The 56,101-nt window shown below is 59.8% G+C and carries 52 protein-coding genes and 2 pseudogenes; 31 read left to right on the forward strand and 23 right to left on the reverse strand.

Annotated features, from left to right (window positions below; translation table 11 throughout):
* Window positions 1–10: 10 nt before the first annotated feature.
* Genes hmgA through maiA form a run of 3 tightly spaced genes read left to right on the forward strand, consistent with a single transcriptional unit; the run spans window position 11 to window position 3,271 of the window.
* Complete coding sequence (gene hmgA / locus FQ185_RS15750) at window positions 11–1,315, forward strand: homogentisate 1,2-dioxygenase (RefSeq protein WP_149418203.1); 1,305 nt, start codon at window positions 11–13, stop codon at window positions 1,313–1,315.
* Window positions 1,316–1,318: 3 nt separating this feature from the next.
* Complete coding sequence (gene fahA, locus FQ185_RS15755) at window positions 1,319–2,623, forward strand: fumarylacetoacetase (RefSeq protein ID WP_149418204.1); 1,305 nt, start codon at window positions 1,319–1,321, stop codon at window positions 2,621–2,623.
* 12 nt (window positions 2,624–2,635) lie between these two features.
* Window positions 2,636–3,271, forward strand: coding sequence for a maleylacetoacetate isomerase (gene maiA, locus FQ185_RS15760; RefSeq protein WP_149418205.1), 636 nt, complete (start codon window positions 2,636–2,638; stop codon window positions 3,269–3,271).
* A 118-nt stretch (window positions 3,272–3,389) separates the two neighbouring features.
* On the opposite strand, the gene FQ185_RS15765 is transcribed toward maiA, so the two are convergent.
* Window positions 3,390–4,193, reverse strand: coding sequence for a SirB1 family protein (locus FQ185_RS15765; RefSeq protein ID WP_149418206.1), 804 nt, complete (start codon window positions 4,191–4,193; stop codon window positions 3,390–3,392).
* A 184-nt stretch (window positions 4,194–4,377) separates the two neighbouring features.
* Between FQ185_RS15765 and FQ185_RS15770 the strand changes: the two genes are divergently transcribed.
* The 4 genes from FQ185_RS15770 to FQ185_RS15785 all read left to right on the forward strand — a co-directional run bounded on the left by FQ185_RS15770 (window position 4,378) and on the right by FQ185_RS15785 (window position 8,713).
* On the forward strand, window positions 4,378–5,397 hold the full coding sequence (locus tag FQ185_RS15770) for a Glu/Leu/Phe/Val dehydrogenase dimerization domain-containing protein (protein ID WP_149418207.1): 1,020 nt from the start codon (window positions 4,378–4,380) through the stop codon (window positions 5,395–5,397).
* A 116-nt stretch (window positions 5,398–5,513) separates the two neighbouring features.
* A complete protein-coding gene (gene pdhA, locus FQ185_RS15775; protein WP_149418208.1) occupies window positions 5,514–6,608 on the forward strand; it encodes a pyruvate dehydrogenase (acetyl-transferring) E1 component subunit alpha in 1,095 nt (364 codons plus the stop codon).
* Window positions 6,601–7,587, forward strand: coding sequence for an alpha-ketoacid dehydrogenase subunit beta (locus FQ185_RS15780; protein WP_149418209.1), 987 nt, complete (start codon window positions 6,601–6,603; stop codon window positions 7,585–7,587). Before pdhA ends, FQ185_RS15780 begins: the two co-directional genes overlap by 8 nt.
* Window positions 7,588–7,603: 16 nt before the next feature.
* Entirely contained in the window at window positions 7,604–8,713 is a 1,110-nt protein-coding gene (locus FQ185_RS15785; protein ID WP_149418210.1) for a dihydrolipoamide acetyltransferase family protein, read from the forward strand.
* A gap of 158 nt (window positions 8,714–8,871) precedes the next feature.
* On the opposite strand, the pseudogene FQ185_RS15790 reads toward FQ185_RS15785, so the two are convergent.
* A pseudogene (locus FQ185_RS15790) lies at window positions 8,872–9,126 on the reverse strand (YebG family protein); the annotation flags it as partial.
* 280 nt (window positions 9,127–9,406) lie between these two features.
* Here FQ185_RS15790 and FQ185_RS15795 point away from each other — a divergent pair.
* The gene (locus FQ185_RS15795) at window positions 9,407–9,907 is read left to right on the forward strand and encodes a phosphate-starvation-inducible protein PsiE (RefSeq protein ID WP_149418212.1); all 501 of its coding nucleotides are present in this window, start codon (window positions 9,407–9,409) and stop codon (window positions 9,905–9,907) included.
* On the opposite strand, the gene FQ185_RS15800 is transcribed toward FQ185_RS15795, so the two are convergent.
* The 3 genes from FQ185_RS15800 to FQ185_RS15810 form a co-directional block, all read right to left on the reverse strand.
* Window positions 9,904–10,221 carry a DUF3509 domain-containing protein gene (locus FQ185_RS15800; protein WP_149418213.1) on the reverse strand — a complete coding sequence of 106 codons (318 nt, stop codon included), beginning with the start codon at window positions 10,219–10,221 and terminating at the stop codon, window positions 9,904–9,906. The genes FQ185_RS15795 and FQ185_RS15800 overlap by 4 nt on opposite strands.
* 217 nt (window positions 10,222–10,438) lie before the next feature.
* Window positions 10,439–11,740, reverse strand: a complete 1,302-nt coding sequence (locus tag FQ185_RS15805) for an HAAAP family serine/threonine permease (RefSeq protein WP_149418214.1) — start codon at window positions 11,738–11,740, stop codon at window positions 10,439–10,441.
* A 64-nt stretch (window positions 11,741–11,804) separates the two neighbouring features.
* Window positions 11,805–13,181, reverse strand: a complete 1,377-nt coding sequence (locus FQ185_RS15810) for an L-serine ammonia-lyase (protein ID WP_149418215.1) — start codon at window positions 13,179–13,181, stop codon at window positions 11,805–11,807.
* 136 nt (window positions 13,182–13,317) lie between these two features.
* On the opposite strand from FQ185_RS15810, the gene FQ185_RS15815 reads away from it, so the two are divergent.
* From FQ185_RS15815 to FQ185_RS15850, 8 genes are all read left to right on the forward strand, one after another.
* Window positions 13,318–14,265 carry a LysR substrate-binding domain-containing protein gene (locus tag FQ185_RS15815; protein WP_149418216.1) on the forward strand — a complete coding sequence of 316 codons (948 nt, stop codon included), beginning with the start codon at window positions 13,318–13,320 and terminating at the stop codon, window positions 14,263–14,265.
* Between the two features lie 212 nt (window positions 14,266–14,477).
* Complete coding sequence (locus FQ185_RS15820; RefSeq protein WP_149418217.1) at window positions 14,478–14,888, forward strand: HPF/RaiA family ribosome-associated protein; 411 nt, start codon at window positions 14,478–14,480, stop codon at window positions 14,886–14,888.
* Between the two features lie 220 nt (window positions 14,889–15,108).
* Window positions 15,109–15,411 carry a DUF3649 domain-containing protein gene (locus FQ185_RS15825; RefSeq protein WP_149418218.1) on the forward strand — a complete coding sequence of 101 codons (303 nt, stop codon included), beginning with the start codon at window positions 15,109–15,111 and terminating at the stop codon, window positions 15,409–15,411.
* Window positions 15,411–16,991, forward strand: a complete 1,581-nt coding sequence (locus FQ185_RS15830; RefSeq protein WP_149418219.1) for a PepSY domain-containing protein — start codon at window positions 15,411–15,413, stop codon at window positions 16,989–16,991. Before FQ185_RS15825 ends, FQ185_RS15830 begins: the two co-directional genes overlap by 1 nt.
* Window positions 16,992–17,318, forward strand: a complete 327-nt coding sequence (locus FQ185_RS15835) for a DUF3325 domain-containing protein (protein ID WP_149418220.1) — start codon at window positions 16,992–16,994, stop codon at window positions 17,316–17,318. It abuts the gene before it with no gap.
* 4 nt (window positions 17,319–17,322) lie between these two features.
* A complete protein-coding gene (locus FQ185_RS15840; RefSeq protein ID WP_149418221.1) occupies window positions 17,323–17,886 on the forward strand; it encodes an RNA polymerase sigma factor in 564 nt (187 codons plus the stop codon).
* Window positions 17,883–18,872 carry a FecR family protein gene (locus FQ185_RS15845; RefSeq protein WP_149418222.1) on the forward strand — a complete coding sequence of 330 codons (990 nt, stop codon included), beginning with the start codon at window positions 17,883–17,885 and terminating at the stop codon, window positions 18,870–18,872. Before FQ185_RS15840 ends, FQ185_RS15845 begins: the two co-directional genes overlap by 4 nt.
* A gap of 217 nt (window positions 18,873–19,089) precedes the next feature.
* The gene (locus FQ185_RS15850; RefSeq protein WP_149418223.1) at window positions 19,090–21,519 is read left to right on the forward strand and encodes a TonB-dependent receptor; all 2,430 of its coding nucleotides are present in this window, start codon (window positions 19,090–19,092) and stop codon (window positions 21,517–21,519) included.
* Between the two features lie 116 nt (window positions 21,520–21,635).
* On the opposite strand, the gene FQ185_RS15855 is transcribed toward FQ185_RS15850, so the two are convergent.
* On the reverse strand, window positions 21,636–22,511 hold the full coding sequence (locus tag FQ185_RS15855; RefSeq protein WP_149418224.1) for a helix-turn-helix domain-containing protein: 876 nt from the start codon (window positions 22,509–22,511) through the stop codon (window positions 21,636–21,638).
* Between the two features lie 137 nt (window positions 22,512–22,648).
* Between FQ185_RS15855 and FQ185_RS15860 the strand changes: the two genes are divergently transcribed.
* Window positions 22,649–23,551, forward strand: a complete 903-nt coding sequence (locus tag FQ185_RS15860; protein ID WP_149418225.1) for a DMT family transporter — start codon at window positions 22,649–22,651, stop codon at window positions 23,549–23,551.
* 46 nt (window positions 23,552–23,597) lie between these two features.
* Here the strand turns inward: FQ185_RS15860 and FQ185_RS15865 are convergent, their stop codons facing one another.
* Window positions 23,598–24,572 carry a D-glycerate dehydrogenase gene (locus tag FQ185_RS15865; RefSeq protein ID WP_149418226.1) on the reverse strand — a complete coding sequence of 325 codons (975 nt, stop codon included), beginning with the start codon at window positions 24,570–24,572 and terminating at the stop codon, window positions 23,598–23,600.
* Window positions 24,573–24,763: 191 nt separating this feature from the next.
* On the opposite strand from FQ185_RS15865, the gene FQ185_RS15870 reads away from it, so the two are divergent.
* Window positions 24,764–25,021, forward strand: a complete 258-nt coding sequence (locus tag FQ185_RS15870; RefSeq protein ID WP_149418227.1) for a hypothetical protein — start codon at window positions 24,764–24,766, stop codon at window positions 25,019–25,021.
* 141 nt (window positions 25,022–25,162) lie between these two features.
* The gene (locus FQ185_RS15875) at window positions 25,163–26,305 is read left to right on the forward strand and encodes a transporter substrate-binding domain-containing protein (protein ID WP_149418228.1); all 1,143 of its coding nucleotides are present in this window, start codon (window positions 25,163–25,165) and stop codon (window positions 26,303–26,305) included.
* Between the two features lie 53 nt (window positions 26,306–26,358).
* Here FQ185_RS15875 and FQ185_RS15880 read toward each other — a convergent pair whose 3' ends face one another.
* The 5 genes from FQ185_RS15880 to norR form a co-directional block, all read right to left on the reverse strand.
* Window positions 26,359–27,108, reverse strand: a complete 750-nt coding sequence (locus tag FQ185_RS15880) for a YkgJ family cysteine cluster protein (RefSeq protein WP_149418229.1) — start codon at window positions 27,106–27,108, stop codon at window positions 26,359–26,361.
* An 83-nt stretch (window positions 27,109–27,191) separates the two neighbouring features.
* Window positions 27,192–27,518 carry a hypothetical protein gene (locus tag FQ185_RS15885; RefSeq protein WP_149418230.1) on the reverse strand — a complete coding sequence of 109 codons (327 nt, stop codon included), beginning with the start codon at window positions 27,516–27,518 and terminating at the stop codon, window positions 27,192–27,194.
* 175 nt (window positions 27,519–27,693) lie between these two features.
* The gene (locus tag FQ185_RS15890) at window positions 27,694–28,152 is read right to left on the reverse strand and encodes a GNAT family N-acetyltransferase (protein ID WP_149418231.1); all 459 of its coding nucleotides are present in this window, start codon (window positions 28,150–28,152) and stop codon (window positions 27,694–27,696) included.
* Between the two features lie 27 nt (window positions 28,153–28,179).
* Window positions 28,180–29,082 (reverse strand): chemotaxis protein CheV, encoded by a 903-nt coding sequence (locus FQ185_RS15895; RefSeq protein WP_008147551.1) that lies wholly within the window; start codon window positions 29,080–29,082, stop codon window positions 28,180–28,182.
* A gap of 263 nt (window positions 29,083–29,345) precedes the next feature.
* Window positions 29,346–30,896, reverse strand: a complete 1,551-nt coding sequence (gene norR, locus FQ185_RS15900; RefSeq protein ID WP_149418232.1) for a nitric oxide reductase transcriptional regulator NorR — start codon at window positions 30,894–30,896, stop codon at window positions 29,346–29,348.
* Between the two features lie 147 nt (window positions 30,897–31,043).
* On the opposite strand from norR, the gene hmpA reads away from it, so the two are divergent.
* From hmpA to FQ185_RS15945, 8 genes are all read left to right on the forward strand, one after another.
* Window positions 31,044–32,225, forward strand: a complete 1,182-nt coding sequence (hmpA, locus tag FQ185_RS15905) for an NO-inducible flavohemoprotein (protein WP_149418233.1) — start codon at window positions 31,044–31,046, stop codon at window positions 32,223–32,225.
* A gap of 196 nt (window positions 32,226–32,421) precedes the next feature.
* The gene (locus FQ185_RS15910; protein ID WP_149418234.1) at window positions 32,422–32,931 is read left to right on the forward strand and encodes a disulfide bond formation protein B; all 510 of its coding nucleotides are present in this window, start codon (window positions 32,422–32,424) and stop codon (window positions 32,929–32,931) included.
* A gap of 824 nt (window positions 32,932–33,755) precedes the next feature.
* Entirely contained in the window at window positions 33,756–34,700 is a 945-nt protein-coding gene (gene cyoA, locus FQ185_RS15920; RefSeq protein ID WP_149418236.1) for a ubiquinol oxidase subunit II, read from the forward strand.
* Window positions 34,701–34,703: 3 nt separating this feature from the next.
* Window positions 34,704–36,734 (forward strand): cytochrome o ubiquinol oxidase subunit I, encoded by a 2,031-nt coding sequence (gene cyoB, locus FQ185_RS15925; protein ID WP_149418237.1) that lies wholly within the window; start codon window positions 34,704–34,706, stop codon window positions 36,732–36,734.
* A gap of 3 nt (window positions 36,735–36,737) precedes the next feature.
* Window positions 36,738–37,364, forward strand: a complete 627-nt coding sequence (locus tag FQ185_RS15930) for a cytochrome o ubiquinol oxidase subunit III (RefSeq protein ID WP_149418238.1) — start codon at window positions 36,738–36,740, stop codon at window positions 37,362–37,364.
* Entirely contained in the window at window positions 37,365–37,700 is a 336-nt protein-coding gene (cyoD, locus tag FQ185_RS15935) for a cytochrome o ubiquinol oxidase subunit IV (RefSeq protein ID WP_149418239.1), read from the forward strand. It begins immediately after the preceding gene.
* A gap of 11 nt (window positions 37,701–37,711) precedes the next feature.
* Window positions 37,712–38,599 carry a heme o synthase gene (gene cyoE / locus FQ185_RS15940; RefSeq protein WP_149418240.1) on the forward strand — a complete coding sequence of 296 codons (888 nt, stop codon included), beginning with the start codon at window positions 37,712–37,714 and terminating at the stop codon, window positions 38,597–38,599.
* A 320-nt stretch (window positions 38,600–38,919) separates the two neighbouring features.
* Window positions 38,920–39,414 (forward strand): RidA family protein, encoded by a 495-nt coding sequence (locus FQ185_RS15945; protein ID WP_149418241.1) that lies wholly within the window; start codon window positions 38,920–38,922, stop codon window positions 39,412–39,414.
* Between the two features lie 72 nt (window positions 39,415–39,486).
* Here FQ185_RS15945 and FQ185_RS15950 read toward each other — a convergent pair whose 3' ends face one another.
* The 3 genes from FQ185_RS15950 to FQ185_RS15960 all read right to left on the reverse strand — a co-directional run bounded on the left by FQ185_RS15950 (window position 39,487) and on the right by FQ185_RS15960 (window position 42,516).
* Window positions 39,487–40,191 carry a hypothetical protein gene (locus FQ185_RS15950; protein WP_149418242.1) on the reverse strand — a complete coding sequence of 235 codons (705 nt, stop codon included), beginning with the start codon at window positions 40,189–40,191 and terminating at the stop codon, window positions 39,487–39,489.
* A 91-nt stretch (window positions 40,192–40,282) separates the two neighbouring features.
* Entirely contained in the window at window positions 40,283–41,803 is a 1,521-nt protein-coding gene (locus FQ185_RS15955) for a HAMP domain-containing sensor histidine kinase (protein WP_149418243.1), read from the reverse strand.
* A complete protein-coding gene (locus FQ185_RS15960; protein WP_149418244.1) occupies window positions 41,800–42,516 on the reverse strand; it encodes a response regulator transcription factor in 717 nt (238 codons plus the stop codon). Before FQ185_RS15960 ends, FQ185_RS15955 begins: the two co-directional genes overlap by 4 nt.
* A 151-nt stretch (window positions 42,517–42,667) precedes the next feature.
* On the opposite strand from FQ185_RS15960, the gene msrB reads away from it, so the two are divergent.
* The 3 genes from msrB to msrA are packed head-to-tail and all read left to right on the forward strand — an operon-like array spanning window position 42,668 to window position 45,725.
* Complete coding sequence (gene msrB, locus FQ185_RS15965; protein WP_149418245.1) at window positions 42,668–43,186, forward strand: peptide-methionine (R)-S-oxide reductase MsrB; 519 nt, start codon at window positions 42,668–42,670, stop codon at window positions 43,184–43,186.
* 31 nt (window positions 43,187–43,217) lie between these two features.
* Complete coding sequence (locus tag FQ185_RS15970) at window positions 43,218–44,987, forward strand: cytochrome c biogenesis protein DipZ (protein ID WP_149418246.1); 1,770 nt, start codon at window positions 43,218–43,220, stop codon at window positions 44,985–44,987.
* 30 nt (window positions 44,988–45,017) lie between these two features.
* Window positions 45,018–45,725, forward strand: coding sequence for a peptide-methionine (S)-S-oxide reductase MsrA (gene msrA, locus FQ185_RS15975; RefSeq protein ID WP_149418247.1), 708 nt, complete (start codon window positions 45,018–45,020; stop codon window positions 45,723–45,725).
* A gap of 26 nt (window positions 45,726–45,751) precedes the next feature.
* Here the strand turns inward: msrA and FQ185_RS15980 are convergent, their stop codons facing one another.
* The 4 genes and pseudogenes from FQ185_RS15980 to FQ185_RS15995 form a co-directional block, all read right to left on the reverse strand.
* On the reverse strand, window positions 45,752–46,765 hold the full coding sequence (locus tag FQ185_RS15980) for a sensor domain-containing diguanylate cyclase (RefSeq protein WP_149418248.1): 1,014 nt from the start codon (window positions 46,763–46,765) through the stop codon (window positions 45,752–45,754).
* 55 nt (window positions 46,766–46,820) lie between these two features.
* Window positions 46,821–47,081 (reverse strand): annotated as a pseudogene (locus tag FQ185_RS15985) (LysR family transcriptional regulator); the annotation flags it as partial.
* A 19-nt stretch (window positions 47,082–47,100) separates the two neighbouring features.
* Entirely contained in the window at window positions 47,101–47,592 is a 492-nt protein-coding gene (locus FQ185_RS15990) for an adenylate kinase (protein WP_149418249.1), read from the reverse strand.
* A gap of 81 nt (window positions 47,593–47,673) precedes the next feature.
* Window positions 47,674–49,605 carry an alkaline phosphatase D family protein gene (locus FQ185_RS15995; RefSeq protein ID WP_149418250.1) on the reverse strand — a complete coding sequence of 644 codons (1,932 nt, stop codon included), beginning with the start codon at window positions 49,603–49,605 and terminating at the stop codon, window positions 47,674–47,676.
* Window positions 49,606–49,776: 171 nt separating this feature from the next.
* Between FQ185_RS15995 and FQ185_RS16000 the strand changes: the two genes are divergently transcribed.
* On the forward strand, window positions 49,777–50,145 hold the full coding sequence (locus FQ185_RS16000; protein WP_149418251.1) for a PH domain-containing protein: 369 nt from the start codon (window positions 49,777–49,779) through the stop codon (window positions 50,143–50,145).
* A gap of 132 nt (window positions 50,146–50,277) precedes the next feature.
* On the opposite strand, the gene FQ185_RS16005 is transcribed toward FQ185_RS16000, so the two are convergent.
* The 4 genes from FQ185_RS16005 to FQ185_RS16020 are packed head-to-tail and all read right to left on the reverse strand — an operon-like array spanning window position 50,278 to window position 55,410.
* Window positions 50,278–50,499, reverse strand: a complete 222-nt coding sequence (locus FQ185_RS16005; RefSeq protein ID WP_149418252.1) for a formate dehydrogenase subunit delta — start codon at window positions 50,497–50,499, stop codon at window positions 50,278–50,280.
* Entirely contained in the window at window positions 50,496–53,378 is a 2,883-nt protein-coding gene (gene fdhF, locus FQ185_RS16010) for a formate dehydrogenase subunit alpha (protein ID WP_149418253.1), read from the reverse strand. The genes FQ185_RS16005 and fdhF overlap by 4 nt, the downstream gene beginning before the upstream one ends.
* Window positions 53,375–54,937 (reverse strand): NADH-quinone oxidoreductase subunit NuoF, encoded by a 1,563-nt coding sequence (locus tag FQ185_RS16015; protein ID WP_178113544.1) that lies wholly within the window; start codon window positions 54,935–54,937, stop codon window positions 53,375–53,377. Before FQ185_RS16015 ends, fdhF begins: the two co-directional genes overlap by 4 nt.
* Window positions 54,934–55,410, reverse strand: a complete 477-nt coding sequence (locus FQ185_RS16020; protein WP_008147694.1) for a formate dehydrogenase subunit gamma — start codon at window positions 55,408–55,410, stop codon at window positions 54,934–54,936. Before FQ185_RS16020 ends, FQ185_RS16015 begins: the two co-directional genes overlap by 4 nt.
* Window positions 55,411–56,101 lie beyond the last annotated feature (691 nt).

The raw sequence follows: 56,101 nt of genomic DNA on the forward strand, positions 1-56,101 counted from the left end.
AGGAGGCTCCATGAACCTCGATTCAACGGCGCCAGCGCTGGCTTATCAGTCAGGCTTCGGCAACGAATTCAGCAGCGAAGCGTTGCCCGGCGCACTGCCCGTCGGCCAGAATTCCCCGCAAAAAGCCCCGTACGGCCTCTACACCGAATTGTTCTCCGGCACCGCGTTCACCATGGCCCGCAGCGAAGCGCGACGGACCTGGATGTACCGCATTCAGCCGTCGGCCAATCACCCGGCGTTCGTCAAACTGGATCGGCAACTGGCGGGCGGTCCGCTGGGTGAAGTGACCCCCAATCGCCTGCGCTGGAACCCGCTGGATATTCCGTCCGAGCCGACTGATTTCATCGACGGGCTGGTGAGCATGGCGGCCAACTCGGGTGCAGAAAAACCGGCTGGAATCAGCATCTACAGCTACCGCGCCAACCGCTCGATGGAGCGAGTGTTCTTCAACGCCGACGGCGAACTGCTGCTGGTGCCGCAACTGGGACGCCTGCGCGTCGCTACCGAATTGGGCGTGCTGGAACTCGAACCACTGGAAATCGCTGTGCTGCCGCGCGGTCTGAAATTCCGCGTTGAACTGCTCGACCCGCAAGCTCGCGGCTACATCGCCGAGAACCACGGCGCGCCGCTGCGTCTGCCGGATCTGGGGCCCATCGGCAGCAATGGGCTGGCCAATGCGCGGGACTTCCTGACCCCGGTCGCCCATTACGAAAACCTCAAGCAGCCGACCACGCTGGTGCAGAAATTCCTCGGCCAATTGTGGGGTTGCGAGCTCGATCATTCGCCGCTGAACGTGGTCGCCTGGCACGGTAACAACGTGCCGTACAAATATGACCTGCGCCGCTTCAACACCATCGGCACGGTCAGTTTCGATCACCCGGATCCGTCGATCTTTACCGTCCTGACGTCGCCAACCAGCGTTCACGGTCTGGCCAATCTCGACTTCGTGATCTTCCCGCCTCGCTGGATGGTGGCCGAGAAAACCTTCCGTCCACCGTGGTTCCACCGCAACCTGATGAACGAATTCATGGGCCTGATCCAGGGCGAGTACGACGCCAAGGCTGAAGGCTTCGTGCCCGGCGGCGCGTCGTTGCACAGCTGCATGAGCGCCCATGGCCCGGACGGCGAGACCTGTACCAAGGCGATCAACGCCGAACTTTCGCCAGCGAAAATCGACAACACCATGGCCTTCATGTTCGAAACCAGCCAGGTCCTGCGCCCGAGTCGTTTCGCCCTGGATTGCCCGCAACTGCAAAACAACTACGATGTCTGTTGGGCGACGCTGCCCGCCACTTTCGACCCGACCCGGAGATAACCCATGACTCAGACCACCATCACTCGTAGCTGGGTTGCCTCCGCCAACGGCCATGCTGATTTCCCGCTGCAAAACCTGCCGTTGGGCGTGTTCAGCGTGAAGGGTTCGGCACCGCGCAGTGGCGTGGCCATTGGTGAACATATCTTTGACCTGGAAGCTGCACTGGACGCCGGCCTGTTCGATGGCGTCGTAAAAACTGCAGTCGAAGCCACCCGTGGCGGTCAGCTGAACGCGTTCTTCGAACTGGGCCGAGACGCTCGAGTTGCCCTGCGCGAACGCCTGCTGGAACTGTTCAAGGAAGGCAGCACCCTGCACGGCAAGATCGAAGCCCAAGGCGCAAAACTGCTGCCATTGGCGGCGAATTGCGAGATGCATCTGCCAGCGAAAATCAACGATTACACCGACTTCTATGTTGGCATCGAGCACGCGCAGAACGTCGGTAAATTGTTCCGTCCAGACAACCCGTTGCTGCCCAATTACAAGTACGTGCCGATCGGTTACCACGGTCGTGCCTCAACCATTCGCCCGTCCGGCACCGACGTTCGCCGTCCGAAAGGCCAGACCTTGCCGGCCGGTCAGACCGAACCGACGTTTGGTCCTTGCGCGCGTCTGGACTACGAGCTGGAACTGGGTATCTGGATCGGTCAGGGCAACGACATGGGCGACTCGATCGCCATCGGTGATGCTGCCGATCATATCGCCGGTTTCTGCCTGCTCAACGACTGGTCGGCGCGAGATATTCAGGCCTGGGAATACCAGCCGCTGGGGCCGTTCCTGTCGAAGAGTTTTATCACCAGCATCTCGCCGTGGGTGGTGACGGCCGAAGCGCTGGAGCCGTTCCGCCGCGCACAACCTGCTCGCCCGGAAGGTGATCCACAGCCGCTGCCATACCTCACCGACAAGCGTGATCAGGCGGCCGGCGCTTTCGACATCGAATTGGAAGTGCTGCTGCTCACCGAAGCCATGCGCGAACAGAATCTGCCAGCCCATCGCCTGACCCTGAGCAACACCAAACACATGTACTGGACCGTGGCGCAAATGGTCGCGCACCACAGCGTCAACGGTTGCCAGTTGCAGGCCGGTGATCTGTTCGGCTCGGGCACGTTGTCCGGGCCTGAAAACGGTCAGTTCGGCAGCCTGCTGGAAATCACCGAGGGCGGTAAAAAGCCCATCGAACTGCCATCGGGTGAAGTGCGTAAATTCCTTGAGGACGGCGACGAAATCATCCTGCGCGCCCGTTGCAGCCGCGAAGGTTTTGCGTCCATCGGTTTCGGCGAATGCCGCGGCAAAGTGCTGCCGGCGCGCTAAGAGGATCGGGGCATGGAACTCTATACCTACTACCGTTCGACTTCGTCCTATCGGGTGCGTATCGCATTGGCGCTCAAGGGGTTGGATTACCAGGCGCTACCGATCAACCTGATCGCGCCGTCAGGTGGCGAGCACCGGCAGCCGCCGTATCTCGCCGTCAACCCGCAAGGTCGCGTACCGGCCTTGCGCACCGATGAAGGCGAACTGTTGATCCAGTCACCGGCGATCATTGAGTATCTGGAAGAACGTTATCCACAGGTGCCGCTGCTCTCCAAAGACCTCGCTGACCGTGCCCAGGAACGTGGTGTCGCGGCGGTGATTGGTTGCGATGTGCATCCTCTGCACAACGTCAGCGTGCTGAACAGACTGCGCCAATTGGGGCACGATGAACCGCAGGTGGTTGAGTGGATCGGGCACTGGATCAGCCAAGGGTTGGCGACGGTGGAGCAGTTGATTGGCGATGAGGGTTATTGCTTTGGTCCGCAGCCGGGGCTGGCAGATACCTACCTGATCCCGCAGCTCTACGCGGCCGAGCGATTCAATATTTCCCTTGAGGCGTATCCACGGATTCGCCGGGTGGCGGCACTGGCGGCCACGCATCCGGCATTCACCAAGGCGCATCCGGCGAATCAGCCCGACACCCCATAAATCCTCGCACCGAACCCTGTGGGAGCCGGGCTTGCCCGCGATGCACGATAACTCGGTTTCCCTGATAAACCGCGCCGTCTGAATCGCGAGCAAGCCCGCTCCCACAAGGGATCTGCGGTTAATGGACGATTGAGTTGGGCGGAAGATGTCCCAGTCGTTCAGTCAGGCGAATCCGCTGGATCGGGTCGTCGCTTAGCAGCAGTGCATGTTCCAGATCGAAGCGCTCGGCGTTCGGGCAGTCCAGCCGTTGATAGAGGCTTGCCCGTGCCAGGTAATCGGCAGCACTGGCGTTGCCCAGTTCCAGCACGCGTTCGGCGTCGATCAGGGCGCTGATGTAGTCATCGTGAGAAAGGTGCAGCTGGCGCAGGTTGCGCGACAGGCGCTGGAGCATCTGAGCCGGCTCGGCGCTCAGCAGATGTTCGGCGCTGAGCTTCATGTTCGGGCCGTATTGGCGTTGCAGCAATTCCCGGCAATCGTTGGGGTACAGACGACGGCCGCCGCACGGGTCGAGCAGGTGATCGACGCCCGGCACGCGCAGCAGGAAATGCCCGGGGAAGTTGACCCCGACCATGGGGATTTCCAGCCCCTTGGCCAGCTCAAGCGCAATCAGCCCCAGGGCCAGCGGTTGGCCACGTCTGCGTTCCAGCACTTTGTCGACCAAGGCTACGTGCGGGCGCAACGGGGCGAAGTCGTCCTGTGCGAAACCCAGGTCGTTCATGCGCCGTAACAACGGCTGGGCCAATTCACTCACGGGCAGCATCGGCAAGCCATAACTGACCCGCTGTTGCAGGTTCTTGAAATCTGTCAGAACCGCTTCGGGATTCACTTCTTTATCGTGTTCGACCGCAATCCATAGCGCCGCCTCGAACAGCGCGGGCGGTGAACGTTGCAGGCAGTCGAAGAAGCGTTGGCGGGGCGTCATCAAAATCTCCGGGGCATGCCTCGTTTTAGCCCCGTCTCTGGCATTCGTCCAGTGCCGCACACATGCGGTTGCAGGTTATTTCCGAAAGCCTGAATGGCGGCGCTGCTTATTCCGGTGCGCTTCTGCAATTTTCGGGCGCAAGCCTATACTGGCGACTACAAGAAGTGATTCGGGAGCCCCTACGATGTTCGCTCTCATGCAAAGCACTCGCCTTGAATCGCTGCATCTGAGCGTCGATCCGGTCACCGGGTTGAAGGCGGTCATTGCCATTCATAACAGCCGTCTGGGGCCTGCCCTGGGCGGTTGTCGTTACCTTGCCTATCCCAGCGACGAGTCCGCCGTCGAGGATGCGGTGCGCCTGGCCCAAGGCATGAGCTACAAGGCGGCGCTGGCCGGCCTGGCCCAGGGTGGCGGCGTGGCAGTGATTATTCGCCCGATCCATGTGGAAAACCGCGCCGCGCTGTTCGAAGCCTTCGGTCGCTGTATCAATCAGCTGGACGGCCGCTACATCACCGCCATCGACAGCGGCACCTCAGTGGCGGACATGGATTGCATCGCCCAACAGACTCAATACGTCACCAGCACCACCTCGGCGGGCGATCCTGCGCCGCACGCGGCGATGGGCGTGTTCACCGGCATTCGTGCCACCGCCATGGCCCGGCTGGGCAGCGATAACCTTGAAGGTTTGCGCGTGGCCATCCAAGGCCTTGGCAATGTTGGCTATGCCCTGGCCGAACAACTGCACGCAGCCGGTGCCGAGTTGCTGGTCAGCGACATCGACCACGGCAAGGTGCAACTGGCCATGGAACAACTCGGGGCGCATCCGATCGCCAACGATGCGTTGCTCAGCACGCCGTGCGACATTCTTGCCCCTTGCGGTCTGGGCGGTGTGCTCAATAGCAACAGCGTGACGCAATTGCGCTGCTCGGCGGTGGCCGGCTCGGCGAACAACCAGCTGATTCACCTCGAAGTCGCCGATCAGTTGGAGCGGCGGGGCATTTTGTATGCCCCCGATTACGTGATCAATTCCGGCGGGCTGATCTACGTGTCGCTCAAACACCGCGGTGAAGAGCTGACGACCATCACCGCACATTTGTCGAAAATCAGCTCGCGCCTGACCGAAATCTTCGCCCACGCCCAGGCGGAAAAACGCTCACCGGCCCGGGTGGCGGACGAGTTGGCGGAGAAAGTGCTGTACCGATGAAGTGGAACCGATGAAGGAGTAAGCGCCTATCCGGCAAAACTTGCTCCCAAGGCCTGACGTCACAAGGGTCAGGCTTGACCAACGCACGCAGACCCGGCGTGCCAGGAGCCCCTGTGATGCTTCACAAGGTTGAGCTGCCTTACACCCGATTTTTATCCCCCGAAGGCCAATTGCTCGGCGGACTCCCCAACTGGGCCGACGATTTCAATCTGCTCACGCGCCTCTACCGGCAGATGGTCCTGACCCGTCTTTTTGATCAGAAAGCTGTCGCCCTGCAACGCACCGGGCGCATCGGCACCTATGCGCCGACACTGGGTCAGGAAGCCATAGGCGTCGCCGTTGGCAGCCTGATGCATGTCGAAGATGTGCTGGTGCCGTATTACCGTGACACCGCCGTGCAGTTGATGCGCGGCGTGCGTATGGAAGAAATCCTCCTGTACTGGGGCGGCGACGAACGCGGCAGCGACTTTGCCGAACCTGCGGTGGCCCAGGACTTCCCGATCTGTGTGCCGATCGCCACCCAGGCCTTGCATGCCTGCGGCGTCGCCAGCGCGTTCAAGATCCGCGGCGAACATCGGGTTGCTGTCACCACGTGCGGCGACGGGGCAACCAGCAAAGGCGATTTCCTTGAAGCCCTGAACGTTGCTGGCGCGTGGCAGTTGCCAGTGGTGTTCGTGATCAACAACAACCAATGGGCGATCTCGGTGCCGCGCCGGATTCAATGCGGCGCCCCGACCCTGGCACAGAAAGCGATCGGTGCCGGGTTCCACGGTGAGCAGGTCGACGGCAATGACATGCTCGCGGTTTACGACCGAGTACAAGTGGCCCTGGAACGTGCGCGCCACGGCAAAGGTCCGGTGCTGCTGGAATGCCTGAGCTATCGCCTCGGCGACCACACCACCGCCGACGACGCCACGCGCTATCGGACGGCTGAGGAGGTCAAGCAGGCCTGGCTCGAAGAACCGGTCAAACGCCTGCAACGTTTCATGCTCGGGCAGGGCGTGTGGGATGAAAACCGTGAACAGGCATTGATCGGTGAATGCCAGGGCCTGGTGCAGCGTGCTGTGGATAACTTCGAGGCGGCGGGCACTCAGGCGCCCGAATCAGTGATGGATCATGTCTACGCCCAGTGGCCGGAGGCGTTGGCCGAGCAACGGGAAATGTTACTTGAACGGGCGGCGCGCCGAGCGGGAGATTCGGGCCATGAGTAACGGCAAAGTCACGTTGCTGGAAGCGGTGAACCTGGCGTTGCATCGGGCCATGAGCGAAGACGAAAACGTCATCGTCCTCGGCGAAGACGTCGGCGTGAACGGCGGCGTGTTCCGTGCCACTCAAGGGCTGCGCGACAGCTTCGGCTTCAAGCGGGTGATCGACTCGCCGCTGGCCGAAACCATGCTCGGCGGACTGGTCGTGGGCATGGCCGCCCAAGGCTTGAAACCGGTGGTGGAAATTCAGTTCATGGGTTTCATCTACGCCGCCATGGAACACTTGGTGTCCCACGCCAGCCGCATGCGCAATCGCACCCGCGGGCGGATCACGTGCCCGATGGTCATGCGCACACCGATGGGTGCGGGCATTCGCGCGCCAGAACATCACAGCGAAAGCACTGAAGCACTGTTCGCGCACATTCCGGGGCTGCGGGTGGTGATCCCGTCATCGCCGGCCCGGGCCTATGGCTTGTTGTTGGCGGCCATCGACGATCCGGATCCGGTGGTGTTTCTCGAACCGACCCGGCTCTATCGAATGAACCCGCAACCGTTGTTGGACGACGGTAAACGCCTGCCGCTGGACAGCTGTTTCACCCTGCGCGAAGGCAGCGATATCACCCTGATCAGCTGGGGCGCCAGCGTGATGGAAACCCTGCAAGCCGCGACCGTACTGGCGGAGCGGGGCGTGTCGGCGGAAGTGATCGATGTCGCGAGTATCAAGCCGCTGGACCTCGACACGATGGAAGCCTCGGTGCGCAAGACCGGTCGCTGTGTGATCGTCCACGAGGCGCCTCGCTCCTGTGGCGTCGGTGCAGAAGTTGCCGCGAGTCTTTACGAGCGCGTGTTGCTGGAATTGCAGGCACCGATCCAGCGAGTCACCGCGCCGGACATTCCGCCGCCGCTGTATCGTCTGGAGTCGCTGTACATGCCCAACGTCGAAGACATTCTGCAGGCCTGCGATAACGTTCTTCACTTTGCCTGACCCCAAGGAGACGGCGATGAAATATTTCAAATTGCCAGATCTGGGCGAGGGTTTGCAGGAGGCGGAAATCGTTCGCTGGCACGTATCGGTCGGCGATGCTGTCAAGGCTGACCAGCTACTGGTGTCGGTGGAAACCGCCAAAGCCTTGGTGGAAATTCCCGCGCCGTACGACGGCGTGGTGGCGAAATTCTACGGCGGCGAGGGCGACATCATTCACGTCGGTGAGCCGTTGCTCGGTTACGAAGGTGAAGCAGACGCCGGCACCGTGGTCGGGCGGCTTGAAGGCGGTGGCAGCAGTCAGGAGGACGCGTTTTTCATCGGCGCCGCCCCTTCAACCCGCGAGCATCTGGCGACCCGCGCCACGCCGGCCGTGCGGCAACTGGCTCGGCAACTCGGCGTGGAATTGAGCGGGCTGACAGGTTCCGGCCACGAGGGGCTGATCACCCGCACGGATGTGGAAAACGCGGCTCAAACTGAACTGGATCGCTTCGGCGGTGAACGGTTGCGCGGTGTGCGGCGTAGCATGGCGCTGAACATGGCCCGGTCCCATGCCGAAGTCGTGCCGGTGACGATTTTCGGTGACGCCGACCTGCATCGCTGGGGTCAGGCACGCGAACCGCTGATTCGTCTCGCCAAGGCGATGGCAGCAGCGTGCGCCGTGGAACCGGTGCTCAACAGCGCCTTCGACGGCAAAAGCCTTTCGCTCAAACAACACGAACGGCTTGATCTGGGTATCGCCGTGGATACGCCTGACGGTTTGTTTGTGCCAGTGCTGCGCGATGTCGGTCATCGCACTTCGGCTGATTTGAAGGAAGGCGTCATGCGATTAAGAGCCGATGTGCAGGCGCGATCGATTCCGCCCAAGGAAATGATGGGGGCAACCCTGACGCTGTCGAATTTCGGCACCTTGTTCGGCCGCTACGCCAACCCGGTGGTGGTGCCGCCGCAAGTGGCGATCCTCGCCGCTGGCGCGATCCGCGATGAACCGGTGGCGGTCGATGGCGCGGTGGTGGTGCATCCGGTTCTGCCGCTGTCCCTGACCTTCGATCATCGCGTGGTGACCGGCGGCGAGGCGGCGCGATTCTTCAAGGCATTGGTCGAAGCACTGGAACAACCCGAAGCTTAGGTTTTTCGCAGACATGAAAAAGGCCCTGAGCCAATGACTCAGGGCCTATTCAATTCGGGCATTGCTTACTTGGCAGCCTTGGGGGCTTTAACCGGTTTGGTCGGCGCAACGCCAGGCTCTTCAATGGGTGCAGCCACTTCAACCGGTTCAACGACTTCAGCAGGCGCGTTCAGCAATTCGGACAACGCGTCCGGCTGGCTCTTGAACGCCTTGGCGAACACATCGCGATTCTTCGCCATGTAGATCCCGGCTTCTTCCACTTGCTGTTCGGTCAGGGACGGAACAGCTTTTTGCAACACTTCAGCCAGCAATTCGGCCAGTTCGAGCATTTTGTCATGACGGTCAGCTTCGGCTTTATCCATGAACAAGCGCTCCAGATCTCGGCTGCTGCGGTATACCACTTCGACGGCCATTCACCACCTCACATGCCTTCACATTAAGTTGTCTTATTCGACTACTGTATTTATATACAGCGAAAAGGATAAGCGAATCCCTGCGCTTTGGGTAGTGGCTTTTTAATGTAGACCGAAATCAGGGTTTGTCAGGCGCAATCGTTGCAGCGGGTGCGACCAAACGCCACGGCGCGCGTTTTCAGGCTCCTCGCCATCATGTACTGGCCTTTTTTCTGCATGCAGAACAACCGTCACGTCAAACCCGCATCATCCGCTCGAACCGAGCTAAGGAACCATCATCGTGAAAATCAACTGGGCCGAGAACCTGCGGCAGAACGTGCATCAACTGGCCGAGTCCCTGGGCAACCTGTTCGTCGAGACCTTCCACTACTTGGCGCTGTTCGCCATCGGTGCCGTGACCGCATGGGCGGCGGTGATGGAGTTTCTGGGGATGATCGAAGAGGGACACATCAAGATCGATGACATCTTGCTGTTGTTCATCTACCTGGAATTGGGGGCGATGGTCGGGATTTACTTCAAGACCAACCACATGCCGGTGCGCTTTCTGATCTACGTGGCCATCACCGCGCTGACGCGACTGCTGATCTCCAACGTCTCGCACCACAACCCGCCGGATATCGGCATCATCTACCTGTGCGGCGGGATTCTGCTGCTGGCGTTTGCGATTCTGGTGGTGCGTTACGCCTCGTCGCAATTCCCTTCGGTAAAGATCGAACACCCGCAACGCAAGATCGGTACGGGTTCCGGTGAGCATCCCGAGGTGGAGAAGGGCGAGATTTAAAGCCGCATGGCCGGGCGGCTGGGGCCTTTGACGCGTGGCGGCGGCAGGTTGTGATTGTCGCCGTCGGTCATGGCTTCGAGGATGTCCATGGCGCTGTGGCCCTGTTCGATGGCGATGCCGAATTGAATGCTTTGCACCAGGCGTTTGAGGCGCTGGGGGTCATTGCGTTGTTCGGCGCTGATCATGCGTTTGGCGACCACGTGACCGCTGTTGGACAGGGTCAGCATGATGCTGCCGTCCAGACCCTGAATGCTCAGGTTGATCTGGTAATCCGGTGCAAAGGCATCGGTGATGAGCTGAAAAGGGTTGTCCATGATGCGTTACCGCCTGATTGAACGTGCAGTTGTTGACGGCCGTGATCGGGATTAGTTCGCAATACCAGACCACCGGCACGTCGCTCGCTGAGGTTTTCAAAAAGTCCTTTTGCCTCAGGAGTGTCATAGCAAGGGGCATGCCGGAAGAATTGTCGAACAATGATCTCGGCAAAAAAGAGGCGGGCTCCATGGCCCGCCTGCTTTTTTTCTGCCCGTTTCAGGGCATGAATGAGTAGATGATCGCAGACAGTGCAATCAACCCGATCAGCACCACGAACACGTTCGAAGCCTGCCCGGAGTACTGGCGCAAGGCCGGCACGCGGCGAATGGCGTACATCGGCATCAGGAACAACAGGCACGCGATGATTGGCCCGCCGAGGGTTTCGATCATGCCGAGGATGCTCGGGTTGAAGGTCGCTACGGCCCAGCAACTGAGGATCATGAACAGCGCGGTCACGCGGTTCAGCCAGCTTGCCGACATCACCCGGCCACGGCCGCGCAGGCTTTTCACGATCAGACCCTGGAAGCCTTCGCTGGCGCCGATGTAATGGCCGAGGAAGGATTTGGTGATCGCCACCAGTGCAATCAACGGCGCGGCGTAGGCGATGACTGGCGTCTGGAAGTGGTTGGCCAGGTACGACAGGATCGAGATGTTCTGCGCCTTCGCTGCCGCGAGGTCTGCCGGGGACAGTGCCAGTACGCAACTGAAACAGAAGAACATCACCGTCACTACCATCATCGCGTGGGCGATAGCGAGGATACCGCTGCTTTTGCGCTCGGCTTGTTCGCCGTAACGCTGTTTCTGATCGACGGAAAAAGCGGAAATGATCGGCGAATGGTTGAACGAGAACACCATCACCGGAATCGCCAGCCACAAGGTTTTGAAGAACAGCGACATTTCCATGCCTTCACTGGCGGTGGCGAAGAACGCGCCGTTCCAGTTCGGGATCAAGCTGAAACCGAGCAGCAGCAACGCCGCGACGAACGGGTAAACCAGCACGCTCATGCATTTGACGATGACACCCTGACCGCAGCGCACGATCGCCATTAAACCGAGGATCAGCACCAGCGACAGAATGGCTCGCGGTGGCGGAGCGATGTGCAACTGGTGCTCCATGAAGCTGCTGAGCGTGTTGGTCAGCGCCACGCTGTACACCAGCAGAATCGGGAAGATCGCGAAGAAGTACAGCAGCGTGATCAGCTTGCCGGCACCGATGCCGAAGTGTTCTTCCACTACTTCGGTGATGTCCCCGGAACGGCCGGACAGCACGAAACGGGTCAGCCCGCGGTGGGCGAAAAACGTCATCGGGAAGGCCAGTACAGCCAGGATCAGCAACGGCCAGAAACCACCCACGCCGGCGTTGATCGGCAGGAACAGCGTACCGGCGCCAATTGCCGTGCCGTAGAGGCCGAGCATCCAGGTGGTGTCGTGTTTGCTCCAGCCCTTGGTGACTGCAGCGCTATCGCGTTTGAGTTCTACAGCAGGATTATCGGCAGCAGGTGTGCGTACATCGGTCATCGTTTTTTGGCCTCGTTATTGTTCTTGCTCGGGCTCACGTGTTACGGACGGTCGGGAGTGCTCCTCAGCACTCCACCCAGCTGACAGCCAGGCCGCCCCGTGAAGTCTCTTTGTATTTGTCATGCATGTCGGCGCCGGTATCGCGCATGGTGCGGATCACCCGGTCCAGGGAAATGAAGTGCTTGCCGTCGCCGCGCAGGGCCATTTGCGTGGCGTTGATCGCCTTCACGGCGGCAATCGCATTGCGCTCGATACACGGCACCTGGACCAGCCCGCCGACCGGGTCGCAGGTCAGGCCGAGGTTGTGTTCCAGGCCGATCTCGGCGGCGTTTTCCAGTTGCTCCGGGGTGGCACCGAGTATGTCCGCCAGACCGGCGGCGGCCATTGCACAGGCAGAACCGACTTCGCCCTGACAGCCAACTTCGGCACCGGAGATCGACGCGTTTTTCTTGCAGAGGATGCCGACGGCTGCAGCGCCCAGGAAGAAGGCGACGACGTCATCGTCCGACGCATCCGGATTGAATTTCATGTAGTAGTGCAGCACTGCCGGAATGATCCCGGCCGCACCGTTGGTAGGCGCGGTAACCATTCGTCCGCCGGCGGCGTTTTCTTCGTTCACGGCGAGGGCGAACAGATTCACCCACTCCATGGCGGACAGGGTGGAGGTGATGACATTCGGCTTGCCGATTTCCAACAGGCTGCGATGCAATTTCGCCGCCCGGCGCGGAACATTCAGACCGCCCGGCAGGATGCCCTCGTGGCGCAGGCCTTGCTCGACGCATTCACGCATCACCGACCAGATGTGCAGCAAGCCCTCGCGGATTTCGGCTTCGCTACGCCAGGCCAGTTCATTCGCCATCATCAACTCGGAAACCCGCAGGCCATGCTGGTTGCAGAGCTTGAGCAATTCGGCGGCGCTGGAGAAGTCGTAGGGCAGCACTACATCGCTGGTGGGCGCGATGCCGGACTCGGCTTCGGCTGCTTCAATGATGAAACCGCCACCGATCGAGTAGTACGTTTGCTCTGACAATTCACCGGTTTCGCCAAAGGCTGTCAGGGACATGGCGTTGGGGTGGTAGGGCAAACTCTCGTCGAGCAGCAGGAGATCGCGTTGCCAGTTGAAGGCGATGGTCTTTTTGCCCGCCAGATTCAGTTCTTCGGTCTCGCGCAATGTGTTGATTCGGCGTTCGATGCTGGTCGGATCAATGCTGTCCGGCCATTCGCCCATCAGGCCCATCACGCAGGCACGGTCGGTGGCGTGGCCGACGCCGGTGGCGGAAAGTGAGCCGTACAGGCGGATTTCTACCCGACGTACGGCGTCCAGCAAACCCTGATCAATCAATGCCTGGGCGAAGGTTGCAGCGGCGCGCATCGGGCCGACGGTGTGGGAACTGGACGGACCGATGCCGACTTTGAAAAGATCGAAAACACTGATAGCCATGCTAAAGCCTATACAAGCAACGGAAGAGGAATCGCTGCCATGTTTTGTAGGACAAGCGCAATGTCGGCGATACTGCCCACCTCGGTCCTACGTGACCAACGAAACCTCCTAAGACAGCCTTTAGCAGGACTAAACGATGAGTCGTCAATTACACGCCCAGACCTACGTCTGGCTGCACGTGTTTTCCTGTGCCGCGCGACACTTGTCTTTCACCCGTTGCGCCGAAGAGCTGCACATCACGCCGGGTGCGGTCAGTCAGCAAATCCGCCAATTGGAAGAACGATTGGGTTTTCGCCTGTTTCATCGTCGCGCTCGCGGGGTGGAATTGAGCGCAGAAGGCCAGCGACTGGCCATCACGGTCAACGAGGCTTACGGCAGCATCGATGCAGAATTGCGACGACTGGACGCGGGAATGATCAGCGGCATTCTGCGGGTGCGCTCGATTCCGTCATTCCTGAGCAAGTGGCTGACGCCGCGTCTGCCGCGTTTTCAGCAACGTTTTCCGGACATCCAATTACGCCTGGTGGCCGAGGACAGCAGCGTGCCGTTGCACGAGGGCGACTTCGATCTGGCCATCGACCTGAATGACGGCAGCTACCCAGGCTTGTTATCCACAGCCCTGCTCGACGAGCAGATCTTCCCGGTCTGTGCTCCGAGCCTTTTGCGCGGCCGCCCGCCGTTGCATGGCCCGGCGGACCTGGTGCATTTTCCGTTGTTGCACGACATCACTGCCTGGCGCGGCAGTTACGAGTATGCGGAATGGGAGTTCTATCTGAATGCCATCGGCTTCGAAGGCGCGGACGTGCGGCGCGGGCACACCTTCAATCGCAATCACCTGACCATCGAAGCGGCGACAGCCGGGATGGGCGTGGCAATTGCACGAAGAACGCTGCTCAACGATGAACTGGAGCGCGGGACGTTGATCGTGCCGTTTGGCCTGGCGGTGCCCAATCATAAACGTTACGTGCTGCTTTATGCGCCGGGTGCGCTGAGCCATCCGGGCGTGCGCGCGGTGCATGACTGGCTGGTAGAGGAGGCGGGGATTTTTCGGAGCCTGCACCCGCTGGCGGAGCGGCAGATGTGAGTAAATGTGACGTATAGGCGTGGCGACCCGACTCCCGACCTTAACAGCGCTTTTGCCCGTTGTCCGGCTTTTTTTGCGAATCAAAATTTATCTTTTTTAGGGGTTGAATTGTTCTGCGAGCAGACCGATTGTGTAAGTAAGAGGTCACGGTGATGACGCCCAAGGGCCAGCCGAAGCACCTCTCGCTAGCTAGCTGAAATAAGGGATGAACTATGCAAATCCAAGTCAACAGTGATAACCATATTCAAAGCAGCATCCGACTGGAGGAGTGGGTACGTACTACCATTGAGAGCACGCTAGAACGTTATGAAGAGGACCTGACACGCGTCGAGGTTCATCTGCGGGACGAGAACGGCGACAAGCCCGGTCCCCATGACATGCGCTGTCAGCTAGAAGCGCGGCCAAAAGGCCACCAACCGATTTCCGTCACCCATAAAGCCGACACCCTGGAGCAAGCGATCGACGGGGCGGCCACCAAGCTTGAACATGCGCTGGATCACCTGTTCGGCAAACTGCGAGGCAAACCACGTGCCGCTGTGGTGCCGTTCGAGAGGGGCGCACATGCTGATGTGCTGCTGGAAGAAGAGTTTCTCGAGAACGAACAGGCTGCACAAAACGGCTGAAGCCTGATTTGATTTTTACCTTCCCACTGAAAACGGGCCTGCTTATGCAGGCCCGTTCTTGTTTGTGGGGATCGTTCCCCCGCTCTGCGTGGGTACGATCCCCATAAGTAAGCGTCCCTCCCATCGCATCTTTTTTGCGTATGAGAATATTTATCATTAATATTGCGGCCTTGTTGGCCCGTGACATCACGATGGCCTCACCCGGTTTCAAGGTCGAAACATGAAAGGCAAAACCACCACGCTCCCCGTTTCTTACCGACTGGCGGTCACCTCTCGGGTGCTGGCCGCCGTATTGGGCGGTTACCTCGTCGCGGCACTGGCGAGTGTCAGCCTGACGATGTGGCTGCCCATGGCCCGCGCCGAAGCTGTGGTGACCGGGATGATGACTTCGTTTCTGGTCTACCTGGTTGCGGTGCTTTGGTGTTTTGCCTGTCGCACCGCGTGGCAGGCCTGGTTCGGGTTGATCGTGCCGAGCATCGTATTGGCGGCCGTGTCGGGACTGGCCTATTGGATGGGCCACTGATGAAAGAGGGCTTTCGCCAGGCCATGGCCTGGCTGCACACCTGGGCCGGTCTGATCTTCGGCTGGCTGCTGTTCGCGATTTTCCTGACCGGCACGCTCGCCTATTTCAAGGACGAGATCAGCCACTGGATGCAGCCGGAAATTCCCGTCCGTTCGGTATCCTCCGAAACCAGCTTGACCCTGGCACAGGACTATCTTGCGCAGCACGCCGCCGGTGCGTCGCGCTGGTCCATCGATTTGCCCGATGCCCGCGAACCCGGCTTGTCGGTGAGGTGGCAACAAACCCCGGCCAAGCCCGGCACGCGCGGCCCGTTCACGGAAAAACTCCTCGACCCGCAAACCGGTGACGAAGTGCGAGGCCGGGACACCCGAGGTGGCGACTTCTTCTACCGCTTCCACTTCCAGCTACAAATGCCTTTTCCGTGGGGCCGCTGGTTGTCGACCATTGCGGCCATGGTGATGTTCGTCGCGCTGATCAGCGGGATCATCACGCACAAGAAAATCTTCAAGGATTTCTTCACCTTCCGCCCGCGCAAAGGCCAGCGTTCCTGGCTCGACGGACACAACGCGGTGGGCGTGCTGGTGTTGCCGTTCCACTTGATGATCACTTACAGCAGCCTGGTGATTTTCATGGCGATGGTGATGCCGGCGAGCATCCTTTCCTCCTACAAAGGTGATGTCAGCGCGTTTTATGACGAGGTGTATCCAGCGTCCAACACGCCCGAAGCCGCGGGCAGACCGGGTGAGCTGGCACCGCTGGCGCCGCTGCTGGAACGCGCTCGCGAGCAATGGTCGGGCGGGCGAGTCGGGCGCCTCACGGTGAATAATCCGGGGGATGCGAACGCCTCTGTCGTGCTCGTGCGTGACGGCACCGATCGTGTGGTCCACGAATTTGGCAGTGCGCTGACATTCGATGGTGTGACCGGACAGCTACTTGGCACCACACCCAAGCAAGCCGTTGCGATGGCGATTGCCGGCAGTTTCTACGGCTTGCACATGGGCCATTTTGCCGGGCCGGTGTTGCGCTGGCTGTACTTCATTTGTGGATTGGCCAGCACGGCGATGATCGGTACCGGGTTGGTGATCTGGCTCGGCAAGCGTCAGCTCAAACACGCGAAAAGCGGTGTGATGCCGTTCGAGTTGCGGTTGGTGGAAGTACTGAACATCGCCAGCATGTCGGGGTTGATGCTCGCGGTGGCGGGGTTCTTCTGGGCCAATCGTTTATTGCCGGTCGGGATGGCCGGGCGGGCGGATTGGGAAGTGAACAGCTTCTTTATCGTCTGGGGCCTGAGCGTGTTGCATGCGATGGTCCGCCGTGGCCGTGCGGCATGGATCGAGCAGTTGGCACTGGCGGCGTTGCTGTTTTGCGCGGTGCCGCTGCTCAACGCCTTGAGCACGCCTCACCACTTGGGCGTCTCGCTGGCGCAGGGCGATTGGGCCATGGCCGGTTTCGATCTGGCGTGCCTGGGCAGTGGTCTGTTTTTCGCTTGGGCCGCGTGGAAAATGCAGCACTCGGGGCAGGTACGTCGTGTAAGCCGAGAACGTGCGCGACCGATCACCCTTGAACGAGAGGCAAACTGAATGTTGCTGGCCCTGTTGCTTTGCTACGGCGGTTTCACCGCGCTGTGTTTATCGATGGATCGGCATCACGCTGAGCTCCTGGGGCGCAAGCCGTCGGCCCGACGCCGCCAGCGCATGAAGTTCAGTGGCTGGCTGCTGCTGGCCTTGTCGTTGTGGGCGGCGGTGTCGGCGGCGGGCTGGGGGCTGGGGTTGGTGGAGTGGTTCGCGGTGTTGATGCTCAGTGCCTTGGTGCTGGTGTTGTTGATGCCGTATCGACCGCGTCTGGCGTTGTCGTTGGCCGGGTTGGGCCTGCTGGTCAGCCCCGTTGCAGCGTTTGCGCAGTGCTGACCCGATGATCAGTGGTCCTGGGCAATCCCACGATGATGAGCACCGCGGTGCGCGTGCGCATTTCCTGCAGGTGTTCCTTTCCCAGCGCTCGCAAATGGAAGCGCTGGTGAGCCGCCGCGTCGGTTGCCGAGCGACGGCGGCGGACCTGGTGCAGGACTTGTTCCTGCGTTTCTGGCGCCGGCCGCTGGTGCAGGTGGAAGAACTCAGCACCTACCTGCTGCGTTGCGCCGGCAACATCGCCATCGACCATTTGCGCAGTGAGGGCACGCGGGTGCGGGTCAACGAAGGCTGGATGCCGGAAGCGCCGGACAGCCAGGGCAGTGAACCGCAAGCGGCGCTGGAGGCGGGCAACGATTTGCGTCACGTCGAAGCGGCGTTGCGCGCATTGCCTGAGCGCACGCGGCAGATTTTTTTGCTCAACCGCATTCATGGGCGCAAGTACGCCGAGATCGCCAAAGCCATGGGTTTGTCCCAAAGCGCCGTGGAAAAACACATGATGCGCGCCCTCGAAGCCTGCAAGGCCAGCCTGCGGGAACCCGAACCGCGCACGCCAGGGAAAGCACTGTGAACCTCATCGAACGCGTCGCCCCGACGCCCGCTCAGGAGCAGGCGGCTTTTGCCTGGCTGAGTCTGTTGCATGACCAGCCCAGCAGCGGCGATCAGACTGCTTTCAGTCAGTGGTTGCTGGCCGATCCCGCTCACGCCGAAGCTTATGCGCAGGCACAAGTGGTGTGGGAATTGAGCGAAGGGCCGGCACGGACGCTGGCTGATGAAGAGGCCTTTACCTTGCAGGGTTACCTCAACGCGATGAATCGCCCGCGCCGCAGCAGCGTGCCGCGTTGGTCGGGGGCGCTGGCGATGGCGGCGTGTCTGCTGCTGATGATCAGCGTTGGCACGGGTTGGCAACCGTCGCGCTGGATCGATGATCTGGACGCGGACTATGTGTCGGCGCCGGGGGAAATTCGCACCGTCACATTGGCAGATCAGTCGCAAGTCACCCTGGATGCCGACAGCGCGATTGCGGTGGATTTCAGTCGTGGCGAGCGGCATGTCCAGGTGCGCCGTGGTGCCGGATTTTTCAATGTGACGCACACAGGCGAGCCGTTTGTGGTCGACGCTGAAAAGGGTCAGGCGCAGGTGCTGGGAACACAGTTCGAAGTCCGCCTGCTGCCCCACGGCGCGCAGGTGACGGTGCTGTCCGGGCGAGTCGGGGTGACGGCAGACAAGCACGCCGCACAGCAAATCCTGACGGCCGGCCAGCAGGTGGCTTATGGCGATGGCTCGGCGAAAAAACTCCATGCCATCGACAGCGAAGCGCAGTTGGCGTGGCGTCAGGGTTGGCTCAATTACTACAAGGCGACACTGGCCGAGGTGGTGCAGGACCTGGGGCGGTATTACCCGGGGCGGATTGTGCTGCTCAACGATGAACTGGCGGCGCGACGGGTCAGCGGCAGTTTTCCGAGCACGGATCCGCAAGCGGTGTTGAGTTCGTTGCAAGGGGTGTTGGGGTTTGAGCAGCATCACCTTTTGGGGCATCTGATTATTTTGCGTTGAGGCTGCTGGCCTCTTCGCGAGCAGGCTCGCTCCCACGTTTGAAATGCATTCCCCCTGTGGGAGCGAGCCTGCTCGCGAAGGCGTCAAATCAAACACCGCATGCCCCGAATGAAAATTATTTCAACTTTCTGGTGAGGTAAACCCCGACGCCATTCGTGTAGTGACTGAAACTGCGAGTCATTCGCATCCCGTAGCGGTTCTACACAGGTCATGAGCAATGAAGTCCAGGGCAAAATCGGATTCGGTCAAACAATGGTTGGGTACGTGTGCATTGAGCTTTTCGGCGTTGGCGTTATTGCCGTTGAGTGTGGCGGTGGCGGCTGAGGTCGGTAATACCCAGCAGCGCACGTCGTTCAACTTCGCAATCGCCGCCAAACCGCTGCCCCAGGCCCTGAGCGACTTCAGCCGGGTCACCGGCATCAGTGTGGTGTACACCGATGAAGCGCCGTACGGTCTCACCGCCCCGGCGATCAATGGCCCGTTGAGCGCCGAGCAGGCCATGCAGCGTTTGCTCAGCGGTTCGGGTTTCACCTTCCGCCGCACCGACGCCCGTACCCTGGTGCTGGAGCCCGCGCCTACTGCAGGCGCGTTGAATCTGGGCGCGACCACCATCACTTCGGTGGCCGATCAATCGATGAGCTATCAGCCGCCGCCCACCAGTTCGGTGATGCGCTCCTCGGCGTTGCTCCAGGAAATCCCTCAGACCGTCAATGTGATCCCGGCTCAGGTCATTCGCGACCAGGCACCGCGCAATCTCGATGACGCGCTGGCCAACGTCAGCGGCATCACCCAGGGCAACACGCTGGCGAGCACCCAGGATTCGGTGATGACTCGCGGCTTCGGCGATAACCGCAACGGCTCGATCATGCGTGACGGCATGCCGATCGTGCAGGGCCGAGGCATGAATGCAACCGTGGACCGCGTCGAAGTGCTCAAGGGCCCGGCCTCGCTTCTGTACGGCATCCAGGACCCGGGCGGCGTGGTCAACATGGTCAGCAAGAAACCCGAGCTTGAGCAGTACAACGCCCTGACGCTGCGCGGTTCGACCTATGGCGACGGCAAAAACGGCAGTGGTGGCGGCCTCGACAGCACTGGTGCGCAGGGCGATTCCGGGCTGGCGTACCGCATGGTCCTGGACCACGAAGACGAAGATTACTGGCGCAACTTCGGCACTCATCGCGAGACATTGGTGGCGCCGTCCCTGGCCTGGTTCGGCGAAAGCACCCAGCTGTTGTTCGCCTACGAACACCGTGAATTCCTGACCCCGTTCGACCGTGGCACGATCATCGATCCGCGCACCAACCACCCGTTGGACATCTCGCGCAACGAACGCCTGGACGAGCCGTTCAACAACATGGAAGGCCGCTCGGACCTTTACCACTTCGAAGCCGATCACGAGCTCAACGACAACTGGAAAGCCCACTTCGGCTACAGCTGGAACCGTGAAACCTACGACGCCAGCCAGGTGCGCGTCACCGCCATCGACACCACCAGGGGCACGCTGACCCGCAGCATGGACGGGACTCAGAACGCTATCAGCACCGACCGCTTCACCACCGCCAGCCTTGAAGGCAAAGTGAATGTGCTGGGCATGCAACATGACCTGGTGTTCGGCGTCGATGACGAGTACCGCAAGATCTACCGCGAAGACCTGATCCGCCAGAAAAGCCTGAGCACCTTCAGTTACGTCAACCCGGTCTATGGCCGTGAAGTCGCCGGCACCACCGTCAGCCCGGCCGACAGCGCACAGACCGACAAACTGCGCAGCGATTCGATATTCCTCCAGGACTCGATCCACCTGACTGATAAGTGGATTCTGGTGGCAGGCGGGCGCTTCCAGGAGTACGACCAGTACGCCGGCAAAGGCGTGCCGTTCCGGGCCAACACCGACAGCAACGGTCAGAAATGGGTGCCGCGCACCGGTCTGGTCTACCGCTATACCGATGAACTGTCGTTCTATGGCAGCTACACCGAATCGTTCAAACCCAACTCGACCATTGCGCCATTGAGCGGCAGCAGCATCGTGCTCGACGGCAGCGTCGCGCCGGAAGAAGCCAAGTCCTGGGAAATCGGCGCCAGGCTCGACATGCCGGGGCGCATCACCGGCAACGTCGCACTGTTCGACATCAAGAAGCGCAACGTGCTGATCGCCAACTCCGAAGGTCCGACGACGATCTACAGCGCCGCCGGTGAAGTGCGCTCCCGTGGCCTGGAAGTGGACCTGACCGGCCAGCTCAGTGATCGCTGGAGCCTGATCGGCAGCTATGCCTACACCGATGCCGAAGTCACCGAAGACCCGGACTACAAGGGCAAAAAACTGCAAAACGTCGCCAGGAACACCGGCTCGCTGTCGGCGGTCTACGACTTCGGCACCCTTGTTGGCGGTGATCAACTGCGCGTCGGCGCCGGTGCGCGGTATGTCGGCGAGCGGGCGGGGAACGCGGTGAATGATTTCGACTTGCCGGGCTACACTGTGGCCGATGCGTTTGCCACTTACGACACCAAAATCGAAGGGCAGAAGGTCAAGTTTCAGCTCAACGTGAAGAACCTGTTTGACCGCACCTACTACACCTCGGCGGCGAGCCGGTTCTTTGTGTCGATGGGGGATTCGCGGCAGATCTCACTGTCCAGCACGTTGGAGTTTTAACAGAGACCGCGTCATCGTTCATCGCGAGCAGGCTCGCTCCCACAGGGGAATGCATTCCAAATGTGGGAGTGAGCCTGCTCGCGATGGCGGCTTGCCAGACACTGAAGACTTCAGGATTACCGCAAAAACGCCTGCCGATATTCCCCAGGCGTCCCGCCCAAAGCCTGGCGAAACCGGTGGGTGAAGTGACTGGCACTGGCAAACCCGCACGCCAGCGCAATCTCCCCCAACGGCTGCGTCGTCGAGCGCAACAACTCCCGCGCCCGGCTCAGTCGTCGTGAAAGCACATACTGATGCGGCGGCAACCCAAAGCTCTCTCTGAACATCCGCGCAAAGTGGTACTCCGACAGTGCACACAACCCTGCCAATTGCCCCAGGCTGATGGCCTCGGCCAGCTGACTGTCGATGAACTCCACCAATTGGCGTCGCTGATGTGCAGCCAGTCCACCCTTGAGCCGCAATCCCTCGCGCATGCCAACCTGGCCGAGCAACACATGGCTGAGCATTTCATGGGCCAGGCTGCTGGTGAGCAAGCGTTCGCCCGGTTCATCCCAATTGAGCGTGATCAGCTGTCGAAACCGCCGGGCTTGCAGCGGGTCGTCGAGAAAAGTGCCTTCGCGCAACTGCAGTTCACGAGGCTCGCGGTCCAGTAGCGTGACGCAGCCGAGGGCGAATTGTTCGGGGCTGAAATAAATATGGGCCAGGCGAATGTCACCGTTGATCACCCAGCCCGACTGATGTTCGGCCGGCAGAATGCACAACTTGTCCGGGCCGCCCTTGGTACCGGGCTGGTCGCGACGAAAGGTGCCGGTGCCACCGGCGATGTAGCAGGACAGGGTGTGGTGGCTCGGTGCTTCGTAATCCTGGGCGTCGTGATGGTTGCTCCACAAGGCTGCAGCCATGCCGTCACCGAGCTCGGCGCTGTGCTCGAGGCGAGCATTGGGCGAGCGGTTGAGGGCTTGAAAGACTTGCAACGTTTCCAGTGCGGGCATGATCGGTTCTCTCCAACGCTTTGCATCCTACTCCGTAGAGGTTGTCGTGCCAGCCCTGGCCTGACAAAAGCGCAAGTTTATGCAAGTGCAACGCAGCCCGGCGCAGGACACTGGGCACCTATTGAGGAGCCTTTGCCATGAACCTTTCTTTGTACCTGCTGACCGTGCTGATCTGGGGCACCACCTGGATTGCCTTGAAATGGCAACTGGGTGTGGTGGCCATTCCGGTGTCGATCGTCTATCGCTTCGGTCTCGCCGCGTTGGTGCTGTTCGTGATGTTGCTGCTCAGCCGGCGGCTGCAAGTGATGAATCGGCGTGGGCATCTGATCTGTCTGGCGCAGGGGCTGTGCCTGTTCTGCATCAACTTTATGTGTTTCCTCACCGCCAGCCAGTGGATTCCAAGCGGTTTGGTCGCGGTGGTGTTTTCCACTGCCACCTTGTGGAATGCCTTCAATGCACGGGTGTTCTTCGGCCAGAAAATCGCCCGCAACGTACTGATGGGCGGCGCGCTGGGCTTGTTCGGGTTGGGTCTGTTGTTCTGGCCGGAACTCGCCGGCCGCACCGCCAGCCCGGAAACCTTGCTCGGTTTGGCCCTGGCGCTACTCGGAACGCTGTGCTTCTCGGCGGGCAACATGCTGTCGAGCCTGCAACAGAAAGCCGGGCTCAAGCCACTGACCACCAATGCCTGGGGCATGGCGTACGGCGCAGCGATGCTCTCGGTGTGGTGCCTGGTCAAAGGCATTCCGTTCGATATGGAGTGGAATACACGCTACATCGGGTCGCTGCTGTACCTGGTGATTCCCGGTTCGGTGATCGGTTTCACCGCCTACTTGACGCTGGTCGGACGGATGGGGCCTGAGCGTGCAGCCTATTGCACCGTGCTGTTCCCGGTGGTGGCGCTCAATGTCTCGGCCTTGGTCGAAGGCTACCAATGGACCGCGCCGGCGTTGATGGGGTTGGTGCTGGTGATGCTGGGCAATGTGTTGGTATTTCGCAAAACCAAGAAGCCGATGGTGCAGGGGAATGGCAAGTTGGCTTGATCGTGCGTATTGCAAGGGCAGGCGAATGAACGCCTGCCCGTTTTTGTCAGCCTTTCCAGACTTGCGGGTTCACCAAATCCTGCGGGCGCTCACCCAACAGGGCGCTGCGCAAGTTGGCCAAGGCGCGGTTGGTCATGGCTTCGCGGGTTTCACCCGTCGCTGAACCGATGTGCGGCAAGGTCACGGCGTTTTTCAACTGGAACAGCGGCGATTCGGCCAGCGGTTCTTTCTCGTAGACATCCAGCCCGGCGCCCCGAATCCGGTTGTTTTGCAGCGCTTCGATCAACGCAGGTTCGTCCACCACCGGGCCGCGGGAGATGTTCACCAGAATCGCACTCGGCTTCATCAGCGCCAGTTCGCGATGACTGATCAGGTGCTTGGTTTTTTCGCTGAGCGGCACCACCAGGCAAACGAAATCGGCTTCGGCCAGCAACTGATCGAGGCTGCGGAACTGCGCGCCTAGTTCCTGCTCCAGTTCGGTCTTGCGACTGTTGCCACTGTAGATCACCGGCATGTTGAAACCGAGCCTCCCGCGACGGGCAATGGCCGCGCCGATATTGCCCATGCCGACGATGCCCAGCGTCTTGCCGTGCACATCGCACCCGAACAACGGCGCGCCAACGGTGGCTTGCCATTGGCCGGCCTTGGTCCAGGCGTCCAGTTCGGCCACGCGTCGGGCACTGCTCATCAACAAGGCGAAGGCCAGGTCGGCGGTGCTTTCGGTGAGCACATCAGGTGTGTTGGTCAGCATGATGCCGCGTTCGTTGAAGTAGGCGACGTCGTAGTTGTCGTAGCCAACCGAGACACTGGAGACAACTTCCAGTCTGGCGGCGTTTTCCAGTTGCGCGCGGCCCAGTTTGCGGCCAACGCCGATGAGGCCGTGGGCGTGGGGCAGGGCCTCGTTGAATTGGGCGTTGATGTCGCCATTTTTCGGACTCGGCACGATGACGTCGAAGTCCTGCTTGAGGCGTTCGATCATTTCAGGGGTGACGCGGCTGAAAGCGAGGACGGTCTTTTTCATCGGAGGAGGGCTCGTCGGGCGGAGGTGAATGGTAAGCACGCTAACATTCTTCTCGGGATTTGTGCGAGTTGAACGTCTACCGCTCAACGGCAGTAGCAAGCTTGAAGCTTGCGGCGCTTCATCCAGTTATACTGCCGCCTTTCGCGGCTCGCTTACCGGGCCCGACTTTATGTGTATCACCCGGAGCTTTCATGACTTCCCCGAAACAACCGCCGGTTGCCGACGCTTTGAGCGACGACCAGGCAGAGCTGCCAGACAGCGTCGACTCCAGCGCAGACAGCGAAACCAAAGCCGCGATCCCGGCGTTCAAGTTCCCGTTCAAGCCGGGCGACCTGGCGGCTGCCAAGAACGCCAGCCAGCCGTGGTACAAGAACGGCGCCAAGAATGGCCACACCAAGACCCCTGGCGCGGCGCCCCCGGGTACTCGTCGTACGATGGGCAAGCGCTGACCGTCAGCGCATTTTTGCGTGGGTCATAGTTCTTTCTTTCATTAAGAAAATTCCCACAGGGATGGGCGATTAGTCCTCTGGGAAGCGCGGTGGCCACTCGTCGAAGATTCACGTCCGTGAATTCTTGACGAAGGCCGCCTAATGTCTCTGGTAAAAACCCTCTCTCTACTGTCGCTGGTGGCCCTGACCACTGGCTGCGTGTCCTCTGCGCTCGATCCACAGATCCGTTTCGGGGTCGAAGCCCTGGTTCCACCGTTCGAGAGCCGTAACGACAAGGGTGAACTGGTCGGATTGAATATCGAATTGGGCAACGCACTGTGTGCCGAACTCAAATCCCGTTGTGTCTGGATCGATCAGGATTACGCCACCAACATCCCTGCACTTGAAGCCAACCGTTTTGACGTGATCATGCCGATGACGGCTACAGCGGCGCGTCGGGAGCGGATCGATTTTACCGATGATCTCTACCCCCTGAGCAGCCGTCTGGTGGCGCGCAAAGGGGCGAATTTGCAACCGGATGCGCAATCGCTCAAGGGCAAGCGTGTCGGCGTCCTGACAGGCACCAGTCGTGAAGCGTTCGCCAAGTCCCGTTGGGAGTCGGCGGGGGTGACGGTGCGCAGTTTCAATTTCAACACACAATTGGTCGACAGCCTGCTGGCGGGCGAGATCGATGCCACCCTGCAAGACACCATTGAAATCACCCAAGCGTTGTTAAGCCTGCCCCGGGGGCAAGCGTTCGACTTTTCCGGTGCCGCCCTCAAGGACCCCATGCTGGGCAGTGGCGTGGCCATGGCTGTGCGAAAAACCGACACGCCGTTACGCGATAACCTGAATGCGGCCCTTGAGCGTCTCAAGCAAAATGGCCAGTACCAGACGATTACCCAGCGGTATTTGCCAACCGCCACACCAGACTCCCCTCGCTACGTTCCTAATGAAGAAGGCTTGCCATTTTCCGATGCGGTACAGGTCGGTGAGACCCTTTATCTGTCTGGTGTGCTTGGTCTGGGGGCCGATGGTGAACTGGTAAAGGGCGGTATAAGCCCGCAAATGACCCAAGCCCTGGAGAACCTGCGCACCGAACTGCAACGTAACGGCTCGTCTGTGGCTCATGTGGCCAAATGCACGGTCATCCTGGCTGATATCAAGGACCTCGCCGCGATGAATGCGGTGTACAGCCGTTTCTTCCCGGCAGATCGTCTGCCTGCCCGCACGACGTTCTCGGCTAAAAAACTGATAGCGGACGCACGGGTGGAAGTCGAGTGCCTGGCGGTTGCTGCTCGTTGACACACCGCTGGAAAAAACACTGCGCATCGAGAGCTGCGCAGTGGCTTGGCGTTTCAGGCCGCGCGCAAAGAGATAAACGCATAGGTCAGTGGCGCATCAGTCGCCACGTTCGCGCCGGCCGCCAGCACTTGCCCGGCGATGTCGTCGCCTGACACATGGAACAGCCATTCACTGCGCCGGTCCGTCTGCGTCTGCCCGGCAACCTGGTCCAGCACCGTGGCAAACGCGGTCATGTCCGGCAGATAAGCGGTAAAGCCATCGCCCTTGAGCGCTGTAGTCCGAATCCCCAATAACGCGCAAATCGCATCCTTGGTCTGAATGTCATCGCGATCTGCCTGACGGGAGCGCTGGATTAAACCGACCAGCTCCTGATCCACCAATTCACCGCCAATAATCAGATCCGGTCCTTTTTCCCACGACTCGGGCGGACATTCCTTCACCGCTGTGTTCAATGGAATGTGCGGATTGATTTCCATCGGGTAGATGCGGCACACCAGTGGCCGGCGTTCGTAGATGCGGCAGAGATTGTCTTGGTCAAGATTTCGGCAGGGACCGACGTTGTAGGCGGCAAAGGTGATGGCCACGTACGCCTCGGATGCGCCGCTACGAACCACCACCGAGCGGCGTTCGGCGTGTTCGCGTTGTTGCACCGGCAGGCCCAGGCCGTTAGCCAGGAAACCTTCCACCAGCACAATCACCTGACCGCCATCGCTCGCCCACATCCGGGCTTCGGCCAAGGTCAGGGGCACGTGGTGGTCAGTGCAGCATTTGCCACAACCTACGCAGGAAAACGTCGTATTCATTGAGGGGTCAGTCGCATGTGAGGGCGTGAAACGGCGACAAAATACCGCCGTTAAGACCGGTGTCGAAGCAAGTTATGCGCCAGTCATCGGGTTTGGGCGGTTGGGCGGATGGAGTCCCATTCGGTGACGTAAGCCGTTTTGCTTTTCTTGTTGTAGAGGCACAGTTCGGTGCCTTGCTGGCCTTTCATGTGTTTTTGCGGGTATTGGCCTTGCAGCAGCAGTGCGGTGTAGCCAACCCGGTCATCGAACTGTGCGGCATTGCCGACGGGTTTGACATTCGCAAGACCGCTGGCCTTGGTGCAACTGGCGAGCACGGCTTTGTCGTAGACGGCCCAGGCGTCGGGGCTGGAGGCGTGGGCCTGGGTGACGAGGGCGGTTAGGAAAAGGAAGGTCAGGGTGGCAGCTTTCATGGTTCAGGGATCCTAGGGCGGGTGTTGGCCAGGATCGGAGTATGCCTGAAGGTTGTATGGCGTTTGCACAGGCCTCATCGCGGGCAAGCCCGCTCCCACGAGATTTGGCGGTGAACATAAAATTGTGGTTCAACCCTGACTCTGTGGGAGCGGGCTTGCCCGCGATGGCGGTGTATCAGGCCGGCACCAACTCCCGACGGACCACGTACATTCCGGCACTTTCATACAGCCGCTGCGCCCGAAGGTTATCCTCAAGCACCTTCAAATCGACAAAACCTTCCCGTCGCTGCTGAAACACTTTGAAAGCATGCAGCAGCAACGCACGCCCCAATCCCAGGCCCTGAGCCCGCGGATGCACCACCAGGTTTTTGATGTAGGCGCTGGTCCAGCACTGGCACACGCCGACAATGCCTTCGGCATCCAGGGCAATGAAACACAGCGCGGGGTCGTATTCAGGGTCGGTTTCAAAACGCTGTTGCCAGACGTCCAGCGTCGGCACGCGACCGCCACCTTCGCAATAACCCAGGTCCATCAAGTGATGGACGGCTTCGGCACATTCGGGACGGTATTGGGTCAATTCAATGCCGTTCGGCCAATCAATGACCGGCACAACCTCAGCGAGGTTGCGCCGCATCAGAAAGCAGAAGTCCTTGGCCAAGACTCAATGACCTTGTTCAGCGACCGCCTTGGCCGCTTCGATCAGGCATTTGGTCAGTTCCGGCGAGGAGAACTTGGTCAGCACCGCGTTCGCCCCGGCAAGACGGGCCTTTTCGCTGTTCATCGCGCTGTCCAGCGAGGTGTGGAGCAACACATAGAGGTGCGAGAAGTCCGGTGTTTCACGCAGGGTGCGGGTGAAGGCGTAGCCGTCCATTTCGGACATTTCGATGTCCGAGACGATCAGGTTGATCTGCTGGGCCGTGCCTTGCAGGTCCAGCAGGCAGTCGATGGCTTCCTTGGCGCTACGGGCGGTGTGGCATTGCAGACCGAGGTTGCGCAGGGTGTGCACCGATTGCTGCAAGGCGACCTGGCTGTCATCGACCACCAGGATGCGCGCGTTGCCGAGTACTTCGGCGTCTTCCATGCTCAATTCGGTCGGGGCCGTTTCGATCTGCGCCGGGGCGATGCCGTGGATCACCTTTTCGATGTCCAGCACCTGCACCAAGGTGCCATCGACCGAGGTCACGCCGGTGATGTACGAGCGCACGCCGCCAGAGCCGAAGGGCGGCGGACGGATGTCGGTGGTCAGGCAGTGGACGATCTTGCTCACCGCCTGAACGTGCAGCCCCTGCTTGGAGCGGCTGACGTCGGTGACGATCAGGCAGCCACCGTTCGGGTCCTCCAGCGGTCGCTCGCCGATGGCACGACTCAGGTCGATCACCGACAACGACGCCCCGCGCAAGGTGGCGATGCCTTTGACGTGGGGATGCGACTCCGGCAGTTTGGTCAGTGGCGGGCACGGGATGATTTCACTGACTTTGAGCAGGTTGATCGCCATCAGCTTGCCGCTGCGCAAGGTGAACAGCAAAAGCGAAAGTGAATCTGCGCGGGCTTTGTTGGAGGACATAAAAACCTTCTGTGGAAAAAGGTGATGGGCAACCGCGAGGATCGCCAACAGCTATCGATGCCGGGTTATCGACTTGTTGAGGGCAGGCTTTAGCGTTAATCCCCAGCATCGACCAACGGACCCTTGTAGCAACTGCCGAAGCGTGCGTCCGGCTGCGAAGCGGTCGTAAACCCTGAGCCCGTGGGGCGTCAGGTACAACGCGGTGAATGGTTTGGCGAGGACTGCGTTCTCGGACGCAGCCTTCGGCAGCTGCTTGGGGATCTTCACTTCATCCCCAGTCGTTTGGCCATCCGCCCCAGATTCGCCCGATCCAAGCCTAGCTCACGGGCAGCGCTCGCCCAGTTGTTGTGGTGTCGTTCCAGGCAGGCGTTGATCAGTCGACGTTGATAATCGTCGGTTGCTGCCCGCAAATCTCCCGATACCAACGCTACAGGACTGACAACGGGTTGCTCGACAGGCACTTCAACACTGCCATTGGGCAAATCCAGGTCCGCCGCACTCAAACTGAGAATCTTCGGTCGTTCCTTACAGTTACCCAACGCCTTCAGGGCACTGCGACCAATCAAGTGCTCCAGCTCCCGCACGTTGCCCGGCCAGTCATACGCCAGCAACGATGCCTGAGCATCGCTGTTCAGGCGCAGGCTGTTGAGGCCCATGCGAGAGCGGTTCTGTTCCAGGAAATAGCCGCTGAGCAGCAGCACATCCCGCCCGCGATCACGCAGAGCCGGTACCAGCAACGGGTAAACGCTCAGGCGGTGGTAGAAGTCGGCGCGGTAGCGACCGCTGCGCACTTCTTCGGCCAAGTCACGGTTGGTCGCTGCGATCAGTCGTACGTCGACTTGATGCTCTTTATCCGAACCCAGTCGTTGCAGTTGACCGCTTTGCAGCACTCGCAGCAATTTGGCCTGCACCGTCAGGGACAGCTCGCCCACTTCATCGAGAAACAGCGTGCCGCCATTGGCCAGTTCGAACTTGCCGCGCCGGTCATTCATCGCTCCGGTGAAGGCGCCGCGAACGTGCCCGAACAATTCGCTTTCCACCAGCGTGTCGGGCAGCGCGGCACAGTTGAGGCTGATGATTGGCTTGTCGGCCCGAGGCGAGGCGGCGTGAATGGCCTGGGCCACCAGTTCCTTGCCGACCCCGGTTTCGCCGGTGATCAGCACGGTCAGGTCGCTGCCGCCCACCAGATTGATTTCCTCCACCAGCCGTTTGTGGGTCTTGCTCTGGCCGATCAACTCGCGGTCCTGCTGGCCGCTGGCCTGACGGTAAACCTCGGCTCGCTGATGTTCGTCTTCGACCCGATTGGCCAGGCGTTCGATGCGCTCGGCGGCGTTAACCGTGGCTGCGGCGAGGCTGGCGAAGGCTTGCAGGGCGTCCAGTTCGATAGGCTCAAATTGCTCCGGATCGAGGGCGTCGAGCGTCAGCAGACCCCACGGACGTTCGTCGATAAACAGCGGGCAACCCATGCAGTCGTGGACTTCCAGGTGATCGTCGAGGCCATCGACCAGCCCGTCGTATGGGTCGGGCAAGTCGCTGTCGGCGGCGAAGCGGGTCGGGCCGGGGCTGCTGAGCAATGCTTCAAAGCGCGGGTGTTCGCTGACCTTGAAGCGTCGACCGAGGGTGTCCGTGCTCAACCCGTCGACGGCCAGCGGCACCAGCCATTCGCCATCAAGGCGCAGCAGGGCGGCAGCATCGCAAGGGAGCAGGGCGCGCATGGCTTCGAGCAGGCGCCGATAGCGCTCGCCTTCGGGGAGTTCGCGGGACAGGTCGGAGACCAGGGGGAGCAGGGCGGTGAGCAACGATTTTGCAGTCATAGTGACTCCATGTAGTCGGTATGACTATAAAGCGGTCGGCGTCGATATGACTACTTTGTTTTTAAGTTATTGATTTTTAAGTGTTAATTAGTTGGCATGGAAACTGATAAGTAATGGGCATTCACATAAAGCTCAGGAGTCGCCCTTATGCTTAGCGTTCAAGACCGTGCAATCGTTAAATCCACTGTGCCGTTGCTCGAAAGTGGTGGCGAAGCCTTGATCACTCATTTCTACCGCATGATGCTCACCGAGTACCCGCAAGTCCGCCCGCTGTTCAACCAGGCCCACCAGGCCAGCGGTGATCAGCCTCGTGCACTGGCTAACGGCGTATTGATGTATGCGCGCCACATCGACCAGCTCGACCAGTTGGGCGACCTGGTGGCCAAGATCATCAACAAACACGTGGCCCTGCAAATCCTGCCAGAACACTACCCGATTGTCGGCAGCTGCCTGCTGCGAGCCATCAGCGAAGTGCTGGGCGAAGAGATCGCCACACCTGAAGTAATGAGCGCCTGGGGTGCTGCCTATGGGCAATTGGCCGACATTCTGATCGGCGCCGAAACCAGCATTTACGACCAGAAAGAACAGGCACCGGGCGGATGGCGCGGCGCGCGGGATTTCATCGTGGTTGGCAAGGTTGAAGAAAGTGCGGAAATCATCTCGTTCTACTTCGAACCGGCTGATAAAGGCCCGATTCTGGCCGCTGAACCGGGTCAGTACATCGGCATGAAACTGATCCTCGATGGCGAAGAGATTCGTCGTAACTATTCGCTGTCGGCCTTGGCGAACGAGGGCCAATACCGCATCAGCGTCAAACGCGAAGTCGGTGGCCGTGCCTCTAATCACTTGCACGATCAGTTGCATGTCGGCGCGACCATTCAGCTGTTCCCGCCATCGGGCGAATTCACCCTGACCGCCAGCGACAAACCGTTGGTGCTGATCAGCGGCGGCGTCGGCATTACCCCGACCCTGGCAATGCTCGAAGCGGCACTGGCGACTGAGCGGCCGGTGCACTTTATTCACTGTGCCCGTAACGGCAGCGTCCACGCGTTCCGCGACTGGATCGATGGATTGGCCGAGCGTCACCCGCAACTCAAGCGCTTCTATTGCTATGACGAAGATGACGGTGTCAGCCCGGCGGCGGACAAGGTCGGGTTGTTGAGCCAGGAGCAACTCGGCGAGTGGTTGCCGCAACAGCGTGACCTGGATGCTTACTTCCTGGGGCCTAAAGGTTTCATGGCAGCGGTCAAGCGCCATCTCAAAGCCTTGGGCGTGCCGGAGAAGCAAAGCCGTTACGAGTTTTTCGGGCCGGCGTCGGCGCTCGAATAACACGCCGATATGATCGTTCCCACGCTCTGCGTGGGAACGATCACTGTGGTGGATTGATCATTTCTGTTTGTAAAGTTAATCCCTTCTTAACCCGCTTATCGTCTATTCCCCAGCATCTACCGGCACGCGCCAGGCTCTCAAAGGTCAGGGCCTGCGTGTAGACTTGCGGGTAATCGATTTTTAGAAGGGAAACGCGATGAGCGAGGAAACGATGCGGTTGGGACGTGAACGGCGATATCTGGTGTTGCTGGGTTTCATTTGCCTGACGCTGATCGGCGGTGCGCTGTACATGCAAATTGTGCTGGGCGAGGCGCCATGCCCGCTGTGCATCCTGCAACGCTATGCATTGTTGCTGATCGCGCTTTTCGCCTTCATCGGTGCGGCCACGCGCACCCGTCGCAGCATCACGGTGTTTGAAACCCTGGTAGTGATTTGCGCATTGGCGGGCGTCGCAGTCGCCGGGCATCACGTCTACACGCAGTTTTATCCGTCGGTCAGCTGCGGCATTGATGTGTTGCAACCGATTGTCGATGGCCTGCCGCTGGCGAAGATCTTCCCGCTGGGCTTTCAGGTCGATGGCTTCTGCTCCACACCCTACCCGCCGATCCTCGGTCTGTCCCTGGCGCAATGGGCGCTGGTAGCCTTTGTGCTGGTCGTGGTGCTGGTGCCGCTACTCACTTCGCGTAATCGCAAAGCGCTGCGCTGAGGCCATCCGCCGCATCGCTGCGTGACAAAAAACGCCCCGGTCCTCGTTGAGAGGATCGGGGCGTTTTGCATTTCAGGGCCCGGGTTAAAAGACCTTGATCGAAAGCAAGGAAGGGTGCGGCACATGTGCGACATGTTGTCACAGCGCGAGTGTCGCAAGGCATTTCAAGGCGGCCGATTGGTGCATAGCTACGCAACAGAATTGGAGTTTTTTAGCGGCTGCCAGTTTCAATCTCGAAAAACCGTAACAGGCAGTTTTAACAGGGCTTGGCGAATTGCCAGAGCCCTTGTCCCATACGGGATCGGGCATGGTAGAGGGAAGGCGTAGAGCCTTCGATACTGTCTGAATCGGGTGTGGTTGACCTACTGATTTTGGTGTTTTTGTTGAGAATTAATTTCGTTAACATGCGCGACTTTTGCGAAATACGTGATTGATTGTTGCGGGAATGGATAAAAATTATTTCGGGATGAGACATGGTTTATGAATCGTTACGTATCTACAATCGCCAGCACTGAATTCCCGGCACTGCTCGCCTTTACAGGTGCATGAGCAGCGATAGGGCGTCGAGAGGCCGGATGGCTTCATGCGACTCCCAGGTGTCGGTGCCTTCCAACTATCCGCACCAAATGGAATTGGTCTGTAACAAGGCCTTTGACCACGAATTCGAATAAGAACTCACCGCTGTCCCAGGATTTGTCGAACAGCGTCTGACGCGCGACGGGCAGCCACTTATTCAATCCAAGAAAAATGCCAACCCTTGGCAGGGTGAAGTGTTGGCGATCAAAACCCAACTGCATTGCGCAAGCTGCTTTAGAGGTCGTGAGATGAGTAAAAACAGGTACCCAAGACTACTAGGCATATTGCCGCTGCTCGGCACATTGCTGCTGACAGGCTGCAACATGACCTTGCTCGATCCCAAGGGCCAGGTTGGCCTGGACGAGCGAAACCTGATCATCACCGCAACGCTGCTGATGCTGTTGGTCGTGGTCCCGGTCATCGTCATGACCTTCCTGTTCGCCTGGAAATACCGCGCGTCCAACACCGACGCCGTCTACACGCCGAAGTGGTCGCACTCCACCAAGATCGAAGTGGCGATATGGACTATCCCGGTCCTGATCATCATCGCCCTGGGTTACATCACCTACAAGTCGACCCACGCGCTTGACCCTTACAAGCCGCTGGAATCCGACGTCAAGCCAATCACCATTGAAGTGGTCGCGCTGGACTGGAAGTGGATGTTCATCTATCCGGAGCAAGGCATCGCCACCGTCAACAAGATCGTGTTCCCGGCGCACACGCCAATCAACTTCAAGGTGACTTCGGACTCCGTGATGAACTCGTTCTTCATCCCGGCCCTGGGCGGCCAGATCTACGCGATGGCCGGCATGCAGACCAAACTGCACCTGATCGCCAACCAGAACGCTGAAATGGACGGTATCTCCGCCAACTACAGCGGCGCGGGTTTCACCGGCATGAAATTCAAAGCTATCGCCACTTCCCAGGAAGATTTCGACGCCTGGGTCAGCGAAGTTAAAAAGGCACCTAAACAGCTTGAAAAGGCTGAATACGAAGCCCTTGCCAAGCCAAGCCAGAACAACCCAGTCGAGCTCTACTCCTCGGTTACGCCGAACCTGTTCCAGATCATCGTCGACAAGTACGAAGGCATGAAACCGGGCAAGCCGATGCACCACGAGAAGAAAGAGCACGAAATGGCCGCCATGGAAGGGATGGACATGAGTTCGCATTCAGCTGCCGGGGCAGAGGAGTAAACGATGTTTGGTAAATTAAGTTGGGAAGCGGTCCCGTTCCACGAACCGATCGTGATGATAACCATCGCCATGATCGCGCTCGGTGGTCTGGCGCTGTTCGCTGCAATCACCTACTTCAAGAAGTGGACTTACTTGTGGACCGAGTGGCTGACTTCGGTTGACCACAAGAAAATCGGCGTGATGTACATCATCGTCGCCATGGTCATGCTGCTGCGCGGTTTCGCCGACGCCATCATGATGCGTACCCAGTTGGCCATGGCCACCGAGGGTTCGCCTGGCTACCTGCCGCCTGAACACTATGACCAGATCTTCACCGCCCACGGTGTGATCATGATCATCTTCATGGCGATGCCATTCTTCACCGGCCTGATGAACCTTGCAGTGCCGCTGCAGATCGGTGCGCGTGACGTTGCCTACCCGTTCCTGAACTCCCTGAGCTTCTGGCTGCTGGTATCCGGCGTGGTGCTGATCAACCTGTCCCTGGGCGTTGGCGAATTCGCCAAGACCGGTTGGGTTGCCTATCCGCCGCTGTCGGGCCTGCAATACAGCCCGGGCGTGGGGATGGATTACTACATCTGGGCGCTACAGTTATCCGGGCTAGGTACGACGCTGACGGGGGTCAACTTCCTGGCCACCGTCCTGAAAATGCGTACCCCTGGCATGAAGCTGATGGACATGCCGATCTTCACCTGGACCTGCACCTGGGCCAACGTTTTGATCGTGGCTTCGTTCCCGATCCTGACCGCTACCCTGGCACTGCTGACGCTTGACCGTTACATGGATTTCCACATTTTCACCAATGAACTTGGTGGCAATCCGATGATGTACGTCAACCTGTTCTGGGCCTGGGGTCACCCCGAGGTTTACATCCTGATTCTGCCGGCGTTCGGGATCTTCTCCGAAGTCATCTCGACCTTCACCGGCAAGCGTCTGTTCGGCCACCACTCGATGGTCTACGCATCGGGCGCGATCTCGATCCTGGGCTTCATGGTCTGGTTGCACCACTTCTTCACCATGGGTTCGGGGGCCAGCGTCAACGCCTTCTTCGGTCTGGCGACGATGCTGATTTCGATCCCGACGGGGGTGAAGCTATTCAACTGGCTGTTCACCATCTACCAGGGCCGTCTGCGTTTCACCAGCCAGGTTCTGTGGACCCTGGGCTTCATGGTGACCTTCGCCATCGGCGGCATGACCGGCGTACTGCTGGCCATTCCGGGTGCTGACTTCGTGCTTCACAACAGCCTGTTCGTGATCGCTCACTTCCACAACGTGATCATCGGCGGCGCGGTATTCGGCTACATCGCAGGCTTCGGCTTCTACTTCCCGAAAGCGTTCGGCTTCAAGCTGCACGAAGGTTGGGGCAAGGCAGCGTTCTGGTTCTGGATTTCGGGCTTCTTCGTCGCGTTCATGCCGCTCTATGCTCTGGGCTTCATGGGCATGACCCGTCGTCTGAACGCCACCACCAACCCTGAGTGGGTGCCGTACCTGTACGTCGCCATGTTCGGTGCGGTGATGATCGCTGTGGGTATCGCTTGCCAGCTGATTCAGCTGTACGTCAGCGTGCGTGATCGCAACAAGCCAGAAAACATCTGCGAACACGGCGACCCGTGGAATGCCCACACGCTGGAATGGTCGACTTCGTCGCCACCTCCGTTCTACAACTTCGCGGTACTGCCAAAAGCAGAAACCATCGATCCGTTCACCGAGGCCAAGGAAAACGGTACGGCGTACCAGGCTCCGGCCAAGTACGAACCGATCCACATGCCAAACAACACCGCCACAGGTGTGGTCATGGGAGCGCTGTTGACCGTGTTCGGTTTCGCAATGATCTGGCACATCTGGTGGTTGGCCATCTTCGGTCTGGTCGGCACCGTGGTGTACTTCGTGATCCACGCTGCACGTGATGATCAAGGCTATATGGTGCCGGTCGACGTGATCGAGCGCATCGAAGCCGAGCAGCACAAGCGTCTGGTAGCGGCCGGGAAAGTTCCAGCCTCCGCCACCCGTGTTGAAACCTCGTTGGAACAGGCTTAAACCATGTCGAACTTAGTGACCAATGCTGGACACACCCATGTCGATGGACATGGGCATGATGACCATCACCACGACTCGGGCGAGATGACCGTATACGGTTTCTGGCTCTACCTGATGACCGACTGCATTCTGTTTGCGTCGATCTTCGCGGTGTACGCGGTACTGGTTAACAACGTAGCGGGTGGCCCGTCGGGCCACGACATCTTCGAGCTGCCATACGTACTGGGCGAAACCGCTCTGCTGCTGTTCAGCTCGATCACCTACGGCTTCGCCATGCTGGCGTTGTTCAAGGGGAAGAAAACCCAGGTACTGGGCTGGTTGGCCATGACCTTCCTGTTGGGCGCCGGCTTTATCGCCATGGAGATCAACGAGTTCCACGTTCTGATCGCCGAAGGCTTCGGCCCTAGCCGCAGCGGCTTCCTGTCCGGGTTCTTCACCCTGGTCGGCACCCACGGTCTGCACGTGACCAGCGGTCTGATCTGGATGGCGATCATGATGTATCAGGTGCAGAAAAACGGCCTGACGGCGACCAACAAGACCCGTCTGAGCTGCCTGAGCCTGTTCTGGCACTTCCTGGACGTGGTGTGGATCTGCGTATTCACCGTTGTTTATCTGATGGGGACTATGTAAATGGCTAACGCTCATTCCCACGATAGCCACGACGCCGGCCACGGCAGCGTCAAGTCCTACGCTATCGGTTTCATTCTGTCGGTGATCCTGACCGTCATTCCTTTCGGCCTGGTGATGTATCCATCGCTGCCAAAAGCCATGACCCTGTGGATCGTTCTGGCCTTCGCTGTGATCCAGGTGTTCGTCCACCTGGTTTACTTCCTCCACCTGGACCGCTCCGCCGCCCAGCGTAACAACGTGATTGCGTTGGTCTTCGCTGCCCTGGTAATCGTCCTGTTGGTAGGCCTGTCGCTGTGGATCATGTTCAGCATCCACTCCAACATGATGGCGCACTGAGGTAAATCCGGATGTCCTTGAAGCACTTTATCCAAATCACCAAACCGGGGATCATTTTCGGTAACGTGCTTTCAGTGGCAGGCGGATTTTTCCTGGCCTCCAAAGGGCATGTCGATCTGGCCATCTTCCTGGCTGCGATAATCGGCACGTCCCTGGTGGTGGCTTCCGGTTGCGTGTTCAACAACTGCATCGACCGCGACATCGACCTTAAGATGGAACGCACCAAAAACCGGGCGCTGGTCCAGGGCTTGATCTCCCTGAAACTGGCACTGGCTTATGCGACTGTCCTGGGTGTTTTCGGCGTTGCACTGTTGTACAAGGTGGCCAACCCGTTGGCCGCTTTGTTCGCGGTGATCGGCTTTGTCATCTACGTCGGTTTCTACAGCCTGTACCTCAAGCGCAAGTCGGTTCACGGCACGCTGGTGGGCAGCCTGTCGGGCGCCATGCCGCCGGTGATTGGCTACGTCGCTGTGACGAACAGCTTCGACATGGCCGCACTGACGTTGCTGGTGATGTTCAGCCTGTGGCAGATGCCGCATTCCTATGCCATCGCGATCTTCCGCTTCAACGATTACCTGGCCGCATCGATTCCGGTGTTGCCAGTGAAGCGCGGGATTCAAGTGGCCAAGAAGCACATCCTGCTCTACATCCTGGCGTTCCTCGTGGCGACCTTGATGCTGACCTTCAGCGGCTACGCCGGCATGAGCTACCTCGCCGTCGCCGCGGCCATGGGCATGTACTGGTTGTACATGGCCTGGACCGGCTACAAGGCAGTGGATGACACGGTCTGGGCACGCAAGCTGTTCGTGTTCTCGATCTTCACCATTACCGCGTTGAGCGTGATGATGTCGCTGGATTTCAAAGTGCCGAGTGAGCTGCTGCTGACTTACGCGCCTTAAGATTCAGAGGCTGCATTGAAAAGCCCCGCCTTCGAGAGAAGAGCGGGGCTTTTTCATTCAGGTGGCGTTTTATCGTTCCCACGCTCCGCGTGGGAATGCAGCCCCTTTGCTGTGCATGAGTACGATCAAGCGCCTGTGCGGAAAGCCCCGCGCTTCTTTTGAGCGCGGGGCATTCAGGTGTTCGCTCGTCAGTTCAATCGATTTCGAATCTAAGGGACATCAATTTGATCCAGGCTGATTTTCATAGGCGAGCCCCGAGTCGAGGTCTTTGGGCTAATCTGTCCAAAAAAATGGATACAATTTTTGATCGAGGAGGAGAGATGACAAGACACATGACCTGCGATGAACGATTCATCGCGCTGGCAAAAGAGCTCGGCTACGATATCTACGGCGAGAATACGGCCGGCGGGCATTACGCGCTGTTGGTGCGGCATCACGATGAGCTTTACATCAGCGGTCTGGTGCCGCGGATGAATGGTGAAGTTCAGTATCCGGGCAGGGTAGGCCTGGATCTGACGCTGGCGGATGCACAGAGCGCCGCCAGCATCAGTGCGTTGCGCGGTCTGGCATTGATTGTTGATTCCATCGGTTCGCTGGACAAGATCAAGTCGCTATTGCGCATCACGGTTTACATAAAGTCCACCGCGGATTTTGTCGATTTGAGCGAAGTGGCCAACGGTGCGTCGGACGTTTTCAGTCATGTACTGGGTGATGCCGGTAAACATACACGAACCACGATCGGCGTTTATCAGCTGCCGAAAGACGCAGCCATTGAAGTTGACATGATCGTGGCGATACGGCCATCAACGCACTAATGCTGAACCAGCAGGCAGTAAAAAGCCCCGCGCTGAATCTCAGTGCGGGGCTTTTCAGTCATCAATGGTGTGTTACTGCGCGGCGATGCTGTAACCATCGAACGCGGTTTGCTGCTGAAGCGCGGTAATGATGTTTTTGCGGTTAACCGCTTGTTCGGTTCCAGCATTGTCCAGGAACGTTTCGCTTTCCAGCTCTGCTTCTTCACCTTCGCCAATGAAGGAGAAGCCCAGGAATTCCAGTGCTTCACGGTCAACGTTCAGTCGCGAGCGCGGAGTGCGCAGCGGCAGTGTGACGCTGATGCCATCCTTGCTGATGATGAACACTTCGACTTCTTTCTTGGCGCGAGCAGCCTTGCTCTTGCCACTGGTCGGGTTGCTGATGGCCTGGTGGGTCTGGTTCAGCACCTTCAACGCCAGGCCATAGACGATTTCCTGGAACGCCGGGTCGTCCTTGAAGCTGGACAGAATACGGCCGATCGAGAATTTGCTGCTCAGGTCTTCCAGGGCGGCAATATCGGCAGCCTCTGCGTCCTTGAGTTGCTTGAGTTCGCCCATCAGTTCATAGGCTTTATCGTCGTCGAAGCTGTCGTGAGCCTGGCGAATCGCGGCGCGCAACCCGCGGATCTGGTCGCTTTCCCGGGTGGATTGGAAAGCGTCCAGGACCATCTCGCTGATGGTCTTGGCCTGGGTCACGTGCTGTGAAAGATTGATGGAGTTTTCGTATTCCGCTTTGGACGACAAGGTGACTACGGATTCAGCGGTATTGGAATCGGACATTGAAATTTCACTACTTCTTTTAGCTTGGGTTGAGGCGAGAAAGCACTGGGCCTTTTCAGGCCGCCTAATCTATTGGACCGAAGCGGCGTTGTCACGGATTCCCCATCGAATTCAGGTTCATCGAGCGAACGGCCCATTGCTCGGCTGTTTGTTGATCCATCGGCAAGGAGAAGCGGAAAGTCGCGCCGCGTCCGGGAACATCGATCAGCTGGATCTCGCGGCCGTGCAACTGCAGGATCCGGTGAACGATCCGCAGACCCAAGCCGCCATCGCGTCGTGCGCCGCCGATGTTGAACGGTCGCAGGAACAGACCTTCACGAAGCTCGGCAGCAATGCCAGGGCCGGTGTCGCTGACGGTGACTTCGATAAAAGGTCCTTGAGGGCGCAGGCTGAGTTCGATTTCTCCTCCTTGCGGGGTATGGCGCAGGGCGTTGTCGAACAGGTTGGTCAGTACTCGCTCGATCAACCCCAGGTCGGCGCAGGCAGCTGAAACGTTGGGTGCGAAGGTGGCCTTCAGTTCGACCTGGCGCGCCTCGGCCGTCAGTTCGAACTTCTGGAAAATATCCTGCACCAGATCGGTCAGGGAGAAGCGCTCCAGCACCGGTTGCACGAAGCCGTGTTCCAGTCGCACCAGTTCCAGCAGCGATTGAGCCAGCCCGCCGACCTTTCGGCTTTGATCCAGCGCGATGCCCAGGTAACGGCGGCGGTCGGCGGGTGACAAGGCGGCGTCCTTGAGCGACAAGGTTTCCAGGTAACCGTGCAGCGAGGCCAGGGGCGTGCGCAGGTCGTGGGAAATGTTTGCCACCAGTTCGCGGCGTTCCTGATCCTGGCGGGTCAACGAACGCCATTGCTCGCCGAGGCGTGCCTGCATCTGCCGGAAGGCGGCGTCGAGTATGGCAATTTCATCGTGGCTGGCGGCTTTTTCCACCGGAGCGGATGCAGGGGGTGTTACCGGAGCGCCATCAATGTCGAACCGGCTGACGGTTTCGGTCAAACGGCGCAACGGACGTGTGATCAGGGCAAATGCTGTGAGACCGGCAATCAGGCACAACAGCGCCACCAGCCCGATGGACAACAGCGCGGTATTCAGGGCGGCGCTGGTGGCGCCGCGTTCGGCGAAGCGGTCGTGTTCTTCGCTGAGCAGCACCACATAGAGATAGCCCACCGGTTTGCCATTGACCTGCAATGGCGCGGCGCTGAACACTTTGCGGCCATCGACACTGCGCGGATCGTCGCCGAGAACCGGCAGGGCATCGCCCTTGAGCAGGCGCTGGATCGGTGCCAGGTCGACCCGTTCCCGGCGTATCCGACCCTCGGGCGCAGCGCTGCCGACAATCCGGCCTTCGGGGTCGAGCAGATAGACCTCGACACTGGGGTTGACCAGCATCAGTTGGCTGAACAGGTCGCGCACGGCGTCGGGCATCAGGCCTTTGGTGTCCATCAGCACGGTGTCGCGGGCTATGTGCTGAGCAAGATCGCGCGACAATCCTTGCACCACTTCCAGCTCATGCATCTGGTTGGAGCGCACCTGCATCCATGCTGACGTACCGCAGCACACCAGCAGTAACACGGCGAATACCAGAGACAGGCGCTGAGTCAGGGTCAGCCTCATGGCTGTTCCTCCTTGACCGCGAATTTATAGCCACGACCCCACACCGTGAGGATGCGCGCCGGTTGTGCCGGATCTGCTTCGATCTTTGCCCGCAGGCGGTTGATGTGAGTGTTGACCGTGTGCTCGTAGCCTTCATGGCTGTAACCCCACACGGCGTTGAGCAGGTCCATGCGCGAGAACACCTTGCCGGGCTGACGGGCGAAGAAATACAGCAGGTCGAACTCCCTTGGCGTGAGATCGAGGCGGCGCCCGTCGAGGGACACATCGCGGGTGATCGGGTCGATGGAAAGACCGTCCGTGATCAGGCTGCCAGCGTCCATTTTCAGGTTGCGGGCCATGGCGTCGACCCGTCGCAGCAGCGCTTTGACCCGGGCCACCAGTTCGAGCATGGAAAAGGGCTTGGCCAGGTAATCGTCGGCGCCGAGTTCGAGCCCCAGAATCCGGTGTACTTCGCTGGAGCGCGCACTGGTGATGATGATCGGTGTGTAGCGCGCCATGGCGCGGGCGCGGCGGCAGATTTCCAGGCCGTCGACGCCGGGCAGCATCAGGTCGAGGATCAGCGCGTCCCAGCTTCCTTGCTTTAGCAATCGCATGCCTTCATCGCCATCGGCGCAGTGCACCACCTCGAACTGCTCATCGCGTAGATGCAGGCAGATAAGGTCGGCGATATGCAGGTCGTCCTCGACCACGAGGACGCGTTTGGTCTGTTCCATCAAGCTCAATCCTTCGGCGCAATGAGCGCATTGTGCGGGTTTTCCGGGGCCTGAGTTATCACGAATTGTTTAACTTCTCGTGAGGATTTGGCGATCAACCCAAGCCTAGGCTGTGTTCCATGAAAGGCACCCTGGATTTTCGGAGCAGACCATGTTTTCACGACGGCAGTTTCTTGTAGCGAGCGGCGGGCTGGGGGTTGCAGCCCTGGCAATCGGTGTATTGCCAAAATTTGCCGCGAGTTCTGCAGTGCTCAGTGACGCCAGCGCGGCGGAGGTGTTCGAGGTGACTCACAGCGACAGCGAATGGCGCGCGATGCTGAGCGACGAGCAGTACGAAATCCTGCGCGAAGAAGGCACCGAACGGGCCTACAGCAGCCCGCTGAACAATGAGCACCGCGAGGGCACTTTTGCCTGTGCCGGTTGCGACCTGCCGCTGTTTTCCGCCGCAACCAAGTTCGACAGCCGCACCGGTTGGCCGAGCTTCTGGGCACCGCTGGACAAGGCTGTGGCTACCCGTCAGGACCGATCCTTCGGCGTGTTGCGCGAAGAGGTTCACTGTCGACGGTGTGGCGGTCATTTGGGCCATGTCTTTGATGACGGGCCCAAACCCACTGGTCTGCGTTACTGCATGAACGGCCTGGCAATGAAATTCGAGCCCCTGGCGGCCTGATTCCTTCACTCACTTTTTACAGGTCGACGCTATGTGGCTTCTGGTCCTCGCTTATCTCGGTGGTGTGCTGACGATTGTCAGCCCGTGCATTCTGCCGGTACTGCCGTTTGTCTTCGCTCGCACCGGGCAGCCGTTCATGAAAAGTGGTTTGCCGCTGCTGGCGGGCATGGCGCTCACCTTCGCGCTCGTTGCCACGCTGGCCGCAGTGGGCGGCGGTTGGGTGGTGCAAGTCAATCAGTACGGTCGCTGGTTGGCGTTAGTGTTTGTTGCCTTGTTCGGGCTGACGTTGTTGTTGCCTCGATTGGCCGAGCGACTGACCCGACCATTGGTGGCGGCTGGCAGCCGGTTGTCGGAAGCGGCGGGCGCCGATGCGCGTCCGCGTCCCGGTGCTTCGTTCCTGATCGGCGTCGCCACGGGGCTGCTCTGGGCACCGTGCGCCGGGCCGATTCTGGGCTTGTTGCTGACCGGGGCGGCTCTGCAAGGGGCAAGTATCGCTACCACCTTGTTGTTGCTGGCCTACGCCGCAGGTGCCGCCACATCCCTCGCCGTGGCGCTGTTGCTGGGCGGTAAAGTCTTTGCCGCGATGAAGCGTTCCATCGGCGCTGGCGAGTGGCTGCGTCGAGGTTTGGGGGCTGCGATGCTGGCTGGTGTCGCGGCGATAGCCCTGGGACTGGACACCGGGATTCTGGCCCGGATTTCGACAGCGTCCACGGGCGATATCGAGCAGGCACTGGTGAGCCGCTTGACCGGTAAGTCACCGAGCAACAGTGGGGCGATGATGTCGCGAGACCCCGGCAGTGCGATGAAAGCGGCTGACAAAGTGCCGGGCGCATTGCCGATTGAAGGCAACCTCCCATCACTGGATGGTGCGGTGCAATGGCTCAACTCGCCGCCCCTAAACGTACAGGCTTTGAAGGGCAAAGTCGTACTGGTGGATTTCTGGACTTACTCCTGCATCAACTGCCTGCGCACGTTGCCCTATGTGAAAGCGTGGGCCGAAAAGTACCGCGATCAGGGATTGGTGGTGATCGGCGTCCATGCGCCCGAGTTTGCCTTCGAACGGAGCGTAGGCAATGTCACCAAAGCCATGAAGGACCTTGGCATCAACTACCCGGTTGCTATCGATAACGACTACAAGGTCTGGCGTGCATTCAACAACGAATACTGGCCGGCTCACTATTTTGCCGACGCTCAGAGGCGCATTCGTTATCACCACTTTGGTGAAGGCAAGTACGCCGAGTCGGAACGGGTTATTCAGCAACTGCTGCGTGAAGCGGGCGCCGCGAAGGTCGCGGACGGCCTGATCACTACCGATGCCCAGGGTGTTCAACTTGCGCCGGACATGAACGAAGTGCAGTCGCCCGAAACCTATCTCGGCTTCCAGCGTGCGGAGCGTTTCGTGCCGGAAACCAGCTTGGTGCCCGACAAGGTGTCGGCCTATAACCCACCGTCGCAATTGGCTCTCAACGACTGGAGCCTGGAGGGTCAATGGAATGTCGGTTCGGAGCGAGCGACTGCAAGCGCGTCGGCCAGTCGCATTGTTTACCGCTTCCACGCCCGTGACTTGCATCTGGTGTTGGGGCCTGGGGCTGATGGAAAACCGGTGCGCTTCAAGGTGCTGATTGACGGCAAAGCCCCGGGCGATGCCCACGGCACGGACGTGGCACCCGATGGCAGCGGCACCGTGACAGAGCAGCGTTTGTATCAATTAGTCCGTCAAAGCGGCGGCATCACGGACCGGACTTTCAGCATCGAGTTTCTCGACCCGGGTGTCTCGGCGTATGCCTTTACGTTCGGTTGATCGCTCTTCCATTACCCAGGAGTCAGACTCATGAAAACCCTGTCCACCTGGCGTCGCGCCCTGTTGGGGCTGGCCGCCGCTGGCGTCATCGGTCAATGCTCGGCGTTTTCTTTCGGCGCCGCTGAAGAAGCGATGATCATTCCTCCTCCGGCCTTTGATGAAACCACCCAGGCCCACAGTGAAACCGCGGTCTTCGCTGGCGGCTGCTTCTGGGGGGTCCAAGGAGTGTTCCAGCATGTCAAAGGCGTGAAAAAAGCCGTCTCCGGTTACGCGGGCGGTGCCGCCAATACCGCTCGGTACGAACAGGTCAGCGATGGCGATACCGGTCATGCGGAATCCGTCGAAGTCACCTTCGATCCTGGTCAGGTCAGCTACGGCACCTTGCTGCAAATCTATTTCTCGGTGGCCCACAACCCGACCGAACTCAATCGCCAGGGACCTGATACCGGCACCCAGTATCGGTCGGCGATTTTCCCGGTAAACAGCGAACAGCAACGTGTCGCTCAGGCCTACATTGCTCAACTCGACGCTGCCCGTTCGTTCAACAAACCCATCGTGACCAAACTGGAGACCTACAACGGTTTCTACCCGGCCGAGGAAGAGCATCAGGACTATCTGACCGAACACCCGACGTACCCATACATCGTGATCAACGATTTACCGAAAGTGGCGCAATTGAAGCAGTTGTACCCGGATCGATATCAGGAGAAACCGGTGTTGGTGAAGGCGGGGATGTGAGCAGAGACGATGGGAGGGAGTAGCCGTCATCCCGAAATCACATTCTTGCCGGCCACCTTCGATCGATACAGCGTCTGATCGGCCCTGGCCAGTAGTCCGCTCTGTTGTTCGTCTTCGAAGCGTTGGACTACACCAAAACTCATGGTCACTTGGAAGTCGCCCACGGCCAGCAGGCTTGCAAGGCCATGGCGGACTTTCTCGGCGAGGGTTCTTGCTTCGGCCAGAGGTGTATTGGGAAGGATCATGATGAATTCATCACCGCCCCAACGCGCCAGCAGATCGCCTTCGCGCACGCAGTTTTTCACGCACTCGACCACCTGCACCAACGCCGCATCACCCAGCGCGTGGCCATAGTGATCGTTGATGTTTTTGAAGTCATCGATGTCCATGGCAATCAGCGACAGTGGCTGTCGAAAGCGCTGGGCTCGCTCGCACTCCTGGGGTAGCGCTTTTTCCAGTCGATAGCGATTGGCGATCGATGTCAGGGTGTCGGTTTCCGCCAGTTTGCGATTTTCTTCGAGTTGAATCTGTAGCTGCTGATTGACCCGAGACAACTCCCTGGTGCGTTCTTCAACGATCGCTTCAAGGGATTGATTGCGCCGTTCGAGCGCTTCGAAAAGACGTTTCTTGTCTTCGATACTGCGGTGCGCGCCGACCATTCGCGCCACCGAGCCGTCGGCATTGCGTGCCAGCACATAGCCGCGATCTTCGATCCAGGTATAACTGTCATCCTGCATGCGGCAGCGATACTCGGCCTGATAACCCGGAGCGCGTTGATTGAGGTAATCATCAAACAACGCCATCACTCGCGGGTAATCTTCGGGGTGAATCACGTTTTCCCAGGTGAACACGGTGTTGTCCAGGGAGTGAGCTGCGTAGCCGAGCATTTCGTACCAGCCGGGGTTGCGGTAGACGAAACCGGTGTTGGCGTTCCAGTCCCAGATGCCGTCGCTGACCAGCTCCAGAATGGTATGCAACATGCCTTCGTTCAAATCCGACAGATTGAACTTCAACGGCTCGATATTCGATGTCTCACCCATCACCGCTCTCCTTGCCGCTCTGATATCAAAGTGATCCGCAGTCGAGGAGATTAGTTCATGGCGTGTTAAGCCGGCTAGTGCTTGCCCACATCTGCATGGCGAAATCGACGAAGCGGCGCAATTTTGGCAGGCGGTAGCGATCCTGGGTGTACATCAGGTTCATCGGCCTACATGGCTGTTGATAGTCCTGCATCAATGCCACCAGTTTTCCGTCCTTCAGGTCCGACACAACGACTTCGCCTTCGGACCCGCTCAGGCGCCAGTGTTTTCCTACCGAGTGCCAGTCATTTCCAGCCGGATAGGCAAAGGACAAACAGGGGGAGATCAGCTGGTTTTCACATTGAACTTAAGAAAGCCGGTGTTTCCGTGCGCTCCATCAGCCGTAGCTTTGAACCGGTAAATCCTTCGAACAGACGTTGGTGGGCGGAAAATCCACTGGAACCTTCGCGCGCACGATAGCTGCCGGCCCAGTCCAGTAAGGCGGTCAACAACTCATCATTGTCATCGCGCGTCACTTCGCGCTGGCGAATATTGGCGACGCACTCTTCATCATCTATGCACAGCCAGATCAACGCCGTGGCACGGTGGACAAGTTCGCTGATCATCCAGCCGTAAACGCCTTCGATTACCCATCGTTCTTCACTCGCGGCTATGCGTGCCATGCCCAGCGCCTCGGCTCGTGGACGGGCGATGCTGCATTCGTCGGACAGCCAGTTAATCGAATCAAGATCGATCCACGGCATTTGCAGGTGCCTGGCCAGCCGCTCGGCAAGCCAACTCTTGCCCGAGCCGGAGTTGCCAATGATCAGGGTTCTGGTGAGATCCATAGGGCACACCGATCAAATGAGGGAGCAGTTATCCCGAGCCTGATCGTTCCCACGCGGAGCGTGGGAACGATCAGTCAGCAGTCAGTCAGATGTTTCGGAAATTTCAGGCGCCACCATTCGCGTCTTCGGCGAGCCATTCGAGTTGTGCTGGTAGATATCCTGTGGCTGGCCTTTTTCATTAAAGAACACCTGGCCGATCCCCGCCGAGTTCCACAACCGTTCACCCGCTTCGGCATGTTCGGGGACATGCGGAACGATGCGCATGCGTCGGCGCTTGGTCAGCCAGTTGAGCGGCGAGCGTGGTGAGTAGAGCCAGCGGTTGAGGCGGTCGAACCATTCGAGCAGCGCGGGCGGGAATTCGTTTTTGATGCCGCTGCTGGTGATCTGCCAGATCTTCGGGCCGGCCTTGCGGTGTGGGATCAGCACTTCGTAGACGAAGGAATAATGCACATCACCCGACAACACCACGTAGTTACCGGGCGTGCGCGAGTGTCGGAAAATGTTCAGGATCACCTGGGCCGCGCCGCGATGAGCCATCCAGTTTTCGGCGTCCACCAGCAGCGGAAAACCGCACCAACTGAAGACGCGCTGCACGGTTTCGATCAGTTTGACGCCGAAGATCGGTGCCGGCGAAACGATGATCGCCGAGGGATGATCGAGCAGTTCCTGTTGCAGCTCGCTCAGCGCTTCCCAATCCAGCAGCCCCGAAGGCTGCTTGAGTGTCATCTCACTGCGCCAGCGCCGGGTGCGGGTGTCGAGCACCACCAGGGCCGGGCTGGTCGGCAGCACGTAATGCCAGTTTTGAAACCCCAGCAGTTCATCGATCAGGGCATCTTGCACGGGGCTGTCGAGGTAACCGTCGTGCCCGCTGGCGCTCAATCTTCCGGCCTTCTCCAGCACCGCGTCGAACGCATCCGGGTTGTTGCCCCAGCCCTGGCACAACATGTAAGCAATCAGCGCGTTGCCGATTATCCGCTTGGAGAACGGATGACCGTAGGCCGTTTCCTCCCATTGAGCGGAAAGATTCCAGTCATCGGTAATATCGTGGTCGTCGAAAATCATCAGCGTCGGCAGATGCGCCAGTGCCCGCGCAACGTTACCCAGACCCGCCTTGAAACCGTCGATGCGCGTCTGTTCCAGGGCATAACGCTCGCGCCTTTCTTTAATCAGTTTCGGCGGTTTTAGCGTGATCAATGTCCAGGGCGTCGGCGACCACACCAGCAAGTACATGGCCATGACTTCAGAGAAGGTCACCAGATGGTTGTCGGCACTGCTGCTGGTGAAAATCGGCTTACGCGCCCCACCGAAAAATCGCTCGCGCAGGGTTTCATTGCTCTGCAGCGCCGGTAACAAATCCGCACGGTGGTAGTAACTGGCGGGATGCTCGTAGAGTTTGGCGCTGTCACTGACCACTGCGCCTTCCAGGTGCTCCTCGAAAAGTCCCAGCCGCTTGATCAAGGCATGAATCGCCCGCAGCGTCGGCCCGGCCACATCATCGGCGTAGACCTGGTCGCCGCTCATCATCAACAGCGCCGGGCGATCTTTGGCTTCGTGTTCCGTCGCCAGCAAACGATCGATACACAACAATCCATCGGCCGCCGGGAAGTGCGGTTTGCGGCAGGAGCCGTGCAACAACTGATCGATCCGTGAGCGCAGGACGAAATTCGGCGAACACGCTTCGCCGTAGAGCAAATGCGGTGCCCACTCGGCGATGCCCGTCAGATCGTCATCAATCAACAGGTCGTACTCGATCAACGTGTCGAAGGGCAGGGCAGTGTCCAGCTTCACATCAATCAGATGCACAAAGGCGTGAGTGCCGATCGGGATGATCGTGCAGTGCTTATCGTCGAGACGAACGTCGTCATGGTCCTGCAGGCGCAACGTCAGTGCCAACGCCCGCGATCCCACCAGCCACATCACCAGGCGCGTGGGCTCCAGACGCCGCAACAGCGGCCCGGCCAGAACAGGGGGCAGGGATTGATGATCGTCAGGCAGCGGCAAAGACATGGACATCCGGGTTCTTGGTACTGAGAAGTGCGGAATGATAACGCAGCTGGTGTAAATGAATCGTTGCCGACTTACGCAGGATTCGTGCACAAGTAGCGGTGACGGCGTAAATACGTTCTGACGGCAGTGTCGCCGGTGCATTCGGCTTAGATGTCCATTAAAAACAGGGAATGGCAGATGATTGATTTCAACAACAAAGGCTTCTTCAAACTCAAACAGAACGACGAATACGCAGAACGCGTCACCGCGCTGCTACTGGACGGGGAGCAGGTCATCGACTCCTACAAATCCATGCGTGATGGGGTGGTGTTTACCAACAAGCGGATTATTGCGGTCAACGTGCAGGGCCTGACTGGCAGCAAGAAAGACTTCACCTCGTTGCCGTACAAAAACATCGTGGCGTATTCGGTGGAGACCTCCGGGACGTTTGACCTGGATTCGGAACTGGAGATTTATTTTTCGTCGTTGGGGAAGGTGAAGTTTGAATTCACTGGCAGGACGTCGATGGTGGAAATTTCCAAGCTGATTTCTCAGCATTTGCTCTGAACACGCAGCCCATGTGGGAGCGGGCTTGCTCGCGAAAGCGGTGTGTCAGCTGCCAAAACGCTGACTGACACTCCCTCTTCGCGAGCAGGCTCGCTCCCACAGGTTTTCAGACAGGCTTGAGTTCGTGTGAACCTAAGCCTCCCAACCCGCCCCACTGACCGCCGCTTGCGCCAGCGGATGCAAGTCTTCCCCGTGATGCTCCGTCTGCCAGGCCAGCAACTCCTTGCGCATGCCGGGCGTCCAGTACATCTGCAGATGATTACGCACGCCGAGCACGGCCTGTTGCTGGTCCGGTTCACTGGCGAAGTACTGGGCGATCTGGTTGACCATTTTGATCAGGTTGGCCGTGCTCATCGGCGCACCTCCGCTTTAGCGCCACGCGCCTGGCGGCGATCCTTGAGCAAACGGTCTTGTTCGTCGCTGAACTCCTGATAGCGTTTTTGCCACTCGGAAGGGTGGTAGACGCGGCTGACTTCCACGGCAGTGACCTTGTACTCCGGACAGTTGGTGGCCCAGTCGGAGTTGTCGGTGGTGATCACGTTGGCCCCCGACTCAGGGAAGTGGAAAGTGGTGTACACCACGCCCGGGGCGACTCGTTCGGTGACCCGCGCACGCAGTACGGTCTGGCCGGCGCGGCTGCCGATGCCGACCCAGTCACCTTCGTTGATGCCACGGCTCTCGGCGTCGGTCGGGTGGATTTCCAGGCGGTCTTCGTCGTGCCAGGCAACGTTGTCGGTACGCCGGGTTTGAGCGCCGACGTTGTACTGGCTGAGGATGCGCCCGGTGGTCAGCAGAAGCGGATAGCGATTGTTGACCTTTTCCTCGGTGGGCACGTAGCCGGTGAGCATGAAACGCCCCTTGCCGCGCACGAATTCCTCGATGTGCATGGTCGGCGTGCCGTCCGGTGCCGCGGCGTTGCACGGCCATTGCAGGCTGCCGTGGCGATCCAGTTCGGCGTAGCTGACGTTGGTGAAGGTCGGTGTCAGGCTGGCGATTTCATCCATGATTTCTGACGGGTGCTGGTAGTTCATCGGGTAACCCAGCGCGTTGGCCAGGGCCACGGTGCCTTCCCAGTCGGCCTTGCCGCCCAGGGGTTCCATGACTTTGCGCACCCGGGAAATGCGTCGTTCGGCGTTGGTGAAGGTGCCGTCTTTTTCAAGGAACGAGCTGCCCGGCAGGAACACGTGGGCGAACTTGGCGGTTTCGTTGAGGAAAATGTCCTGCACCACGATGCATTCCATGGCGGACAGGGCTGCGGTGACGTGTTGGGTATTCGGGTCGCTCTGGGCGATGTCCTCGCCCTGGCAATACAGGCCCTTGAAGCTGCCGCTGAGGGCGGCTTCGAACATGTTCGGAATGCGCAGGCCCGGATCGGGTTGCAGGGTGACATTCCAAGCCTGTTCGAACTGCGTCCGTACCACCTCGTTGGAGATGTGCCGGTAGCCTGGCAGTTCGTGGGGGAAAGAGCCCATGTCGCAGGAGCCCTGAACGTTGTTCTGCCCCCGCAGCGGGTTCACGCCCACGCCTTCGCGGCCGATGTTGCCGGTGGCCATGGCCAGGTTGGCGATGCCCATCACCGCGGTGCTGCCCTGGCTGTGCTCGGTAACGCCCAGGCCGTAGTAGATCGCCGCGTTGCCGCCAGTGGCATACAGACGAGCAGCGGCACGGATGTCGGCAGGGGCTACGCCGCAGATCTCGCCAAGAACTTCCGGCGAGTTTTCCGCGCGGCTGACCAACTCGCTCCAGCGGGCGAAATCGCTGCCCTCGCAACGGGCGTCGATAAAGGCCTGGTTGAGCAGGCCTTCGGTGACGATGACGTGGGCCAGGGCGTTGAGCATGGCGACGTTGGTGCCCGGGCGCAGGGCCAGGTGCAGTTCGGCGCGGGCATGCACCGAGTCCACCAGATCAATGCGTCGTGGGTCGATGACGATCAATCGCGCGCCTTCACGCAAGCGGCGTTTGAGCTGGGAGGCGAACACCGGGTGGGCGTCGCTGGGGTTGGCGCCCATCACCAGGATCACGTCGGCCTGCATCACCGAGTCGAAACTCTGGGTGCCGGCAGACTCGCCCAAGGTTTGTTTCAGGCCATAGCCGGTCGGCGAGTGGCAGACTCGCGCACAGGTGTCGACGTTGTTGTTGCCGAACGCGGCGCGCACCAGTTTCTGCACCAGGTAGGTTTCTTCGTTGGTGCAGCGGCTGGAGGTGATGCCACCAATCGAGTCGCGACCATATTTTTGCTGCAACCGACGGAATTCGCTGGCGGCGTAGGTCACCGCTTCATCCCAGCTGACTTCCTGCCAAGGGTCGTTGATGTTTTTGCGGATCATCGGTTTGGTGATGCGATCCGGGTGGGTGGCGTAGCCCCAGGCAAAGCGTCCTTTGACGCAGGAATGGCCGTGGTTGGCTTGGCCGTTCTTGTCCGGAACCATGCGCACCAACTGGTCGCCTTTCATTTCGGCGCGGAACGAGCAGCCCACGCCGCAATAGGCACAGGTGGTGATTACGCTGCGTTCAGGCTGGCCCAGTTCGACCACGCTTTTTTCCATCAGGGTCGCGGTGGGGCAGGCCTGCACACAGGCACCGCAGGACACGCATTCCGAGTCGAGGAAGTTCTCGCCTCCGGCGGCCGCGACCCGGGATTCGAAACCGCGCCCGGTAATGGTCAGGGCAAAGGTGCCCTGGGTTTCTTCGCAGGCGCGCACGCAGCGGTTGCAGACGATGCACTTGCTCGGGTCGTAGTCGAAGTAGGGGTTGGAGGTGTCCTTCACGTCGGCCAGATGGTTGTCGCCTTCATAGCCGTAACGCACTTCCCGCAGGCCGACCTGGCCGGCGACGGTTTGCAGCTCGCAGTTGCCGTTGGCCGAGCAGGTCAGGCAGTCCAGCGGGTGATCGGAGATGTACAGCTCCATGACGTTGCGGCGCAGGGTCGCGAGTTTCGGCGTCTGGGTGTGCACGCTCATGCCTTCAGTGACCGGCGTGGTGCAGGACGCCGGGTAGCCGCGCATGCCGTCGATCTCCACCAGGCACATGCGGCAGGAACCGAAGGCTTCCAGGCTGTCGGTGGCGCACAGTTTCGGAATGGTGGTGCCCATCAATGCGGCGGCGCGCATCACCGAAGTACCTTCGGGCACGCTGATGCTGCGGCCGTCGATGTTCAGGGTCACCTGCACGTCGCTGTCGCGGGCCGGGGTGCCCAGATCGATATCGGTGTTCGGGTCGAAGAGAGTAATCATTGGTCGGCCTCCGAAGATTGCAGACCGAATTCGGCGGGGAAGTGCTTGAGGGCGCTGACGACCGGAAAGGGGGCCATGCCACCCAACGCGCACAGCGAACCGTATTGCAGGGTGTCGCACAGGTCTTTGAGGATGATCACCTGCTCATCACGACCGCTCTGATCAGGTGCGGCCAGCAGTCGGTCGATCACCTCTACGCCTCGGGTCGAGCCGATGCGGCACGGCGTGCATTTGCCGCAGGATTCCTCGGCACAGAACTGCAGGGCGAAGCGCGCCATTTGGGCCATGTCCAGGCTGTCGTCAGCCACCACTACACCGCCGTGACCGAGCATCGCGCCGATGCCGGCGAAGGCTTCGTAATCCAGCGGTGTGTCGAATTGCGAAGGCGGCACCCAGGCGCCGAGCGGGCCGCCCACCTGCGCAGCCTTCAGCGGCCGGCCACTGGCGGTACCACCGCCGTAGTCTTCCACCAGTTCCCGCAGGGTCAAGCCAAAGGCCCGTTCCACCAAACCGCCGTGACGAATATTGCCCGCCAGTTGGAAGGGCATGGTGCCCAGAGAACGGCCCATGCCGTAATCGCGATAGAACTGCGCACCCTTGGCCAGAATCAGCGGCACCGAAGCCAGGGTCAGCACGTTGTGCACCAGCGTCGGCAGGCCAAACAAACCCTTCAACGCGGGGATCGGCGGCTTGGCGCGGACGATCCCGCGCTTGCCTTCGAGCGAGTCCAGCAGCGCAGTTTCTTCACCGCAGATGTAAGCGCCGGCACCGACCCGCACTTCCATATCAAAGGCCTGGCCGCTGCCGCCGACATTGGCGCCGAGGTAACCGGCGGTCCGAGCAATGTCCAACGCTTCGCGCAAGGTGGCCACGGATTGTGGATATTCCGAGCGCACATAGATGTAGCCGTAAGTGGCGCCGACGGTGATGCCGGCAATGGCCATGCCTTCGATCAGCAGGAAGGGGTCGCCTTCCATCAACATGCGGTCGGCGAAAGTGCCGGAGTCGCCTTCGTCGGCGTTGCACACAATGTACTTCTGCGCAGCCTGAGTGGCGCGTACCGTGCGCCATTTAATCCCGGCCGGAAAGGCCGCGCCGCCACGGCCACGCAGGCCTGAATCGAACACTTCCGTTGCGGTCTGCTCGCCGCCCACTGCGACGGCACGGGTCAAGCCCTCGAAGCCGCCATGAGCCCGGTAATCATCCAGGGACAACGGCCGGGTAATGCCGGCGCGGGCGAACAGCAGGCGTTGTTGAGTCTTCAGATAAGGCAATTCTTCCACCAGGCCCAAGGCCAGTGGATGGGTGGACGGCTCGCCTTGCAGGGCTTCGAGCACGGACGGCACATCGGCAGCGGTCAGCGGGCCGAAACCGATCCGGCCTTGCGGGCTGTCCACCTCCAGCAGCGGTTCCAGCCAATACAGGCCGCGCGAGCTGGTGCGCTGCAACTCCAGGGGCAGATTGCGTTCCTGGGCCTTCGCGGCAAGGGCGACCGCCACTTCGTCGGCACCCACGGCGCGGGCCAGAGAATCACTGGGCAGATAGAGGCGCGGCATCATGCGTCCTCCCGGCAAGCATCAAGCAATGCATCCAGACGCTCAGCGCTGAGCCGCGCATGCACGCGGCCATCCAGTTCCAGAGCGGGCGAGCAGGCACACGCGCCGAGGCAATACACCGGACGCAAACTGATGCTGCCGTCGGCGCTACTGCCGTGATCGTCCAGTTGCAGACGCTCGCGCAACTGCGCGGCGAGCTGCTCGGCGCCGCGACTCTTGCAGGACTCAGCCCGGCACAGACGCAGAATATGCCGCGCCGGCGGCGCAGTACGGAAATCATGGTAAAAGCTGATCACCCCGCGAACCTCGGCCTGACTCAGGTTCAGCGCATGGGCAATCTCGGGGATGGCGGCATCGGGGATGTAACCGATGCCCTCCTGAATCTCATGAAGAATCGGCAACAGTGCGCCCGCAGAGCCCTTGTGGCGCTCCAGCACGCTGTTGACCATAGGCAATTGCAACATCTCATCAGGCATTCAGCATTCCTCACGGTCACGGACAAACCAGAGGGTTGTCGGTCGTCCGAAAGTGTCGGCTGCGGCACTCACACCACGTCACGGAATCGTGGCAATTTCAGGCCGTCGGCCAGGGCACCCTGAGCGGGCATCTTGTTGTGCCCGGCACGGTCTTCGCCGCACCTCTACTGGGCATCAAGGGCAGCTTGCCACGGCGCTTTTGATTGAACTGCACCAAAGCGACGTGTTCGGTTCTGCCTACGACTATCCATTAAGTCTAGATGAGTGTGACACGGGGGCGTTCACTCACTGCCTAATGCCCTGAGGGCCTGTCGATGCCTGATATATATCAAGTATTACAGGTAAGAAACAGCATCAGATCCGTGGGCATTCCAGGGAGCAGATGCGTTGATCTATCCCGCTGTAAACCGAAAGCCATTCACCCCGAGCCGAATAACAAAAAGCCCCGAAAAACTTCGAGGCAAATCCAATATCCCAGCCACCCCACAAAACCCCTGTGGGAGCCAGCCTGCTGGCGATAGCGCCAGACCAGACCACATCAATGCTGAAGATGCACCGCAATGACAACCCAGCCACCTAGTTGGGCCAAATAATGCCCGTCAGCTCACCACAATCCCTGTGGGAGCGGGCTTGCCCGCGAAGGCGTTAGCCAAACCAACATAAATGCTGAATCAGCTGCGACCATCGCAAG

It is taken from the genome of Pseudomonas sp. ANT_H12B (assembly GCF_008369325.1).
Classification (GTDB): domain Bacteria; phylum Pseudomonadota; class Gammaproteobacteria; order Pseudomonadales; family Pseudomonadaceae; genus Aquipseudomonas.

Coding starts and splice junctions, on each gene's coding strand:
- hmgA (WP_149418203.1), top strand. CDS start 11: ATGAACCTCGATTCAACGGCGCCAGCGCTGGCTTATCAGTCAGGCTTC.
- fahA (WP_149418204.1), top strand. CDS start 1,319: ATGACTCAGACCACCATCACTCGTAGCTGGGTTGCCTCCGCCAACGGC.
- maiA (WP_149418205.1), top strand. CDS start 2,636: ATGGAACTCTATACCTACTACCGTTCGACTTCGTCCTATCGGGTGCGT.
- FQ185_RS15765 (WP_149418206.1), bottom strand. CDS start 4,193: ATGACGCCCCGCCAACGCTTCTTCGACTGCCTGCAACGTTCACCGCCC.
- FQ185_RS15770 (WP_149418207.1), top strand. CDS start 4,378: ATGTTCGCTCTCATGCAAAGCACTCGCCTTGAATCGCTGCATCTGAGC.
- pdhA (WP_149418208.1), top strand. CDS start 5,514: ATGCTTCACAAGGTTGAGCTGCCTTACACCCGATTTTTATCCCCCGAA.
- FQ185_RS15780 (WP_149418209.1), top strand. CDS start 6,601: ATGAGTAACGGCAAAGTCACGTTGCTGGAAGCGGTGAACCTGGCGTTG.
- FQ185_RS15785 (WP_149418210.1), top strand. CDS start 7,604: ATGAAATATTTCAAATTGCCAGATCTGGGCGAGGGTTTGCAGGAGGCG.
- FQ185_RS15800 (WP_149418213.1), bottom strand. CDS start 10,221: ATGGACAACCCTTTTCAGCTCATCACCGATGCCTTTGCACCGGATTAC.
- FQ185_RS15805 (WP_149418214.1), bottom strand. CDS start 11,740: ATGACCGATGTACGCACACCTGCTGCCGATAATCCTGCTGTAGAACTC.
- FQ185_RS15810 (WP_149418215.1), bottom strand. CDS start 13,181: ATGGCTATCAGTGTTTTCGATCTTTTCAAAGTCGGCATCGGTCCGTCC.
- FQ185_RS15815 (WP_149418216.1), top strand. CDS start 13,318: ATGAGTCGTCAATTACACGCCCAGACCTACGTCTGGCTGCACGTGTTT.
- FQ185_RS15820 (WP_149418217.1), top strand. CDS start 14,478: ATGCAAATCCAAGTCAACAGTGATAACCATATTCAAAGCAGCATCCGA.
- FQ185_RS15825 (WP_149418218.1), top strand. CDS start 15,109: ATGAAAGGCAAAACCACCACGCTCCCCGTTTCTTACCGACTGGCGGTC.
- FQ185_RS15830 (WP_149418219.1), top strand. CDS start 15,411: ATGAAAGAGGGCTTTCGCCAGGCCATGGCCTGGCTGCACACCTGGGCC.
- FQ185_RS15835 (WP_149418220.1), top strand. CDS start 16,992: ATGTTGCTGGCCCTGTTGCTTTGCTACGGCGGTTTCACCGCGCTGTGT.
- FQ185_RS15840 (WP_149418221.1), top strand. CDS start 17,323: ATGATCAGTGGTCCTGGGCAATCCCACGATGATGAGCACCGCGGTGCG.
- FQ185_RS15850 (WP_149418223.1), top strand. CDS start 19,090: ATGAAGTCCAGGGCAAAATCGGATTCGGTCAAACAATGGTTGGGTACG.
- FQ185_RS15855 (WP_149418224.1), bottom strand. CDS start 22,511: ATGCCCGCACTGGAAACGTTGCAAGTCTTTCAAGCCCTCAACCGCTCG.
- FQ185_RS15860 (WP_149418225.1), top strand. CDS start 22,649: ATGAACCTTTCTTTGTACCTGCTGACCGTGCTGATCTGGGGCACCACC.
- FQ185_RS15865 (WP_149418226.1), bottom strand. CDS start 24,572: ATGAAAAAGACCGTCCTCGCTTTCAGCCGCGTCACCCCTGAAATGATC.
- FQ185_RS15870 (WP_149418227.1), top strand. CDS start 24,764: ATGACTTCCCCGAAACAACCGCCGGTTGCCGACGCTTTGAGCGACGAC.
- FQ185_RS15875 (WP_149418228.1), top strand. CDS start 25,163: ATGTCTCTGGTAAAAACCCTCTCTCTACTGTCGCTGGTGGCCCTGACC.
- FQ185_RS15880 (WP_149418229.1), bottom strand. CDS start 27,108: ATGAATACGACGTTTTCCTGCGTAGGTTGTGGCAAATGCTGCACTGAC.
- FQ185_RS15885 (WP_149418230.1), bottom strand. CDS start 27,518: ATGAAAGCTGCCACCCTGACCTTCCTTTTCCTAACCGCCCTCGTCACC.
- FQ185_RS15890 (WP_149418231.1), bottom strand. CDS start 28,152: ATGCGGCGCAACCTCGCTGAGGTTGTGCCGGTCATTGATTGGCCGAAC.
- FQ185_RS15895 (WP_008147551.1), bottom strand. CDS start 29,082: ATGTCCTCCAACAAAGCCCGCGCAGATTCACTTTCGCTTTTGCTGTTC.
- norR (WP_149418232.1), bottom strand. CDS start 30,896: ATGACTGCAAAATCGTTGCTCACCGCCCTGCTCCCCCTGGTCTCCGAC.
- hmpA (WP_149418233.1), top strand. CDS start 31,044: ATGCTTAGCGTTCAAGACCGTGCAATCGTTAAATCCACTGTGCCGTTG.
- FQ185_RS15910 (WP_149418234.1), top strand. CDS start 32,422: ATGAGCGAGGAAACGATGCGGTTGGGACGTGAACGGCGATATCTGGTG.
- cyoA (WP_149418236.1), top strand. CDS start 33,756: ATGAGTAAAAACAGGTACCCAAGACTACTAGGCATATTGCCGCTGCTC.
- cyoB (WP_149418237.1), top strand. CDS start 34,704: ATGTTTGGTAAATTAAGTTGGGAAGCGGTCCCGTTCCACGAACCGATC.
- FQ185_RS15930 (WP_149418238.1), top strand. CDS start 36,738: ATGTCGAACTTAGTGACCAATGCTGGACACACCCATGTCGATGGACAT.
- cyoD (WP_149418239.1), top strand. CDS start 37,365: ATGGCTAACGCTCATTCCCACGATAGCCACGACGCCGGCCACGGCAGC.
- cyoE (WP_149418240.1), top strand. CDS start 37,712: ATGTCCTTGAAGCACTTTATCCAAATCACCAAACCGGGGATCATTTTC.
- FQ185_RS15945 (WP_149418241.1), top strand. CDS start 38,920: ATGACAAGACACATGACCTGCGATGAACGATTCATCGCGCTGGCAAAA.
- FQ185_RS15950 (WP_149418242.1), bottom strand. CDS start 40,191: ATGTCCGATTCCAATACCGCTGAATCCGTAGTCACCTTGTCGTCCAAA.
- FQ185_RS15955 (WP_149418243.1), bottom strand. CDS start 41,803: ATGAGGCTGACCCTGACTCAGCGCCTGTCTCTGGTATTCGCCGTGTTA.
- FQ185_RS15960 (WP_149418244.1), bottom strand. CDS start 42,516: ATGGAACAGACCAAACGCGTCCTCGTGGTCGAGGACGACCTGCATATC.
- msrB (WP_149418245.1), top strand. CDS start 42,668: ATGTTTTCACGACGGCAGTTTCTTGTAGCGAGCGGCGGGCTGGGGGTT.
- FQ185_RS15970 (WP_149418246.1), top strand. CDS start 43,218: ATGTGGCTTCTGGTCCTCGCTTATCTCGGTGGTGTGCTGACGATTGTC.
- msrA (WP_149418247.1), top strand. CDS start 45,018: ATGAAAACCCTGTCCACCTGGCGTCGCGCCCTGTTGGGGCTGGCCGCC.
- FQ185_RS15980 (WP_149418248.1), bottom strand. CDS start 46,765: ATGGGTGAGACATCGAATATCGAGCCGTTGAAGTTCAATCTGTCGGAT.
- FQ185_RS15990 (WP_149418249.1), bottom strand. CDS start 47,592: ATGGATCTCACCAGAACCCTGATCATTGGCAACTCCGGCTCGGGCAAG.
- FQ185_RS15995 (WP_149418250.1), bottom strand. CDS start 49,605: ATGTCCATGTCTTTGCCGCTGCCTGACGATCATCAATCCCTGCCCCCT.
- FQ185_RS16000 (WP_149418251.1), top strand. CDS start 49,777: ATGATTGATTTCAACAACAAAGGCTTCTTCAAACTCAAACAGAACGAC.
- FQ185_RS16005 (WP_149418252.1), bottom strand. CDS start 50,499: ATGAGCACGGCCAACCTGATCAAAATGGTCAACCAGATCGCCCAGTAC.
- fdhF (WP_149418253.1), bottom strand. CDS start 53,378: ATGATTACTCTCTTCGACCCGAACACCGATATCGATCTGGGCACCCCG.
- FQ185_RS16015 (WP_178113544.1), bottom strand. CDS start 54,937: ATGATGCCGCGCCTCTATCTGCCCAGTGATTCTCTGGCCCGCGCCGTG.
- FQ185_RS16020 (WP_008147694.1), bottom strand. CDS start 55,410: ATGCCTGATGAGATGTTGCAATTGCCTATGGTCAACAGCGTGCTGGAG.